At 74.7% G+C, this 57,671-nt stretch carries 38 protein-coding genes (2 of these 38 cut by a window edge); 9 read left to right on the top strand and 29 right to left on the bottom strand.

Features of this window, described 5'->3' with window-relative positions; all coding sequences use genetic code 11:
• The 11 genes from ACFRAV_RS09830 to ACFRAV_RS09780 form a co-directional block, all read right to left on the bottom strand.
• Nucleotides 1-9,854 carry part of the coding region annotated (locus ACFRAV_RS09830; RefSeq protein ID WP_382553243.1) for an SDR family NAD(P)-dependent oxidoreductase on the bottom strand (this coding region is incomplete at its 3' end). The annotated region extends 373 nt beyond the left edge of the window, so 9,854 of the 10,227 annotated nt are shown.
• 82 nt (nucleotides 9,855-9,936) lie between these two features.
• On the bottom strand, nucleotides 9,937-10,971 hold the full coding sequence (locus ACFRAV_RS09825) for an alpha/beta hydrolase (RefSeq protein ID WP_382553241.1): 1,035 nt from the start codon (nucleotides 10,969-10,971) through the stop codon (nucleotides 9,937-9,939).
• 1 nt (nucleotide 10,972) lies between these two features.
• Nucleotides 10,973-11,167, bottom strand: coding sequence for a ferredoxin (locus tag ACFRAV_RS09820; protein ID WP_382553240.1), 195 nt, complete (start codon nucleotides 11,165-11,167; stop codon nucleotides 10,973-10,975).
• A gap of 25 nt (nucleotides 11,168-11,192) precedes the next feature.
• Complete coding sequence (locus tag ACFRAV_RS09815; protein WP_382553237.1) at nucleotides 11,193-12,413, bottom strand: cytochrome P450; 1,221 nt, start codon at nucleotides 12,411-12,413, stop codon at nucleotides 11,193-11,195.
• Nucleotides 12,410-13,642 (bottom strand): acyltransferase family protein, encoded by a 1,233-nt coding sequence (locus tag ACFRAV_RS09810; RefSeq protein ID WP_382553235.1) that lies wholly within the window; start codon nucleotides 13,640-13,642, stop codon nucleotides 12,410-12,412. Before ACFRAV_RS09810 ends, ACFRAV_RS09815 begins: the two co-directional genes overlap by 4 nt.
• 93 nt (nucleotides 13,643-13,735) lie before the next feature.
• Nucleotides 13,736-15,367, bottom strand: a complete 1,632-nt coding sequence (locus ACFRAV_RS09805; protein WP_382553233.1) for a dipeptide ABC transporter ATP-binding protein — start codon at nucleotides 15,365-15,367, stop codon at nucleotides 13,736-13,738.
• Complete coding sequence (locus ACFRAV_RS09800) at nucleotides 15,364-16,230, bottom strand: ABC transporter permease (RefSeq protein ID WP_382553231.1); 867 nt, start codon at nucleotides 16,228-16,230, stop codon at nucleotides 15,364-15,366. The genes ACFRAV_RS09805 and ACFRAV_RS09800 overlap by 4 nt, the downstream gene beginning before the upstream one ends.
• Nucleotides 16,227-17,174 carry an ABC transporter permease gene (locus ACFRAV_RS09795; protein ID WP_382553229.1) on the bottom strand — a complete coding sequence of 316 codons (948 nt, stop codon included), beginning with the start codon at nucleotides 17,172-17,174 and terminating at the stop codon, nucleotides 16,227-16,229. The genes ACFRAV_RS09800 and ACFRAV_RS09795 overlap by 4 nt, the downstream gene beginning before the upstream one ends.
• Nucleotides 17,171-18,811, bottom strand: a complete 1,641-nt coding sequence (locus ACFRAV_RS09790) for an ABC transporter substrate-binding protein (RefSeq protein ID WP_382553227.1) — start codon at nucleotides 18,809-18,811, stop codon at nucleotides 17,171-17,173. Before ACFRAV_RS09790 ends, ACFRAV_RS09795 begins: the two co-directional genes overlap by 4 nt.
• A gap of 123 nt (nucleotides 18,812-18,934) precedes the next feature.
• A complete protein-coding gene (locus ACFRAV_RS09785; RefSeq protein WP_382553225.1) occupies nucleotides 18,935-19,972 on the bottom strand; it encodes an LLM class flavin-dependent oxidoreductase in 1,038 nt (345 codons plus the stop codon).
• Nucleotides 19,973-20,240: 268 nt separating this feature from the next.
• Nucleotides 20,241-21,701 (bottom strand): DHA2 family efflux MFS transporter permease subunit, encoded by a 1,461-nt coding sequence (locus ACFRAV_RS09780; protein WP_382553223.1) that lies wholly within the window; start codon nucleotides 21,699-21,701, stop codon nucleotides 20,241-20,243.
• Between the two features lie 79 nt (nucleotides 21,702-21,780).
• Between ACFRAV_RS09780 and ACFRAV_RS09775 the strand changes: the two genes are divergently transcribed.
• Entirely contained in the window at nucleotides 21,781-22,470 is a 690-nt protein-coding gene (locus ACFRAV_RS09775; RefSeq protein WP_382553221.1) for a TetR/AcrR family transcriptional regulator, read from the top strand.
• 18 nt (nucleotides 22,471-22,488) lie between these two features.
• Here the strand turns inward: ACFRAV_RS09775 and ACFRAV_RS09770 are convergent, their stop codons facing one another.
• From ACFRAV_RS09770 to ACFRAV_RS09735, 8 genes are all read right to left on the bottom strand, one after another.
• A complete protein-coding gene (locus ACFRAV_RS09770; RefSeq protein ID WP_382553219.1) occupies nucleotides 22,489-22,989 on the bottom strand; it encodes a flavin reductase family protein in 501 nt (166 codons plus the stop codon).
• Nucleotides 22,986-24,068, bottom strand: a complete 1,083-nt coding sequence (locus ACFRAV_RS09765; protein WP_382553216.1) for an alpha/beta hydrolase — start codon at nucleotides 24,066-24,068, stop codon at nucleotides 22,986-22,988. The genes ACFRAV_RS09770 and ACFRAV_RS09765 overlap by 4 nt, the downstream gene beginning before the upstream one ends.
• Nucleotides 24,065-24,841 (bottom strand): 2-oxo acid dehydrogenase subunit E2, encoded by a 777-nt coding sequence (locus tag ACFRAV_RS09760; protein WP_382553214.1) that lies wholly within the window; start codon nucleotides 24,839-24,841, stop codon nucleotides 24,065-24,067. The genes ACFRAV_RS09765 and ACFRAV_RS09760 overlap by 4 nt, the downstream gene beginning before the upstream one ends.
• A complete protein-coding gene (locus tag ACFRAV_RS09755; protein ID WP_382553211.1) occupies nucleotides 24,838-25,065 on the bottom strand; it encodes a phosphopantetheine-binding protein in 228 nt (75 codons plus the stop codon). Before ACFRAV_RS09755 ends, ACFRAV_RS09760 begins: the two co-directional genes overlap by 4 nt.
• Nucleotides 25,062-26,954, bottom strand: coding sequence for an HAD-IIIC family phosphatase (locus ACFRAV_RS09750; RefSeq protein ID WP_382553209.1), 1,893 nt, complete (start codon nucleotides 26,952-26,954; stop codon nucleotides 25,062-25,064). Before ACFRAV_RS09750 ends, ACFRAV_RS09755 begins: the two co-directional genes overlap by 4 nt.
• A gap of 4 nt (nucleotides 26,955-26,958) precedes the next feature.
• Nucleotides 26,959-27,993: a 3-oxoacyl-ACP synthase III family protein gene (locus ACFRAV_RS09745; protein WP_382553206.1), complete on the bottom strand. Its 1,035-nt coding sequence runs from the start codon at nucleotides 27,991-27,993 to the stop codon at nucleotides 26,959-26,961.
• A 102-nt stretch (nucleotides 27,994-28,095) separates the two neighbouring features.
• Nucleotides 28,096-28,500 (bottom strand): hypothetical protein, encoded by a 405-nt coding sequence (locus tag ACFRAV_RS09740; RefSeq protein ID WP_382553205.1) that lies wholly within the window; start codon nucleotides 28,498-28,500, stop codon nucleotides 28,096-28,098.
• Nucleotides 28,501-28,542: 42 nt separating this feature from the next.
• On the bottom strand, nucleotides 28,543-31,188 hold the full coding sequence (locus ACFRAV_RS09735) for a DUF6531 domain-containing protein (RefSeq protein WP_382553203.1): 2,646 nt from the start codon (nucleotides 31,186-31,188) through the stop codon (nucleotides 28,543-28,545).
• Nucleotides 31,189-31,449: 261 nt separating this feature from the next.
• Between ACFRAV_RS09735 and ACFRAV_RS09730 the strand changes: the two genes are divergently transcribed.
• Nucleotides 31,450-34,191, top strand: a complete 2,742-nt coding sequence (locus tag ACFRAV_RS09730) for an ATP-binding protein (RefSeq protein ID WP_382553200.1) — start codon at nucleotides 31,450-31,452, stop codon at nucleotides 34,189-34,191.
• On the opposite strand, the gene ACFRAV_RS09725 is transcribed toward ACFRAV_RS09730, so the two are convergent.
• Together ACFRAV_RS09725 and ACFRAV_RS09720 are read right to left on the bottom strand one after the other, a co-directional pair.
• A complete protein-coding gene (locus tag ACFRAV_RS09725) occupies nucleotides 34,150-34,977 on the bottom strand; it encodes a thioesterase II family protein (protein ID WP_382553199.1) in 828 nt (275 codons plus the stop codon). The genes ACFRAV_RS09730 and ACFRAV_RS09725 overlap by 42 nt on opposite strands.
• Entirely contained in the window at nucleotides 34,977-35,750 is a 774-nt protein-coding gene (locus tag ACFRAV_RS09720; protein ID WP_382553196.1) for a BTAD domain-containing putative transcriptional regulator, read from the bottom strand. Before ACFRAV_RS09720 ends, ACFRAV_RS09725 begins: the two co-directional genes overlap by 1 nt.
• A gap of 208 nt (nucleotides 35,751-35,958) precedes the next feature.
• Between ACFRAV_RS09720 and ACFRAV_RS09715 the strand changes: the two genes are divergently transcribed.
• Nucleotides 35,959-36,192, top strand: a complete 234-nt coding sequence (locus ACFRAV_RS09715; RefSeq protein ID WP_382553194.1) for a DUF6059 family protein — start codon at nucleotides 35,959-35,961, stop codon at nucleotides 36,190-36,192.
• 25 nt (nucleotides 36,193-36,217) lie between these two features.
• Here the strand turns inward: ACFRAV_RS09715 and ACFRAV_RS09710 are convergent, their stop codons facing one another.
• The 8 genes from ACFRAV_RS09710 to ACFRAV_RS09675 form a co-directional block, all read right to left on the bottom strand.
• Nucleotides 36,218-36,418 (bottom strand): hypothetical protein, encoded by a 201-nt coding sequence (locus ACFRAV_RS09710; RefSeq protein WP_382553192.1) that lies wholly within the window; start codon nucleotides 36,416-36,418, stop codon nucleotides 36,218-36,220.
• Nucleotides 36,419-36,553: 135 nt separating this feature from the next.
• Nucleotides 36,554-36,895, bottom strand: coding sequence for a hypothetical protein (locus ACFRAV_RS09705; protein ID WP_382553189.1), 342 nt, complete (start codon nucleotides 36,893-36,895; stop codon nucleotides 36,554-36,556).
• A gap of 120 nt (nucleotides 36,896-37,015) precedes the next feature.
• Nucleotides 37,016-37,183, bottom strand: coding sequence for a hypothetical protein (locus tag ACFRAV_RS09700; RefSeq protein WP_382553186.1), 168 nt, complete (start codon nucleotides 37,181-37,183; stop codon nucleotides 37,016-37,018).
• A gap of 90 nt (nucleotides 37,184-37,273) precedes the next feature.
• On the bottom strand, nucleotides 37,274-38,014 hold the full coding sequence (locus tag ACFRAV_RS09695; protein WP_382553184.1) for an SOS response-associated peptidase: 741 nt from the start codon (nucleotides 38,012-38,014) through the stop codon (nucleotides 37,274-37,276).
• On the bottom strand, nucleotides 37,972-39,879 hold the full coding sequence (locus ACFRAV_RS09690) for a N,N-dimethylformamidase beta subunit family domain-containing protein (protein ID WP_382553182.1): 1,908 nt from the start codon (nucleotides 39,877-39,879) through the stop codon (nucleotides 37,972-37,974). The genes ACFRAV_RS09695 and ACFRAV_RS09690 overlap by 43 nt, the downstream gene beginning before the upstream one ends.
• Nucleotides 39,876-41,135: a condensation domain-containing protein gene (locus ACFRAV_RS09685; protein WP_382553181.1), complete on the bottom strand. Its 1,260-nt coding sequence runs from the start codon at nucleotides 41,133-41,135 to the stop codon at nucleotides 39,876-39,878. The genes ACFRAV_RS09690 and ACFRAV_RS09685 overlap by 4 nt, the downstream gene beginning before the upstream one ends.
• On the bottom strand, nucleotides 41,132-41,380 hold the full coding sequence (locus tag ACFRAV_RS09680) for an acyl carrier protein (protein WP_382553179.1): 249 nt from the start codon (nucleotides 41,378-41,380) through the stop codon (nucleotides 41,132-41,134). The genes ACFRAV_RS09685 and ACFRAV_RS09680 overlap by 4 nt, the downstream gene beginning before the upstream one ends.
• 128 nt (nucleotides 41,381-41,508) lie before the next feature.
• Nucleotides 41,509-47,574: an amino acid adenylation domain-containing protein gene (locus ACFRAV_RS09675; RefSeq protein ID WP_382553177.1), complete on the bottom strand. Its 6,066-nt coding sequence runs from the start codon at nucleotides 47,572-47,574 to the stop codon at nucleotides 41,509-41,511.
• Nucleotides 47,575-48,192: 618 nt separating this feature from the next.
• Between ACFRAV_RS09675 and ACFRAV_RS09670 the strand changes: the two genes are divergently transcribed.
• The 6 genes in view from ACFRAV_RS09670 to ACFRAV_RS09645 are tightly spaced (each overlapping or abutting the next) and all read left to right on the top strand, a layout consistent with a single transcriptional unit that may run on beyond the window.
• Nucleotides 48,193-49,587 (top strand): class I adenylate-forming enzyme family protein, encoded by a 1,395-nt coding sequence (locus tag ACFRAV_RS09670; RefSeq protein ID WP_382553176.1) that lies wholly within the window; start codon nucleotides 48,193-48,195, stop codon nucleotides 49,585-49,587.
• Nucleotides 49,584-51,080, top strand: a complete 1,497-nt coding sequence (locus tag ACFRAV_RS09665) for a condensation domain-containing protein (RefSeq protein ID WP_382553175.1) — start codon at nucleotides 49,584-49,586, stop codon at nucleotides 51,078-51,080. The genes ACFRAV_RS09670 and ACFRAV_RS09665 overlap by 4 nt, the downstream gene beginning before the upstream one ends.
• Nucleotides 51,077-51,991, top strand: a complete 915-nt coding sequence (locus ACFRAV_RS09660) for a thiamine pyrophosphate-dependent dehydrogenase E1 component subunit alpha (protein ID WP_382553172.1) — start codon at nucleotides 51,077-51,079, stop codon at nucleotides 51,989-51,991. The genes ACFRAV_RS09665 and ACFRAV_RS09660 overlap by 4 nt, the downstream gene beginning before the upstream one ends.
• Nucleotides 51,988-52,953, top strand: a complete 966-nt coding sequence (locus ACFRAV_RS09655) for an alpha-ketoacid dehydrogenase subunit beta (protein WP_382553169.1) — start codon at nucleotides 51,988-51,990, stop codon at nucleotides 52,951-52,953. Before ACFRAV_RS09660 ends, ACFRAV_RS09655 begins: the two co-directional genes overlap by 4 nt.
• On the top strand, nucleotides 52,946-54,088 hold the full coding sequence (locus tag ACFRAV_RS09650) for a 2-oxo acid dehydrogenase subunit E2 (RefSeq protein ID WP_382553166.1): 1,143 nt from the start codon (nucleotides 52,946-52,948) through the stop codon (nucleotides 54,086-54,088). Before ACFRAV_RS09655 ends, ACFRAV_RS09650 begins: the two co-directional genes overlap by 8 nt.
• Nucleotides 54,088-57,671, top strand: partial view of an amino acid adenylation domain-containing protein gene (locus ACFRAV_RS09645; protein ID WP_382553163.1) — the 5' portion only. Its footprint extends 1,840 nt past the window's final position; 3,584 of the gene's 5,424 nt are visible here — the first part of the coding sequence; it begins with the start codon at nucleotides 54,088-54,090; its stop codon lies off the right edge, out of view. The genes ACFRAV_RS09650 and ACFRAV_RS09645 overlap by 1 nt, the downstream gene beginning before the upstream one ends.

Here is a 57,671-nt window from a genome sequence, read left to right as displayed (position 1 = left end):
TCGAACGCCGCGGCGAACACCGGCTCCGCCGCGTACAGCTCACGCCCCATCCCGGCGTACTGACTCCCCTGCCCGGTGAACACGAACGCCGGCCGCACCGGACCGGTAGCGGTGCCGAGCCGCACCGCCGGGTGCTCCACTCCGTCGGCGATCGCCCGCAAGCCCTGCACCGCCTCGGCCCGCGCGTCCGGGCCGTCGACGACCACGGCCGCGCGCTGTTCGAGGGCCGCGCGGCCGTGGGCCAACGCGCTCGCTGTGGCCACCAGGCGGTCAGGACGCTTGGCGACGAACTCGGCCAGGCGAGCCGCCTGTTGACGCAACGCCTGGGGAGTTCGGGCCGAGAGGGGAAGGATCACGGGGCCGTAGTGGCCGTCGCCTGTCTCCACCGACGGCTCGGCCTGTTCAAGGATGACGTGGGCGTTGGTGCCGCTGATGCCGAAGGAGGAGACCGCCGCCCGACGCGGACGCTCCCGCTCCGGCCACTCCACCGCCTCCGTCACCAGCTCGACCGCACCCGCCGACCAGTCCACATGAGGCGACGGCGCGTCCACGTGCAGCGTCCCCGGCACCACCCCATGACGCATCGCCTCGACCATCTTGATGACCCCGCCGACACCGGCAGCAGCCTGCGCATGCCCGATGTTCGACTTCAACGACCCCAACAACAGCGGCCGTTCGACCTCACGCCCCTGCCCGTACACCGAGATCAACGCCTGCGCCTCGATCGGATCACCGAGGCGGGTGCCGGTCCCGTGCGCCTCGACGGCGTCGACGTCGGCCGGGGTGAGGTGCGCGTTGGCGAGGGCCTGGCGGATGACGCGTTCCTGGGCGGGGCCGTTGGGCGCGGTCAGCCCGTTGCTGGCGCCGTCCTGGTTCACCGCCGAGCCGCGCAGCACCGCCAGCACCTCGTGACCGTTGCGGCGGGCGTCGGACAGCCGCTCCACGAGCAGCAGGCCGGCACCTTCGCTCCAGCCGGTCCCGTCCGCCCCCGCGGCGAACGACTTGCACCGCCCGTCCGGCGCCAGACCCCGCTGCCGGCTGAACTCCACGAACGTCGCCGGACTGGCCATCACGGTGACCCCACCGGCCAGCGCCAGGTCGCACTCACCACTGTGCAACGCCTGCGCCGCCAGGTGCAACGCCACCAACGACGACGAGCACGCGGTGTCCACCGTCACCGCCGGCCCCTCCAGACCGAACGTGTACGCCACCCGGCCGGAGACCACGCTCGACGTGTTGCCGGTCAGCAGGTAGCCCTCCAGCTCCCTGGGGATGCCTGCCGGTCCGGTGACGTAGTCGTGGTACATCGCGCCGGCGAAGACACCGGTCCTCGACCCGCGCAGGGAGCCGGGCGCGATGCCCGCCCGCTCGAAGGTCTCCCACGCCGTCTCCAGCAGCAGCCGCTGCTGCGGATCGGTCGCGAGCGCCTCACGGGGGCTCATCCCGAAGAAGTCCGCGTCGAAGTCGGCCGCGCCGTACAGGAAGCCCCCCTCACGGGAGTAGGAGGTACCGAGGGTCTCCGGGTCCGGGTCGTACAGGGCGGACAGGTCCCAGCCCCGGTCGGCGGGGAAGGGCCCGACGGCGTCCGTGCCCGAGGCGACGAGGTTCCACAGGTCCTCCGGGGAGGCCACGCCCCCCGGGTAGCGGCAGGCCATGCCGACGATCGCGATCGGGTCGTCGTCGGCGACCGGCACCGCGACGGCGGAGCCGGCTGCCCCGGCCGGGACAGGCGCGTCGCCGGGCAGGAGCGACAGCAGGAACGCGGTCAGTGCCTGCGGCGACGGATGGTCGAAGACGGCCGTGGCGGGCAGCCGCAGGCCGGTGCCGGCCACGAGCCGGTTCCGCAGCTCGACGCCGGTGAGCGAGTCGAAGCCGAGGTCGCGGAAGGCGCGGGCGCCGTCGATCGAGGCGGGAGTCGTGTGTCCCAGCACCGCGGCGGCCGCTTGCAGCACCACCTCCGCGACGGCGTTCTCCCGTTCGGGGCCGGGCAGCGCGGCCGTGCGCTCCACCCAGTTCGCCGCGGTCCCATGCACGGCGGCCCGCGGGAGCGGGGTGCGGACGAGTCCGCGCAACGGGGCGGGCAGAACGCCGCCCGCGGCGCGCTCACGCAACGCGGCGCTGTCGATGCGTACGGGCACCAGCGCACCGCCGGGGCCGGCGAGCGCCGCGTCCAGGAGCGCGAGGCCCTCGTCGGCGGTGAGCGGCTGGACGCCCGAACGAGCCCACCGTGCGCGTTCGGCGGCCGCGAGCTGTCCGGCCATGCCGTCGCCGGTGTCCCACAGGCCCCAGGCGAGGGACGTCGCGGGCAGTCCCCGCGCATGGCGGTGCTGGGCCAGGGCGTCCAGGAACGCGTTGGCCGCCGCGTAGTTCGCCTGACCGGCCGTGCCCAGGACCCCGGTGACCGAGGAGAACAGGACGAAGGCGTCGAGCTCCAGGTCCGCGGTCAGCTCGTGCAGCAGCAGCGCCGCGTCCGCCTTCGGCCGCAGCACCGCCTCCAGCCGGGCTTCGGTGAGCGCTTCGACCGTGCCGTCGTCGAGGACGCCGGCCAGATGGAACACGGCGCCGAGCGGCCGGTGCGACGGGATGGCGGCGAGGATCCCGGCGAGCGCCGCACGGTCCGTCGTGTCACAGGCCGCGATCTCCACGGTGGCGCCCACCTCGGACAACTCGGCGGCCAGCTCCCGCGCTCCCGGGGCGGCGTCGCCGCGTCGGCTGAGCAGCAGCAGATGCCGGGCGCCGTGCCGGGTCACGAGGCGCCGTGCCAGCGGACGCCCCAGTCCGCCGGTCCCGCCGGTCACCAGCACGGTGCGCCCGGCGAAGTTCGGTGCACCGCCGCCCTCTGCCGGTGCGCTGCCGCCTGTGCCCGCCCGCACCAGGCGCGGTGCCAGCAGGGCCCCGTCGTCACCGACGGCGAGCTGCGGCTCCTGCCGGGCTGCCGTGGCCAGGGCGGCCACCACGCCGGGGTCCGCGGTCGCGGTGCCCGGGGGCAGATCGGCGAGGAGGAAGCGTCCGGGATGCTCGGACTGCGCCGAGCGCACCAGGCCCCACACCGCGGCGGCCCAGGGGTCGGCTCCGCGCGCTCCGCGGGTCAGGAACAGCAGGCGGGCCTCGGCGAACCGCTCGTCGGCGATCCAGGCGCGCACGGCCTCGAACGCCCGTCCGACGGCTTCACGCCCCGCGGGCAGCCGCAGCGCCACCACCCCGGCCACGGGGTCCTCGCCGGGCAGTGCGCCGAGCGCGTCCACGGACGTGACGCCGCTCGTGTCGGCGGCCCCTCCCTCCCCGGCGGCCGGGTGCACGACCGGAACCCAGTCGACGCGGTACGACTCGGGCGGCCGTACGGCACCGGTGGCGGGCTGTGCGTCGGCGGGCCGCAGCGCCAGCTCCTCGGCCGACAGGACGGTGCGGCCGGCGGGGTCGACGGCGGTCAGCCGGCGCCCGGACCAGTGCGCGCGCAGGGTCGTGGCGCCGGTGGCGTGCAGCTCGACGCCTGTCCAGGAGAACGGCAGCTCGGGCCGGTCACCCGGTGCCTCCGGGCGGCCGACCAGCGGGTGCAGGGCGGCGTCGAGCAGGGCGGGGTGCACGCCGAAGCCGACGGCCGCCTCAGGACCGCTGTCCGGGAGCACCAGCTCGGCGTACAGGTCCTCTCCGCGACGCCAGGCCGCCCGCACGCAGCGGAACGCCGGCCCGTACACCAGGCCGAGGACGTCGAGGCGGTCGTAGAGGGCGTCGACGTCCACCGGCTCCGCGTGGGCCGGCGGCCAAGCGGCGGGGACCACGGGCGTGTCGTCGCCAGTGGTGCGGGAGACGGACAGCAGCCCGGTCGCGTGCCGGGTCCAGGACCCGCCCTCGGCGGGGCGGGAGTGCACGGCCAGTCCGCGTGTCCCGTGCGCGTCGACGGCCGCGACGCTCAGCTGAACCTGTACGGCGCCCTGGCCGGCTTCCGGCAGCACCAGCGGGGCCTGGAGGGTGAGTTCCTCCAGGCGGGGCGTCTCGGCGCGCTCACCGGCGGCCAGCGCGAGATCGACGAAGGCCGTGGCGGGCAGCAGGATGCGGTCCAGCACCCGGTGGTCGGCGAGCCAGGGCTGTGCGTCCACGCTCAGCTGACCGGTCAGCAGCAGGCTCCCGTCGTCGGCGCGCTGCACGGAGGCGCCCAGCAGGGGGTGCCCGGAAGACTCCAGTCCCAGTTCCTCGGTGCGCGGGGCGGGAGCCGGGGGCAGCATCCAGTACCGCTGGTGCTGGAAGGCGTAGGTCGGCAGGTCCTCGGTCGGCGCGCGCTGCGGCAGCAGGGCCGCCCAGTCCAGTGCCACGCCCCTCGCCCACGCGGTGGCCAGCGCGGTGTGCAGGGTGCGCCGCTCGTCGCGTCCCTTGCGCAGGAGGGGCAGGGCGTCGGGGGTCAGGGCGCTCAACACCGCGTCGGGCCCGAGCTCCACCACCCACGTGACGCCTCGGTCCTCGAGGGTCCGGACGGCGTGGTGGTAGCGGACGGTGTCGCGGATCTGGCGGGTCCAGTAGTCCGGCGAGGCCAGCTCCTCCGCCGTCGCCGGCTCCCCCGTGAGGGTGGAGACGAGCGGGATGCGGGGAGCCCGGAAGGTCAGCCCGGCAGCGACTTCACGGAACTCCTCCAGCACCGGCTCCATGTGCGCCGAGTGGAACGCATGGCTGACCGTCAGGCGTCGTGTCCGCCGCCCCAGCTCCGCGAAGTGCCGCGCCACACGCTCGACTTCGGCCTCGTCGCCCGAGACGACCACCGACCGGGGCCCGTTCACCGCCGCCAACGAGACACCCTGCGCCAGGAGAGGCAGCACCTCCTCCTCCGTCGCCTCCACGGCCGTCATCGCACCCCCGGCCGAGGCCTGCTGCATCAACCGCCCCCGCGCCGCCACCAACGACGCCGCATCCGTGAGCGACAGCACCCCGGCCACATGCGCGGCCGTCACCTCACCGATCGAATGACCGGCCAGGCAGTCCGGCTCCAGCCCGTAGTGCGCGACCAGCCGGAACAACGCGGTCTCCAGCGCGAACAACGCCGGCTGTGTCCACCGCGTCTCGTCCAGCCCGCCGACGTCACCGAACACCACGTCACGCAACGGCCGTTCCAGATGCACGTCCAAGGCCGCGCACACCTCGTCGAACGCCGCGGCGAACACCGGCTCCGCCGCGTACAGCTCACGCCCCATCCCGGCGTACTGACTCCCCTGTCCGGTGAAGACGAACGCCGACCGCACCGGACTCGTGGCACGACCCCGCACCAGGTCAGCGGCCTCGGTGCCGGAGGCGAGCGCCGCGAGCGCCGGGAGGGCGCGGTCCCGGTCGTCCGCCATGACGACGGCCCGGTGCTCCAGGTGGGCGCGTCCCGTCGTCAGTGCGACGGCGGCCGAGGCCAGGTCGGCGCCCGGGCGGGTTTCGAGGTAGGCCTTCAGGCGGGCGGCCTGGCCCCGCAGTGCCTCCGGCGTGTGCGCCGACAGGACCAGCGGCAGGGCCCCCGGGCACACACCGTCCCGCTCCGGTCCTTCGGTGACGGGGTGGGAGTCCTCCGGCGCCTGTTCGAGGATGACGTGGGCGTTGGTGCCGCTGATGCCGAAGGAGGAGACCGCCGCCCGACGCGGACGCTCCCGCTCCGGCCACCCCACCGCCTCCGTCACCAGCTCGACCGCACCCGCCGACCAGTCCACATGAGGCGACGGCGCGTCCACGTGCAGCGTCCCCGGCACCACCCCATGACGCATCGCCTCGACCATCTTGATGACCCCGCCGACACCGGCAGCAGCCTGCGCATGCCCGATGTTCGATTTCAACGACCCCAACAACAGCGGCCGTTCGACCTCACGCCCCTGCCCGTACACCGAGATCAACGCCTGCGCCTCGATCGGATCACCCAGCCGGGTACCGGTCCCGTGGGCCTCCATCACGTCGATCTCCCCGGGCGCGCACCCGGCTGCCGCCAGAGCCTGCCGGACGACGCGTTCCTGGGCGGGGCCGCTGGGGGCGGTCAGCCCGTTGCTGGCGCCGTCCTGGTTCACCGCGGAACCGCGTACCACCGCGAGGACGCGGTGACCGTTGCGGCGGGCGTCGGACAGCCGCTCCACCAGCAGCAGACCCACGCCCTCCGACCAGGCGGTGCCGTCGGCGGCCTGCGCGAACGGCTTGCACCGCCCGTCCGGCGCCAGACCCCGCTGCCGGCTGAACTCCACGAACATGCCGGGCGTCGGCATCACGGTGACTCCGCCGGCCAGGGCCAGTTCACACTCCCCCTGCCGCAGGGCCTGGACCGCGAGGTGCAGGGCGACCAGCGAGGACGAGCACGCGGTGTCCACCGTGACGGCGGGGCCCTGCAGTCCGAAGGTGTACGCGAGGCGGCCCGAGGCGACGCTCATGGTGCTGCCGGTCAGCAGGTGACCGTCGTGCCCGTCGGCGGCTTCGTGAAGGCGCGGTCCGTAGTCCTGGCCCGTCGCGCCGACGAACACTCCGGATCCGGTGCCGCGCAGCGCCTCGGGAGCGATACCGGCCCGCTCGAAGGTCTCCCACGCCGTCTCCAGCAGCAGCCGCTGCTGCGGGTCCATCGCCTCGGCCTCGCGCGGGCTGATGCCGAACAGCGCCGGGTCGAAGTCACCGGCCGCGTCCAGGAATCCGCCGTGCCGCACGTAGGTGGTCCCGGGCGTGGCCGGGTCGGGGTCGTGGAGCGCGGACAGGTCCCAGCCCCGGTCGACGGGGAACGGGCCGATGGCGTCGGCGCCGGAGCTGACGAGCTCCCACAGGTCCTCCGGGGAGGCGACGCCTCCCGGGTAGCGGCAGGCCATGCCGATGATCGCGACCGGCTCGTCGGAGACCACGCGGGACACCGGTGCCGTCGCCTCGTCCGCAGGGTGACCGAGCAGGCCGTGCAGCAGCTCCACCACGGCGTCGGGCGTGGGGTGGTTGTAGACGAGCCCGGCAGGAAGGGTCAGCCCGGTGGCGGCGGCCAGCCGGTCCCGCAGGTCGACACCGGACAGCGAGTCGAAGCCCAGTTCCTTGAAGCTGCGTCCGGGGTCCACGGCGTCGGCGGTGACGTGCCCGAGGACGATCGACGCGTGCGTGCGGACGAGTTCCAGCAGCTCGGGGCGTGACAAGGGCCGGGGCGCCTCGGTCCGGGAAGCCGTGCCCGCCTCGCCCCCGGCCACGGGCTCGGTGCCCGGCAGGGCGTGCGGGTCCGCGTCGGCCACCGCCAGGGGCGGCCGGTGATGAGGCTCCCCCGCGATCCAGTGGCGCTCCCGCTGGAACGCGTACGTGGGCAGCGGCACGGCACGACCGCCGCGCGCCGCGAGCGCCGGCTCCCAGCCGACGGTGGCGCCTTCGACGTACGCCCCGGCCAGCGCGGTCAGCAGGGCGAACCGTTCGGGTCGGCCGCGACGCAGCCCGGGAAGCAGGACGTGCTCCTCCGCCCGCAGGGATGCGCGGCCCATGCCGGTGAGGACGGCATCCGGGCCGAGTTCGAGGAAGACGGTGCGGCCGTCGCGCCCGATCGTCCGTGCGGCGTCGTGGAAGCGGACGGTGTCGCGGATCTGGCGGGTCCAGTAGTCCGGCGAGGCCAGCTCCTCCGCCGTCGCCGGCTCCCCCGTGAGGGTGGAGACGAGCGGGATGCGGGGAGCCCGGAAGGTCAGCCCGGCAGCGACTTCACGGAACTCCTCCAGCACCGGCTCCATGTGCGCCGAGTGGAACGCATGGCTCACGGCCAGGCGCCGCGTCCGCCGTCCCAGCTCTGCGAAGTGGCCTGCCACGCGCTCGACTTCGGCCTCGTCACCGGAGACGACCACCGATTGGGGCCCGTTCACCGCCGCCAACGAGACACCCTGCGCCAGGAGAGGCAGCACCTCCTCCTCCGTCGCCTCCACGGCCGTCATCGCACCCCCGGCCGAGGCCTGCTGCATCAACCGCCCCCGCGCCGCCACCAACGACGCCGCATCCGTGAGCGACAGCACCCCGGCCACATGCGCGGCCGTCACCTCACCGATCGAATGACCGGCCAGGCAGTCCGGCTCCAGCCCGTAGTGCACGGCCAGCCGGAACAACGCGGTCTCCAGCGCGAACAACGCCGGCTGCGTCCACCGCGTCTCGTCCAGCCCGCCGACGTCACCGAACACCACGTCACGCAACGGCCGTTCGAGATGCACGTCCACCGCCGCGCACACCTCGTCGAACGCCGCGGCGAACACCGGCTCCGCCGCGTACAGCTCACGCCCCATCCCGGCGTACTGACTCCCCTGCCCGGTGAACAGCACCGCGGCGCGGGCCGGTCGCTCGGCCCGGCCGCGGACCACCGACGGGTGTTCCTCACCCGCGGCCAGCGCCTGGACACCGCGCAGCAGTTCCTCGCGCCCCTCCCCGAGGACCACGGCGCGCTCGGCGAACCGCGTCCGGGTGGCCGCCAGCGCGAAGGCGGTGTCCTCGGGACGTGCCGTGGATCCCGGACCGTCCGCGTGCTCCGCCAGCTTCCCGGCCTGGGCTCGCAGTGCCGCCTCGTCCCGGGCGGTTACGAGCCAGGGCAGCGGACCCGCCGTGTGCGGCGCCGGGCGGTCGTCCGGCGTGTCCGGCGCGTCCGGCGCGAGCCCGGCGGCGGCCGTGTCGCCCACCACCACATGGCAGTTGGTACCGCCCATGCCGAACGAGCTGACGCCCGCGACCAGCGGCCGCCCGGCGTCCGGCCAGTCGCCGAGTGCGGTCTGCACGGCGAGACCGAGCTCGGCGAGCGGGATCCGCGGGTTCGGCGTACGGAAGTTGAGGCTCGCCGGCAGTCGGCGCCGGGAGACGGCCAGGGCCGTCTTGAGCAGGCCCACCAGACCGGCGGCGCCCTCCAGGTGGCCCACGTTGGTCTTGGCGGAGCCGACCCGCAGCGGGGAGCCGGCGGGCCGGCCGGCCCCGAGGGCTGCTCCCAGCGCGGCGGCCTCGACCGGGTCGCCCACCGGTGTGCCGGTGCCGTGGAGCTCGACGTATCCGACGGAGGCCGGGTCCGTGCCCGCCCGTCGGTGCGCCTCGCGGATCACGGCCTCCTGCGCCGCCCGGTCGGGCACCGTGAGGCCGCGGGAGGCGCCGTCGTTGTTGACCGCGCTGCCGAGGATCACGCAGTGCACCCGGTCGCCGTCCGCCCGCGCCCGGTCCAGCGGCTTGAGGACGACCGCGACACCGCCCTCGCCCCGTGCGTAGCCGTTGGCCCGCTCGTCGAAGGTGAAGCACCGCCCGTCGGGTGAGAGCGCGCCGAAGCGCGTGCTGTCCGCGCTGCTGTGCGGGGACAGCACGAGGTTGACGCCGCCGACGACCGCCAGGTCGGACTCACCCGAGCGCAGGCTCTCGCACGCCAGGTGCACCGCGACCAGGGACGACGACTGGGCCGAGTCGACGGTCAGGCTCGGCCCTCTCAGCCCGAGGACGTAGGAGAGCCGGTTGGCGAGGATGCCCCGGTGCAGGCCGGTGACCGAGTGACGGTCCGCGGCGTCCTCGCCCCGCCGGTGGTGGAGGGCGGCGTAGTCGTCCCATATCGCGGCGGCAAGGACGGCCGTCCGGCTGCCGGCGAGCGCCCCCGGGACGATGCCGGCCTCCTCCAGCGCCTCCCAGCCCAGCTCGAGCAGCAGACGCTGCTGCGGGTCCATGGCCGCCGCCTCGCGCGGGGAGATGCCGAAGAAGGCGGCGTCGAAGCGGTCCACCTCGTCGAGGAAGGCGCCCCGCGCGGGGGCCGTCGGGGACCAGCGGTCCGCGGGGGCCTTCCCGACGGCGTCCTCGCCCCTGCTGAGGAGTGCCCAGAAGGAGTCGGGGTCCGGGGCCTTGGGGAGGCGGCAGGCGAGTCCGACGACGGCGATCGGCGCGGGGCGGTCGTTGCGCATGGTGTGTCACGTACTCCCTCGGTGAGGACTACCTGGCACGACCGAGCCTCGCGACGCCGCCTAACGGCGGTCTTGCGCGTCTCTAAACCGCCGTCGCCGCCGACGGCCCGGCATCGGGTCGCGGCGTCGGGCCGAACCGCCGCGTCGGATCGGGTCGCGGCGCTGTGTCGAGTCGCGATGCCGGATCGGGCCGCGGTGCCGGATCGGGTCGCGGCGCCGGCTCGGGTCGCGGTGCCGGGTTCAGGCCGCGCCGCAGGGCGTCCAGGTGCTCCAGCGCGATGCGCCGCTGCTCGTGGGGCGTCGAAGGTCCGCCGAAGGCGTGGTGGGCCCCGGGGAAGTTGTGCACCTCGACCGGGACGCCGGCGCGGGCGAGACGCAGCCCGTACTCCAGGCCCTCGTCGCGCAGCGGGTCCAGGCCCGCCGTGGAGAGGAAGGCCGGCGGCAGGCCGCTCAGGTCCTCGGCACGGGCCGGGGCCGCGTGCTCGGGGACGGGTCCGCTCCGCGGGCCCAGGTACAGAGACCAGCTCTCCTCGGCGAGGCGGCGGTTCCAGATCGGGGTGTCGGTGAACGCCGTCATGGAGCCGGTGGTGAGCCGGTCGTCGAGGACCGGGGTGCTCAGGTGCTGGAAGCACAGCGCCGGACCGCCGCGCTCGCGGGCGAGCAGGGTGAGGCCCGCGGCCAGGCACCCGCCGGAACTCGCTCCCGCGACGGCGAGCCGCGAGGGATCCGCGCCCAGTTCCCCCGGGTGCCCGGCGACCCATTCCAGGGCCGCCCAGCAGTCGTCGAGTCCCGCCGGGAAGGGGTGCTCGGGGGCGAGCCGGTAGGAGACGGCGACGACCACCGCGCGCGCCGCCAGCGCGGCCTGCGCCGCCCCCGTGTGGACGGAGTCCACGTTGCCCAGGCAGAAGCCGCCGCCGTGCACCCACAGCACGCTCGGCAACGCGTCGCCGATCCCGTCGGGCCGGTACACCCGCAGCAGGACCCGGGGCGCGCCGGGCGGCCCGGGCACGGTGACCTCCCGGACCGAGGCGCCCGGCACGGCGGGCAGGTCGCCGACGGGCAGCAGCGCTCCCCGGTGCTCCGCGACGGCCTCGGCGAGACTTCCGGTCACGGGCATCTCAGTCCTCCAGGGCGATCGCCTGGGAGGGACACAGCGCCACGACGTCCCGGAAGCGCCGTTCCTCGGCGGCGTCCGCCACCTGGGCGTCGAGCACGAGCACCGTCCCCTCGTCCGACTGGTCGAAACGGTCGGGGGCGGACAGGACGCACTGTCCCGCGCCCAGACACCGGTGGGTGTCGGCCGTGATCCGCATGGTCGTCAGTTCCTCTCAGCAGTGCTCACCATGTGACGGGCAGTTCCCAGACGCCCTGGACGCCGCCCGGTTCCTTCGCGGTCAGTCGTTCCGCCGGGACGGCGAGCCGCAGCCCGGGCAGCCGGCGGAAGAGCGTGGACAGGGCGATCTCCATCTCCGCCCGCGCGAGGTTCTGCCCGATGCACTGGTGCACCCCGTGGCCGAACGACACGTGGTGCCGGGCCCCGCGCGTCACGTCGAAGGACGCGGCGCCGGGGAAGGCCTCCTCGTCCCGGTTGGCCGTGGAGATGACCACGACCACGCCGTCGCCGGCGCGCACCCGGTGGCCGCCCAGTTCGGTGTCGGTGGTGGCGAAGCGGGCCACGCCGTCGGCGATCGCCATGTACCGCAGGAGTTCCTCCACCGCCGAGGGCAGCAGCGTGGCGTCCGAGCGCAGCGCGGCCAGCTGGTCCGGGTGCTCCAGCAGGGTCACCACGCCGAGCGCGATCGCGCTGGCCGTGGTCTCGTGACCGGCGACGAGCAGCAGCAGGGCGATGTCGACGAGGTCGCGCCGGGTCAGCGTCCCGGTGGTGAGCTGTTCCGCGATCAGCGTGTCGAGCAGGCCGTCGCCCGGGTCCCGCTGCTTGCGGCCGATCAGTCCGTCGAGGTAGGCGCTCAGCTGGGCGAAGGCGTCCGCGCTGTCCTCCAGCGAGGTCGTGCCCGTCACCACGCGCCGTGACTGCTGCTCGAAGAAGGCGTGGTCGGTGTAGGGAACGCCGAGCAGTTCGCAGATGACGACGGACGGCACCGGCAGCGCGAACTCCGGCACCAGGTCGACGACCGGTCCCTTCGCCTCGAGGGTGTCGATCAGCCCGTCGACGAGGCGCTGGATGCCGGGGCGCAGCGCCTGGACCTTCTTCACGGTGAACTGGGACAGCAGCATGCGCCGCTGCACCGTGTGTTCCGGCGGGTCCATGCCGATGAAGTTGCGCACCTTGCGTGCCGATTCGAAGCGCGGCGCGGTCGCGGGGTAGTGCGGGTGGACGCGGTCGGAGGAGAAGGTCGCCGCGTCCAGCAGCACCTGGCGGGCCTCGGCGTGGCCGCTGACGGCCCACACGCGGCGTCCGTCGTACAGCCGGACGGGCGTGACCGGCCCGTCCGCGACGTACCGCTCGTATCCCCGCGGCGGTTCGAAGGGGCAGCCGCGTGCCTGCGGGTAGGCGGGGACCTCGCGGTCGCCGGCCGGGGCGGTGGTGAGGTCGGTCATTCGCGGGCCTCCAGAGCGGTGGGGCGGGGGGCCGACGCCCCGGGGGCGGTCTCCGGGCTTCCGGTGGTCGCGGAGGTGGTGGCCGGGCTCGCGGAGGCCGTGGGCGTCGCGGAGACCGTCGCGGCCCCCGTCGGCGCTCCCGGGCGGCGCGGTGGCGCCCCGAACCTCCGCATGAGCGGCTCCTCCACCCAGCGGTACAGGGTGAGGGCCAGGGCCAGGCTGAGGAGCAGCGCGCCGAGCAGCGCCGCCGCGCCGGCCAGGGGCGGCAGGTCCTTGCCGGCGACCAGCCATCGGTGCGCGTAGGAGGTGACCAGCCCGTGCACCATGTAGAAGGCGAAGGAGAGTTCGCCGAGACGGACGAGGAGCCGGCCGCGTGCCGGTGACGCGTCACCGCGGTGGTCGGCCGTCGCCGCGGCGGCGACGAGCGGGGTGAGCCACAGGGCCGCGGTGCCGGCGACGCCGTACAGGTAGGGCACCAGGGAGTTGACGGCGTAGCCGCCGACGGCGATCGCGGCGGCCGGCAGCAGGCCGAGGCGCGGCCAAGAGCCGGTCTGCACCAGGCGGGCGGCGACCATGCCGAGGACGAACTCCAGCGCGCGCACGGGCGGGAAGAAGTAGACGAACCAGATCTGTCCGAAGGACAGGGTGCCGTCGGCGATGAACGGCAGCGGGACGCCGCCGATGCCGTACTGCGCGATCGCCGGTACCACCACGGTGAGGGCGCCGAGGACGCCGGCGAGCGCCCACAGCCGCCGCACGGGCACCCGGTTCAGCAGGCGCAGCAGCAGCGGGAAGCTCAGGTAGAAGAACAGTTCGACGGAGAGCGACCAGCTGACGGCGTTCATCGTGTTGGGCACCTGGATCTCGGGGATCCATGCCTGCACGAGGAACAGGTTGGCGAGGGTGCCCTTGGTGGTGAACGCGTCGGCGGCGATCAGCATGAGCACGGCGGCGATCAGGAACGTCACCAGGTGGTTGGGGTAGATCTTCACCAGCCGGCGCCGCCAGAAGGCGGCCTTGGTGTCCTCCGGCCGGGCCGACCAGGTCAGCACGAAGCCGCTGAGGACGAAGAAGAAGCTGACGCCGTAGAAGCCGGCGTTGGCGAAGACGTCGCCCAGGACGTCGCCGCCCGTCCCGGCGACGTAGGCGGTCTGCCAGGTGGTGTGGAAGGCGAAGACGAGCAGCGCGGCGACGAACCGCATCCCGGTGAGCGACGGCAGTCTCGACACCTGGGGGTGTCCTGGGGCGCCTGGCATGGAAGGTGACCTCCGGCTTGTCCGAAAACTGGCCCGCCGAGGCTCGCAGTCGCCGATTGGCCGGATCTAAAGCCGCTCTTGGGCGGCGCGGGCGCGCCGGGGCACGGCTTCCAGCAGGGCGCGGGTGCAGGCGTGCCGTGGTGCCGTGAAGACGTCCTCGACCGGGCCGGACTCGACCACCTGACCGTCCTTCATGACCATGACGCGGGCACAGATCTCGCGGACAACCGCCAGGTCGTGGGAGATGAAGAGCACCGCCAGGCCCAGCGAGGCCTGCAGCTCCCGCAGCAGGTCGAGCACCTGGGCCTGCACGGAGACGTCGAGCGCGGACACCGGCTCGTCGCAGACCAGCAGCCGGGGCCGCGGGGCGAGGGCCCGGGCGAGGGCGACGCGCTGCCGCTGGCCGCCGGACAGCGCGGCCGGCCTCCGGTCAAGGTGCTGTTCGCCCAGGCCGACCTGTTCGAGCAGCCGCACGGTGTGCCGGCGCCGTTCCTCGCGGGGCACACCGGCGACGGCCAGCGCCTCGCCGACCACGCGGGCGACGTCCCAGCGGGGATCGAACGCGCTCAGCGGGTCCTGGGGCACCAGCTGGAGCGTGCGCCGGCCGGCCCTCCGTCGTCCCTCGGGCACGCCGCTCCACGCGGCGCCGTCCAGACGTACCGTGCCCTCGTCGGGCTCGGTAAGGCCCAGTACCATCCTCGCCAGCGTCGACTTGCCGGAGCCGGATTCGCCGACCAGGCCGAGCGTCTCCCCCGGCCGCAGGGTGAAGGAGACGCCGTCGACGGCGGTGCGCCGGGCGCCGCGCGGCCCCTTGAACCGTTTCGTCAGGCCGGCGGCTTCGAGCAGCGGCGGCGCGTCGGGGGCGGGCGGGGCCTGGGGGCGGGGCCGGCTGCCGGGGACGGCGTCGAGCAGGGCCCTGGTGTACGGGTGCCGGGGGGCGTCCAGGACCTCACGGGTGGGTCCGTGTTCCACGATCCGGCCGGCCCGCATCACGGCCACGTCGTCGGCGAGCGCCTCGACCACGGCCAGGTCGTGGCTGATGAGCAGCAGGCCGGTGCCGGCCCGGGTGAGTTCGCCCAGCAGGTCGAGGACGCGGGCCTGCACGGCCGCGTCGAGCGCGGTGGTCGGTTCGTCGGCGATCAGCACGCCGGGTTCCGCCGCGAGCGCGGAGGCGATGAGCGCGCGCTGGCGCAGTCCGCCGGACAGCTGGTGGACGTATGCGCGGGCCCGCTCCCGCGGTTCGGGCACCCCGACCCGCTCAAGCAGTCCCACGACCCGCGTGGGGACGGCGCGGCGCGGCACGGTCCGGTGGGTGAGCAGGGGTTCGGCGATCTCCTTGCCGACCGGACGCAGCGGGTCGAGGGCGACGAGGGCGTCCTGGGCGACCAGGCCGATGCGCCGGCCGCGCACCGCGCGCCACTCGCGGGGCCCGAAGGCCGTCGCGTCCTGCCCGAACAGCCGCAGCCGCCGGGCGTCGACCTCGGCGGTGGGGCCGGCCAGCCCGAGCAGGGCGCGGGCGAGGGCGCTCTTGCCCGATCCGGACTCGCCGACCAGGGCGAGGCAGCGGCCCGCGGACAGGGTGAGGTGCGCCCCGCGGACGGCGTGCACCTGTCGGGGCCCGCTGCCGAAGCGGACGTCGAGGTCCGCCACGTCGATCAGCGTCGCGGGGGTGGTCTCCCGCGTGGTGAGGAGCGTCATGAGGCGGCACGCCGTTCCGTGCGGTCCTGGGCCCAGCGGCCCAGGACGGTGACCGTGAGGACGGTGGCGACGAGCATCAGTCCGGGAAACAGGGCGATCCACCAGGCCTGTTCGAGGAATCCTTGGCCCTCGGTGAGCATGGCGCCCCATTCCGGGGTGGGCGGCTGGGCGCCGAGGCCGAGGTAGCTCAGTGCGGCGCCGGTGGAGATGGACGCGCCGAGAGTGACGGTGGCGAGCACCAGCAGCGGGCCCAGGGTGTTCGGCAGGACGTGGCGCAGCACCACCAGCGGGCGCGGCACGCCGAGCGCGACCGCCGCCTCGACGTATCCGGAGCGGCGCACGACGAGCGCCTGGGTGCGGACGACCTGGGCGAGGCCGGGGGCGGTGCCGACCGCGACGGCGATGGTGGCGCCGGTGACGCCCTTGCCGGTGACGAGCATGACGAGCAGCGCCAGCAGCAGGCCGGGCAGCGCGAGCAGGGCGTCGGCCGTCCGCATGAGCAGTGCGTCGCCCAGCCGGCCCGACAGGGCGGCGGTCAGGCCCCAGACGACGGCGAGGGCGGCGCCCGCGCCGGTGGCGGCGGCTCCGATGGCCAGCGAGTGGCGGGTGCCGTGGACGACCCGGGAGAAGACGTCGCGTCCCAGCTGGTCGGTGCCGAACCAGTGGGCGGCGCCGGGACCCTGGAGCGTGTGCAGCGGGTCGGTGTCGGTGGCGCCGGCGGACGCGAACAGGTCCGGGACGAGGGCTGCGGTGAGGAACAGGGTGAGGACGAGGGCGCTGAGCAGGACCGTCGGCGGCGGCGCCGTGCGGTCGGCGCCCCGGCGGGCCTTGCGCGGGGCGCGGGGCGCGGGCGGCGTCGTCATGCGGCGGTCACCCCCGTGGCGGGCCGCAGCCGCGGGTCGACGGCCACCGCGAGCAGTTCCACCAGGGCGCTGACGGCGACGAACACCACGGCGGACAGGGTCACCACGCCCTGGACGAGCGGCAGGTCGCGGCCGCTGACGGCCTGGAGGGTGATCCGCCCGATGCCGGGGCGGGCGAAGACGTTCTCCACCACGACCGCCCCGCCCAGCAGGGTGCCGGTGAACCAGCCGGCGAGGGTGAGTGCGGGGAGCGCCGCGTGCCGCAGCGCGTGACGGGAGCGCACGGCGGACTCGGTGAGCCCGCGGGCCCGTGCGGTCAGCACGAACGGCCCGCGCAGCGCGTCGAGGAGTCCTTCGCGCATCACCTGGATCAGGACGGCGGCGATCGGCAACGCCAGCGTCAGGACCGGCAGGACGAGCGACCGGATGCTTCCCCCGTCGGACACCGGCAGCCAGCCGAGCCGGAACGAGAAGAACGTCAGCAGGACGATGCCGAGCCAGAACGACGGGGTGGAGACGAGGACCAGTTCCACCGCCGCGGACAGGCGGCGTGGCCAGCGGGCGCGGCCCGAGGTGGCCACGGTCACCGCGAGGGCGAGGACGGCGGCGACCAGCGTGGCGCCCACGGCGAGTTCCACGGTCGGCCGCAGCTGCTGGGCGAGCGCCTGCGCGACCGGCTGCTGCAGCTGGTAGGAGTCGCCCAGGTCGCCGCCGAGCAGCCGCCCGAGGTAGGCGAGGTACTGGACCGGCAGCGGGCGGTCCAGCCCGTAGTGGTGCCGGATCTCCTCCCGCTGCTCGGGCCCGACCAGGGCGTTGGAGCCGACCACGGCGTGGACGGGGTCGCCGGGGACCAGCTGGAGGACGAGGAAGGCGCAGGTGGCCGCACCCCACACCACCAGCAGCGCGGCGCCCAGCCGGGCGCCGACGCGGCGCAGGACGGTCATCGGCCGTCCTCCACCCAGGCGGGGTAGAACTCCGGCCAGGCGGAGCTGCTCATCCGCAGCCCGTGGACCCGGTCGGAGACGCCGACGGTGGACTGCTCGACGTAGGCCGGCACCACGACCGCCTGGTCGAGGGTGCGGTGCTGCACCTTGGCGTAGGCGGCGGCGCGCTTCTCGGGGTCCTGTGCGCGCTGGGCCTCGTCGAGCCACTTGTCGACCTGCGGGTCGTCGAGCCGGGAGAAGTTGTGGCCGCCGCCGGCCGAGGACTCCGTGGAGCGGAAGAAGTGGCTGAGGATGTCGCCGTCGGCGCGTGCCCAGGACATCTCGACGAGGTCGTAGCGGCCCTCGTCGAGGCGGGAGGAGACCTCGGTGGCGTCCGTGGAGGCGGCCAGGTCGAGCTTGATGCCGGCCTTCTTCAGGTCGCCCTGCACGGCCTGCGAGAAGACGCTCGGCTTGCCGTAGACGGGGGCGACGACGGTGAGGGTGCGGCCGTTCTTCGTCCGGTACCCCTGGGCGTTCCGGCCGGTCCAGCCCGCCTCGTCGAGGAGCCGGGCGGCGCGGTCGGGGTCGTAGGTGCGCTTCTTCTCCAGGGAGGCGTCGTAGCTGTGCGGGGTGGTCGGCGAGAGGGTGCTGTGGGCGCGGTCCGCGGTGCCCTGGAAGACGGAGTCGACCACGGTGTCCAGGTCGATGGCGTGGCGGAAGGCGCGGCGCACCCGGACGTCGGAGAAGAGCGCGCCCTCGGTGTTGAGGTAGAAGGCGTCGACGGCTCCCGGGACGGCCTGGGAGAGGATGTCGAGCCTCTTGTCGCGGCGCACGGTGGGGATCTGCTGGGCGGGCAGCGCGGCGGCCGCGTCGACCTGCCCGGAGGTGAGGGCGCCCACGCGGGTGGCGTCCTCGGTCATGAAGCGGATGGTGAAGGAGGACAGTCGGGCCGGGCCGCTGTGTCCGGCTCCTTCGGGCGCCCACGCGTAGTCGGGGTTGCGGACGTAGCCGCGCTGCTGGCCGCGCACGTACGACTTCGCCTTGAACGGTCCGGAGCCCACCGAGGCGGTGCCCGCGCACAGTTGGTCGGCGCCCTTCTTCAGGGCCTTCGGGGACTGGATGCCCAGGTAGGTGGTGCTGGCCGCCTGGAGGAAGGGCGCGTAGGGGCGACTGAAGCGGACCTCGACGGTCCGCTCGTCGCGCACGGTGGTCCCCTTGTAGGGGCCGAGGAGTCCGGCGGCGTACTGCGACTGGGTGGCCTTCGCGGTGATGTGGTCGAAGTTGGCCTTCACCGCCGCCGCGTCCAGCTCGGCGCCGTCGGTGAAGGTCACGCCCTCGCGCAGGGTGAACAGGTAGCTCCTGCCGCCGTCGCCGACGGTCCACTTCTCGGCCAGCCAGGGCTCCAGCTCGCCGTCGGGAGTCTGGTGCACCAGTGAATCGAAGACCGGGCGCTGTACGAAGGCGGTGACGTCCTGGGCGCTGGTGTGCGGGTCCCAGCAGTCGGGTTCCTGCTCGCCGGCGTACACGAGGGATCCCCCGGAGCGCGGGGCGCCCGCCGTCGCGGTGTCCGCGCCGCCGTCCGTGGAACAGGCCGTCACCGCGGCGAGCACGAAGGCGGACAGCAGGGCGGCTCTGTGGACGGGGCGGCGCGGTTGCATGAGAACTCCGGGAAGCCGGGGGTGCGGGACGGTATCCACTCTCGGCACGCCTCTAAAGCCGGCCTGAAGGCGACGTGGGGCGCGTCCCGGTGGCCGGGACGCGCCCTCTCGGAAGCCGTGGGGTCACCGTCGGGCCGAGGCGTCCTGGGCGGTGGCCGCGGGGACGTCCGCGGCGGCCTCGGCGAGCAGTTCGAAGGAGCGCAGGCGTTCGTCCTGCCCGTGCACGACGGTCAGCGCCATCACCTCGTCGGCGCCGGTGCGTCGCACCAGCGCCGCCAGCCCGGTGCGCACGGTGTGCGGGGAGCCGATCAGCTGGGGCGCCACCAGATCGTCCAGGAACCGCAGTTCGCCGGGGCTCCAGGGGTGATCGGCCGCGGCCCGCGGGGTGGGGAACGCGTCGAAGCGGGGCCGGGTGCGCATCTGTATCTTGCCGAGCAGGTACGGCGCGGCCGCGGCCCGGGCGGCTTCGTCGCTGTCGGCGACGGTGGTCAGGACGGAGATCAGGGTGCGGGGCCGGTCGAGGTACGGCGAGGGCCGGAACGCCTCCCGGTAGCGGGCGAGGGCCGCGGCGGAGGCGTGCGGGGCGATCTGGTGCGCGAAGGCGTACGGCAGGCCGAGCTGGGCCGCGGCCTCGGCGCTGGCCGGGCTGGAGCCGAGCATCCACAGCTGGGGCCGTCCGTCCGCGGCGGGGACGGCGACGATGCCGTCGGCGGGGTCGGCGGGGGCGAAGTAGCCGTCGAGTTCCTCGATCTGGGCGAGGAAGTCCTCGCCGTGCGAGGAGCGGCGCAGTGCCCGCGCGGTGAACGGGTCGGTTCCGGGGGCGCGTCCCAGGCCCAGGTCGACGCGTCCGGGGTGGAGTGCCTCCAGGGTGCCGAACTGCTCGGCCACCACCAGCGGGGCGTGGTTGGGCAGCAGGACGCCACCGGAACCGACGCGCAGGGTGCTGGTGGCGGCGGCGAGCCGGCCCGCCAGGATGCCGGGGGCGGAGGTGGCGAGGCTGGGCGTGTTGTGGTGTTCGGCGACCCAGAAGCGCAGGTAGCCCAGTGCCTCCACGCGTGGGGCCAGCGTCACGGTGTCACGCAGCGCGGCGGTGGCGGAGCCGTCCTCGAAGACGGGCACCACGTCGAGGACGGACAGGGGTATGCCGAGGGCAGTGGTCATGGCCGGTCCTTGGGAGGGAGTCGGAGGAAGGGAGGGGTGCGCGCCGTCGCCGGGGAGGGCGGACGACGCGCACCCCGCGAGTGGCGCTCACCCCGCGAGTGGCGCTCACCCGGGGAGGGGCGCGCGCCCAGGAGCCGTGCTCGCTCCGGGAGCGGTGCCCGCCCCGGGAGCGGCGCTCGCCCCGGGGCGGTCCGAGCGGTCCGGCACGCTGCCCCCGGACAGGCGGGGCGCCGCCGGGTCGGACGCCGCCGGGTCAGGCGGGGTCGGGTCAGGCGGGGTCGGCGACGGATCCGGCCGGTGCGGACTCCTCCGCGGCGGGCTCGGGCGCGGGGGCGGGCCGGCCGGGGAGCAGCAGGCCGGCCGCGAACACGACGACCGCCGCCGCGACCGGCCACCAGAACGCGTCGGCGAACGAGTCGGCCGTCGGTGTGTGGTGCGCGCCGCCGCCCTGGAGGATGAGGGCCACGACGGCGATGCCGAGCGAGGCGCCGATCTGGTTGAGGATGAAGACCGCGCCGGTGGCGCCGGCCACCGCGTCGCCCGGCACGGTGCGGTACACCGAGCCCATGGTGGGCGCGCCGACCAGGCCCATGCCGAAGCCCGCGGCGAGCTGGGCGGCGGTGAGCGCGATCTGCGAGGTTCCCGCGTCGGCCTGGGTGAAGACGAGCGCTCCGGCCCCGATCAGCGCGGCGCCGGCCGGGACGAGCCGCCGGGCGCCGTACTTGTCGGCCAGGTTTCCCGCGACGGGCATGCCGATCAGGGTGCCCAGGCCGAGCGGCGCGAGCAGCAGGCCCGAGCGCAGCACGCTGTGGTCGTGGACCTGCTGGTAGTACAGCGGCAGCAGGAACAGCAGGGCGAACAGGCCGCCGCCGAGCAGGAACATGGTGGTCACGCTCGCCGAGAAGCCCTTGCTCGCGAAGAGCCGGAGGTCCAGCAGCGGGGTGCCCCGGGTGCGCAGCGCGTGGACTCCGTAGGCGAGGAACAGCACGACGCCGACCGCGAGTCCGGCGATCACCCGGGTGCTGCCGAAGCCGTGCGCGCCTGCCTGGGACAGGGCGTACACGAGGGCGGCGAAGCCGGGCGGCAGCAGGAACACGCCGACGAAGTCCAGCGGGGCGGAGGCGTCGCCGCGCGGCGGGTCGGCGGGCAGGACGCGCAGCGCGAGGACGATCGCCGCGAGCGCGAAGGGGATGTTGACCAGGAACATCCACTCCCAGGAGAGGTTGTCCAGGAGCAGTCCGCCGATGATCGGGCCGACGACCGGGCCGAGGGTGATCGGCACCGAGATCAGGCCCATCACCCGCCCCATGCGCTCGGGCCCTGCGGCCGTGGCCACCACCGTCATCATGATCGGGTCGACCATTCCGCCGCCGAAGCCCTGCACGATCCGGAAGGCGATCAGGGACTCCGCGTTCCAGGCGAAGGCGCAGAGCACGGAGCCGGCGAGGAAGACGCTCAGGCCCAGCAGCCACATCCGCTTGGCGCCGAAGCGCACCACGGCCCAGCCGGCGAGCGGGATGGCCAGGGCGACGGCCAGCAGGTAGCCGGTGGTGACCCATTCGATGGTGGCCAGTGAGGCCTGGAACTCGCCGCCCAGGGTGCTGATGCCGACGTTGACGATCGTCGCGTCCAGGTAGGACATCATCCCGCCGAGCACCATGACGCCGACGACGGTGAGCAGGGCGCGGTCGAGCCGCGCGGGCCCGGCTTCCGCGTTCGTTACAGACACGGCAACTCCTTTGAACCGACTTCACCATCGAATTTAACTGGGTAGTTCAATTTCATGGCTGGGACGGTAGCATGGCGTCATGAGCGTTGGCGAGGCCCCCAAAACCCCGAAGACCCGTTCGGCTCCGGCGGAGCGCGGTCGCATGGACAAGCGGCGCGCGATCGTGGAGGCGGCCCTGCGGGTCTTCTCGCAGGTCGGTTACACCCAGGCGAGCCTCGACATGATCGCCACCGAGGCGGGGGTGGCGAAGCCCACGATCTACAACCACCTGGGGTCCAAGGAGAACCTGTTCCGGCACGTGATGACGGAGACCGCCGCCCGGTCGAACGCCAAGACGCTGCAGGTCCTCGAGTCCTTCCCGAACGACCCCGACCGGCTGCGGCCCGGGCTGCGCGAGGTGGCCCACAAGCTCGTCGACTGCTACTGCGACGAGCAGTCCGAGGCGGTGCGCCGGCTGCTGTACGCCGAGGCGGTCCGCTTCCCCGACCTCTTCGACGAGGTGCGGGCCAGCGGCCCGGACCAGTTCACCGACGCCCTCGCCGGACGTCTCGCCCGGCTCGCCAACGCCGGGCACCTGCGGGTGGAGGACCCCGAGCGGGCCGCCAACCAGTTCATCGCCCTGGTCTACGACGGGCTGCCCGAACTGAGCGCGCTGGGCACCCGCCCCCTGGACCCCGAGCAGGTGGAGAAGATCGTCTCCGCCGGCGTGGACACCTTCCTGCGCGCCTTCGGCGCCCCGGGCCCGACGACGCCCTCCGCCTCCGGCTGAGCGGGCGCGCACGGCGGGTCAGCCGCCGATGCGTTCGAAGGCGCCGCGGAAGAACAGCAGGGGCTCGCCGTCGTGCGGGGCGTCCAGGGCGCCGACGCGGGCCACCACGATGGTGTGGTCGCCCGCCGGGTGCTCCGCCTCCACCGTGCACTCCAGCCAGGCCAGCGCGCCGTCGAGGAGGGGCGCGCCGCCCGGCGACGCCTGCCACGGCAGCCCGGTGAACTTGTCACCGCCGGGCGTCGCGAGCCGCGTCGCCGCCTCCCGCTGCCCGGCGCCCAGAATGCTGACGGCCAGCAGCCCCGCGGCCCTGATGTGCGGCCAGCTGGTGCTGGTGTGCGCGACGCAGAAGGACACCAGCGGCGGCTCCAGCGACACCGAGCAGAAGGAGTTGGCCGCCAGCGCCGCACGGCGGCCGGTGCCCGGGTTCCGGCCCGCCACCGCCACGACGCCGGTGGCGAACCGCCCGAGCACGTTGCGCAGACACCGCGGGCCTCCCTCCAGCTCGAGCATCCCGCTCATCCCCGTCCCCCGCCGTACCGCAGCCGGGCGAACTCGCGGGTGAGCGCCAGACGCTGCTCGGCGTGACCGCCGCGCATCCGCAGTACCGACAGCAGCGTCCACAGCCGGGTCTGCGCGAAGAAGCGCGGCGAGCCGTGCACGTCGTCGTGGTCCAGCAGCCGCACCCGCGGCACCCGCGAGCGCAGCAGCTCCGCGTCCCCGGGCGGGACGATCTCGTCCCGCAGGCTGGTGACGTGGGCGACGGGGACGCGCAGCTCGCCCAGCTCCCGCGGGGACAGCGCCCAGTCCTTGATCACGCCGTACACCTCGTCCGGCCGGGTGCCCGTCAGGTGGGCCAGCGTGTCCGTCGTCACCCGGGGCACGGTGCGCTGCCAGTCGGCGTCGGTGAAGAAGGCGTGCACCGGCATCCCGGCGCCCACCACACCCCGGATCCGTGTGTCGTGCAGGGCGGCCCGCAACGCCAGGTGGCCGCTGAAGCTGAGCGCGAGCGCGTAGGTGCGCGAGACCTCGGCGCGCCCGCCGACCGCGTCGAGCAACGCTCGATACATGCGCCAGCTGTCCGCCCGGTAGGGCAGGGTGTTCTCCCCCACCCCCGGCATCTCGGTCACCACCCCGGCGAAGCCGAGGGCGCCGAGCTGGAGCAGCACCGGCGCCCACTGTTCCTTGACGGACACGATGCCGCCGGTCATGACCAGCAGCGGCTTGGGATCGGCCGCGTCCAGTCCGGCGGTCCAACAGCGGACGCGGCCCTCGGGGAGTTCGACGTCGAGCCGTTCGATCGCCGGGAACCCGCTTCGCCAGGCGTCGAAGGCGGCCACGCACCGGTCGAGCGCCGCGCGCCGGGCCGGTCCGTCCACGAAGGGGAAGCGCGCCATGTTGTGGTGCACGCTCGCCTCGAGGAGCTTGCCCTCCGCCTCCAGCCGCGCCGCCTGCGCGGACCACTCCCCCGTCCACGACCCGGGCGTGCCGGCGCCGTCGTCGCGGATCCGGGCCAGCAGGGGGTCGTAGTGGGTGGCGGGCAGTCCCTGCGAACGGGTGTGCGCCACCACGAAGTTCTTCAGTTCGGCGATGTCGTTCATACGCCCTCCAGCGCCTCCTTCACCTCGGTCAGCACGTCCGCCGCCTCGGCCCCGTCGATGACCCGGTGGTCGAAGGACAGGCTCAGCCGCATCACGGGGGCCACCGCGACGCCGCCCTCCCGCACCACCGGGCGGTCCAGGACCCGGCCCACCCCGAACGTCGTGGTGGTGCCGCCCACCGAATGGAAGGCGTCCACGGCGCGGTGCCCCAGCGAGGTCACCGCGAAGGTGCCCGTCACGTGGGGGCGCAGCGTCAGCGAGTCGGCGGCCTGCCGGAACTGCTTGCGGGCCTCCGCCCAGGGCAGCCGGTGCAGCCGCCGGATCCCCTCGAACTCGGGCAGCCGCTCGGGGTCGCCCCGCCGCACCCGGTCCAGGTGGTCCTGGATCTCGCCGAGACCGCACTCGTGCACGCGGGGCACCACGGCGCCGAGCACCACCCGCCGGCCCTCCAGGGTGCTGTCCAGGGCCACCTTGCCGTTGACGAAGGGGTAGCGGGCGACGCGCGGCCTGCGGGGCCCGCCGCGGACGGCGGCGTTCGCATCCGGATGCCGGGCCAGGACCCGGCCGGCGGCGTGCAGCACGTAGGACACGGTGCTGTACCTGCGGCCCTCGTCCCGTGCGGCCGCCGCGCGGTGGGCGAGGACACCGGTCATGTCCACCTCGGTGTCGAGGAAGACGGGCGAGAAGTCGCGGATCACCTCCAGGAAGAACAGCGTGTGGCGCCGCTGCCGGGGCGGCGCCTCCTCCCGGATCTCGGGGGCCGGTCCGGTCACGGCGCCACCGCCAGCCGGTACACGGCCTCCAGGCTGGGCGCCTCCAGGACGTCGGCCAGCGACAGCGGCCGCCCGGTCTCCCGCTCCAGGAGGGTGCACAAGGTCAGCAGGTGCACGGAGTCCCAGGCCGCCACGGCGTCCAGGGGCCGGCCGAGGTCCTCGGCCGTCACGGGCAGGGCGAGTTCGTCGCGCAGCAGGTCGACGTAGTCCTCGACGGTCTTCACGGAGTGTCCCCTTCGCCGGGTGCGCGGCCGAACCGCGCGGTGAGACGGATGTGTGCCGCGGGCTCGGGCAGCTCGGCCAGGTCGTGGCGGAAGACGGTCTCCTCCTCCGTGACCGTGGTGGCCGTGAACCCGCCACGCGGGAGGAAGTCGGCGACCTTGCCGTTCTTCGGGGTGCGGCGGTAGGCGGCGCGTACCTCCCGCAGCCCGCTGTCGCGGGCGTGCCGCAGCGCCGCGTGCAGCACCGTCTGTTCGATGCCGCGGGAGAAGACCCGGCAGCTGAGCAGGAAGTTGTCGACGGTCAGCGCCTCGCCGTCCTGCCGCAGCAGCACGGCGCCGACCAGGCCGTGGTCGCCGAAGCGGTCGGCCGCGCGCACGCCGAGCACCAGGGCCGCCGGGTCGGCGGCCAGGGCGCGCACGTCGGCGGGCTGGAGCCGCCGGGTGGTGAGGTTGAACTGGTTGGTGCGCAGGGTGATCTGGGAGATCCTGGCGTACTCCTCGGGTGCGGCCGGAGCCAGGGCCACCGTGGTGTCCAGCTCTCGCAGGTAGCCGTCCAGGGAGTCGAAGGTGTGCAGGAAGTCCTGCCGGTCGCGCTCCTCGCGGTAGCGGGCGGGCCGCACCAGGTCCTCGTCGGTCAGCTCCCGGGCGGTGAACCAGCCGTCCTCCAGCAGCCTTTCCGGGTGCAGGGCCGGCTCTTCGCCGACCGCCACCACCGCGACGCCCGGCAGCTCCCGCCGTACCAGGCCCCGTTCGAAGGAACTGTCGTCGACGAAGACGAAACTGTCGACGCCCAGGTTCAGTTCGGCGGCCAGTTCGGCGAGGTTCTCGTGCTTGGGACGCCAGTTGGCCCTGATCCGCACGAAGTCCTCCTCGCGCAGGGCGAGTCCGGGGTGTTCGCGCAGCGTCTTCTCCACCGGCTCGAGGTCGTTCTTGCTGACCGCGGTGACCAGGACGCCCTGCGCGGCCAGCTGCCGCACCACCAGCTGGAAGCGCCGGAAGGCCTCTCCCCGGTAGCCGCCGTCGGTCTCGATGCCGTCGGGGCCGACCTCGCCGAGGACGCCTCCCCAGACCGTGTTGTCCAGGTCGAGGGCGAGCACCTTCTTCGCGCCGCCCGTGGACAGGCGTGCCAGGTGGCCCACCTCGCGGGCGTAGCGGGCGAGCACCCCGTCGGAGAGGTGGGCGCGCGCGTAGACGCTCTGCCGCACGTCCCTGACGGCCACTCCCTGGGCGAGCAGGGGCTGCAGGTCGAGGACCACCACGTGCGGATGACGGTCGGACAGCTCCAGCAGCCGCGCCTCGGCCCGCCGCCACAGCGCGCCCAGGCGTGCCCGTGCCCGCAGGTCGAGCAGCTGGGCGGGCGTCTCCTGGGGCAGCGGCAGGGTGTTGAGCACCAGGGTGGCGCCGGGTGCCGCCGTGGCGCACACCTCGGCGGCGCGCTCCAGCAGGCCCAGCTTCTCCTCCAGCACGCGTGCGACGTCGTCGGCGCCCCACGGCGTCGGCAGGTCGTCGGTGACCACGGCCGCGTCCAGGAGGCACAGCACCAGGCCGGGTCGCGCGGCGTACAGCTCGCTCGCCGGATCGACCAGGTCGAAGACCCAGCTGTCGAACGGGGAGAGCCGGATCCGGGCCGGCAGCCCGTGCCGGGCCAGCTCCGCGGTGAGGGCGGGCACCGCGCCGGTCAGCGTGCCGTGTCCGGTCAGTGCCAGGAGCGGGGCCGGGGTGGCGGGGTGCGCGGCCAGGACGTCGTCGGGGTCGAGCCGGGCGAGCAGCCGGCCGGCCCTGGCGAGGGAGTCCCCGGTGAGCTCCGCCAGCAGTCCGCGCACCCGCGGGTAGTGGGCGGCCAGGCCGCCGTCCCGGTGGAGTCGGGTGAGTTCGGCCAGGTCGTCGTCCATGTCGTCAGCGTCCTTCCAGGGCGAAGCCGGCCTTGATCCACTTGCTGGACTCGACGGACACGCCGACCGCGCGCCGGCCGGGGCCGAGCGCGCCGGCCAGGGCGCGTTCCAGCTGGAGGAACACGATGGCGTTGCCGCAGTTGCCGACCTGGTCGACGCAGGTGACCGGCTGGGCGGCGGGCAGGGCGAGCCGTTCGGTGATCAGGCCCGTCATGCGGCCGGACAGCTGGGGCGGCAGCAGGACGTCGACGTCCTCCGGGGCCCAGCCGGCCGCGTCGAGCAGTTCCTCCAGCACCTCCTCGGTCATCTCCGGCACGTGCTTCTCGATGGCCTTGTAGTCCTCGGTGGCGGCCGGCCGCTCCGCGTCGCGGTCGGCGGGGCCGAACCACTCCAGGACGGCTCCCGGCTCGCGGCCCAGGCCCACAAGGCGGGTGAAGACGTGCCGCAGCAGGGCGGCGCCCGGCGCGGGCCGGGTGGAGAGGACGGCGGCCCCGGCCGCGTCGCCGAACAGGACGTAGTTGACGAGCTCGGCCGGGGCCGCCGTGCGCAGGTCGCGTTCGACGTCGAAGAACCGCGCGATCACGTCACCGCCGAGCACCAGCACCGTCTCGGCGGACCCGCTGATCAGCAGCTGGCGGGCGAGGTCCAGTGCCTGGACGGCGCCGGAGCAGCCGGACTGCAGCTGGAAGGTGCGCACCCCGTCGATGCCGAGCCGGTCGGCGGCGATGTTGACGGTGGCCGGCATGAGCCGGTCCGGTGTCGCGGTGGCGAGCACCACCGCGTCCACCTCCTGGGGCCCGGTCCCCGCGGCGGCCAGCGCGGAGCGGCCGGCTTCGGCGGCGAGTTCCGCCAGGGTGCCGGTGACCTCGCCGGACTCCAGGTCGAGGGCGAGGTGGCGGGAGGCGGTGCCGATGAACACGTCGACCCACTGCTCCCACAGTGCGTCCATGCCCAGGCGGCGGGCCAGGGCGGCGTTGTCCACGGGCGGGCCCGGCAGCGCCGAGGCCGCCGAACGGATGTACACGTCCCGGCCGGTCATCGTGGGACCTCTCTGTGCGTGGTCGGCGCGGTCGCCGCTCGGTCGCGAAGGCCGCAAGTCGGCAAGTCGGCAAGTCGCTGGGGCGTTCAGTCGCTGGGTCGTTCAGTCGGACAGCAGGATCCGGGCCTCGGCGGAGGCGCGGACGCCGGTCATGCGCCAGGTCCGGAAGCCGGTCAGTCCCGCGTAGCGGCCCGAGGTCCCGGTCGCGGGGTAGTACACCCACTCGCTGGTGCGGACGTCGTTGAAGTCGGCCCAGCCCTCGGCGTGGATGGTGCCGTCCTCGAGGGTGATGTCCTCGGTGTAGTACGTCATCAGGCCGCCGTCGTCGGGGCGTACGTAGGCGATGCGGAACGAGCCGTGGGCGGTGCCGATCTGCCGGCCCGTCTCGTCGTACAGCTCGTCGTCGAAGGTTCCGGTCTGCCCGGTCCGCGGGTCGGCGACGTCCACGTCGTCGACCACCTTCACGACGATCTCCTTCGGCACGCGCAGCACGATCTGGTCAGCCATGTCGGTCCTTTCAGGGGTGAGGGAGCCTCGTGGTGGCGGGGCTCAGGGGTGGTGGACGGTCAGGGACGGCGCGGGGGCGGCGATCAGCGGCGGCGTGTCGGGGGTCGCCCCGGCGCCGGTGAACACGGCAGCGGTGTCCTCGCCGGGGCCCGGCGGTGCGGGCAGGAACACCTGCGCGGCCGGTTCGTGGGGCCGGGCGAGCACGGACCAGAAGTCGTGCCGGGTCCAGGTCCCACTGTTCAGCGGGTCGTTGTCGGCGTAGGTGTAGGGGGCGTACTGGCGGCCGGTCGGGTCGGGCTGGGTGAACCGGCCCCAGTGACCGTTGTAGAGGTGGTGGTCGAGCACGTGGGCGCTGCGCAGCAGCTGGTAGGCCCCCCGGTACCGGAAGGGGTTGACGGCCGCGGCCGGGCCGGAGGCGGTGACGGCGCCGTGCGGGGTGTAGCGGTACCGGGCGGCGAGCGCGCCCTCCTCGTCCAGCAGGGCCAGCACCGATCCCCGCTGGTCGGTGACGGCCCAGTAGTGCCGCCCGTCGGCCGTCACGACCGCGAGGAGGGCGCCGTCGGGCGTCCTCACGAAGTCGGTGGGCACGCCGTCGTCGGTGACGCGCAGGACGCCCAGCGGGCCGTGCGTCAGCAGGTGGGTGACGGTGTCGCCCTCGACGGTGGTCTCGGTGATCCGGCGGGGCGTCTCCTGGCCCAGCCCGTCGTAGGCGATGTCCACCACCTGGCGTCCGCCGAAGACGCCGGTGAGCGTCTGGTTCGTCGGGCTGTAGGTGAAGGAGCCGGTGGGGTTGGTCTCCTCGGTGAAGTTGCCGGCGCCGTCGTACGCGAACTCCGTCTCCCCGAAGCGGGTGACCTGCCCTGCCGGGTTGAGCGTGAAGCGGATCTCGCCGAGGCGTACCAGGTGGTGGGCGGCGTCGTAGGCGTACTCGGTGCCCCCGGCGCGCGCCAGTCGCTTGAGCCCGTCGTAGGCGTAGCCGGTGAACTCTCCGTCCGAGACCGTGCACCGCAGCACGTCGCTGTCGGCGCCGCTGCCGGAGTCGTAGCCGTACTCCTCGCTCAGTACGGTGCGCCCCGACGCGTCGGTCACCGTGAGGGCGGTCCTGCGCCCCGCCCCGTCGTACCGGATCGTCAGGGATCCGCGCCCGAAGTCCACGCCGGTCAGGCGGCCCGCTGCGTCGTGGCGGAGCCGGGCGGTCCTGCCCGAAGGGGTGACGACGCGCTCCGCGCGCCCCGCCGCGTCCAGGACGTAACGGGTGGTGCCGCCTGCCGTGGTCACCGAGGTGAGGGAGCCTGCCGCGTCGTAGGAGGCGCCGGTCCCCTCGCGCTCGTCACCGGCTGTGCGCACCGCCGAGAGGAGCCGGCTGCCCGCGGGCGTGGCCGCCCAGCGGAAGTCGTAGGCCCAGCCTGGCCCCGCCTTGCGGACCACGCGGCCGAACCCGTCGCGGGCGAGGGTGAGCAGCGGCTGCCCGGAGTCCTCGTCGACGACCTCGGTCAGCCGGCCCGCCGCGTCGTGCCGGTATCCGGTGCGCCCGCCGTTCCCGGCTCTCACACCGGTGATCCGGGACAGCGCGTCGCGGTGGAACTCGGTGCGGCCGAGCGGCGCGGGGGGCGTCACCGCGCGCAGGTCGCCGTGCGCGTCGTGCTCGAAGGCGGTGACGGCGCCGTTCCCGTCGGTCCTGGTGGCGATCCCGCCGTGTCCGGGGTGGTAGGTGCGGCTCTCCAGAGGGGCGTCCCGGTCGGGTGTCCGGGCCTGGACGAGCCGGCCCGCGGCGTCGTACCGCAGCAGCAGCTCGTTTCCCGCCGGGTCGCGCAGCAGGGTGGGCAGGGCGGGGTGGGCCGGGTCGCCGTAGCCGATGTGGGAGCGGCCGGAGGTCGGCAGGACGAGTCCGGTCGGGCGGCCCTGCTCGTCGTAGGTGCGGGTGAGGACGGCTCCGAGCGCGTCGACGCGGCTCACGGGGCGTCCGCCGTCGTCCCAGTGCTGGCGCGTCCCGTCACCGAGCGGACCGGTCAGTCCCACCGGCCTGCGGAGCGCGTCGAAGGTGTGCACGCTGTGCCCGGGGCCCGGGCCGCTGACCGTGGTGCGGCCGTCGGCGTAGGCGAGTTCGATGCGCGCCGAGCGGTCCGGGCCGCTCCAGTCGATCTCGACGACCGCGTAGCCGCCGTCGTAGGAGAAACGGAGCGTCTCCCCCTCGGCCGCGAGGCTCACCAGCCGGTCCTCGGCGTCCCACACGAAGTCGGTGACGGGTCCCGCCTGGTGGCGCACGCGCACCAGGGACCCCGCGGAGTCGTGGTGGTACGAGGCGATGTGCCGCCCGAGCGGGTCGGTCAGGCGGACGATCCGCCCTTGCCCGTCGCGGTGCAGCACGGCGCCCCGGCCCCGTGCGTCGACGAGCCGCACGGCCCGGTCGGCGCGCTCCTGCCGCACTCCCTGCCCGGCGGTGAAGGTCCACCCCGGCCCGAACTCCCCCTCGCCGCGGCGTAGACCGCGGTACTCGCGCACCAGCCGCAGCGGATGCTCCCCTCCGGCCACGACCAGGTCCAGCTGCCGCACCGTCAGCTCTCCCTCGGCGAGGTCGACGCCGATCTCCGTGAGGTCGCCGAGGGGGATCCGCAGCACGGTGGGGAGCCAGGCCGGCGGGGAGGGCCGGGGCGGGCGCAGAGCGGGCACGTCCTGGGTGACGGACACGGGCGGCTCCTCGTTCGGTCGCGGACGCCGGCGTCCTGGGCATGCGGACGCCGTCGGGAGCACCAGGTTCGGGCGGGCGTCTAAAGCACGCCTAAGGCTCCTGCGGCCCTCGCCGTACGCGGCCCGTCACCGTCATGAAGCTTGTGTTACACATCCGGCGACCCGTCCGCGGCTCTTCTAGGCTGAGGCCCGGCCGCCGTCCGCGGGCGGCCGCAGGAACGGCACGGAGGAGCTACGCACCACGGGGAAGGAACGTGAAGGATGAGCGTCGCCGCTGTGGAAACCGTCGAACCGGGCACCGTCCGTACCGAGGAACTGGACCGGCTGCTGCGCGCCGTGGACACGGCCGCCGCGGGAGGAGGCCGCGCCGTCGAGCTGGCGGGCGACCCGGGAACGGGCAAGACCCGGCTGCTCTCCGCCCTCGCCCACCGAGCCCGTCGCAAGGGGCTGACGGTCCTGCGGGGTCACTGCACCGAGGCGGGGAGGGCGATCCGCTTCCATCCCCTCACGCAGGCGTTGACGGCCTGGCCCGCGCTCGACGGCCCCGGCGCGCCCGCCCCGCCGGCCGCCGCCCTGGTCCGGGCCCTGGCGGAGGACCCCTCCGCGGGCGGCACGGCCGACTTCACGCAGCGCTGCCTGCACTACACCGAGCTGCGCCATCGGATCGGCGCGTGCCTGTCCGGCGCGCCGGGAGGCCTGCTGCTGATGCTGGACGACTGCCACTGGGCCGATCCCGCCTCGGTGGCCCTGCTCGACATGCTGGTCCGGTGGCCCGTCGAGGGAGGACTCGCCCTCGTGGTCGCGCACCGGCCCCGCCAGTCGCCGGTGGACCTCTCCGCCGCCCTGCGGCACGGCGTCGAGCAGGGCACGGCGGACCTCGTGGAGCTGCCCGCGTTGTCCCTGGAGCAGACCGGGCGCCTGCTGGGCGCACCGGTGACCGCCCCCGCAACGGTCCGGCTGCACCAGGAGAGCCGGGGCACCCCGCTGTACCTGACGATGCTCGCGTCCGCGGAGCGCGCGGACGACGCCCCGGACCTGTTCGCCCGGGGCGGCTCCGCCGCCCGGCTGCTCGCCGAGACGACGCACCTCGAGGAGCCGGTGCGCACCGCGGCCGACGCGGCGGCCGTACTGGGCGACGCCTTCGACGTCGACTCCGTCGCCGCGGTCGCCGGGCTGGACCGGGACCTGGCCTGCGCGGCGCTGGGGGAACTGCGCCGCCGCGACCTGGTGCGTCCCGCGGTCCCCGGCCGGCTGACGTTCCGCCATCCGCTGCTGCGCACCTGCCTGTACGCGGCGACGGACGCCTGCTGGCGGGCCGGCGCCCATCGCCGGGCACGGCGGTGGTGCACCGAGGCCGGCGCGTCGGCCGTCGACCTCGCCCCGCACGTGGCCCGTTCCGGGAGCGCCCCGGAGCCGTCGGACCTGCGGGTGCTGGCCTCCGCGGCCCGGGCCGAGCTGCACCGGGGGCGTCCCGCGGACGCCGCGCGCTGGCTGACCGCGGCGATCCGGATGCAGCGCACCGCCCCGCAGCAGACGGGCGAGGTGCTTGCCGGGGCCGAGCTGTGGCGTCCTGTCGTCCAGGCGCTCACCGCGTCCGGTGACGCGGACGGGGTACGGGTCCTGGTCCGCGAACTGCTGGCGGCGCCCGCCCTCACCGGCCGGGCGGGCACCCCGGACCGGGTGGCCTCGGCGGTGCTGCTGTCGGCCGTCCTGGCCTCGCTCGGTCTGGACGAGGAGGCGCTGTCCCTGATCGGCGCGGAGCTGGACTCGACGCCGGCCCCGGCCTCCGGCGACCTGGCGCTCCTGCACGTACAGCAGCGCGTGGTGAAGGTTCTGGCGGGTCAGGTTCCGGTGCGGGCCGACGCGGAGGCGCTGGTGCGGCAGACCGCGGAGGCCGACGCGATGACCGCGGCGGGCGCGCTGGTGCTGCGCGGCATGTGCGCGGTCCTCACCGGCGACGCCCGCACCGCGGAGATGGCGCTCTACTCGGCCGCCCAGACGCTCGACGACCTCGACGACGGGCAGCCCGCGGACGAGCAGGAGTCGGTGTACCTGCTGATGCTGAGCTGGGCCGAGGCGCTGATGGGCTGGTACGGGCCGGCGTGCGGGCACGGCGAGCGCGCGCTGTCGGCCGTGCGGGAGCGCGGCGACGCGCATCTGCTCCCGCCGCTGCTCGACACGCTGGCCTACGTCCACCACCAGGCGGGCCACCTGGCGGACGCGCTGAGCACCGCCCAGGAGGGCCGGGCGGTGGCCGAGGCCGCCGGCCGCACCGACCACGTCGGTCTCTCCGACGCGATCGCGGCGGCGGCGTGGGCCCAGCTGGGACAGACGCCGGGCGCGTCGCCCGCGCCGCCGGCCGACGGGGAGCCGTCGTCGGCGCCGCGCACCCCGTTGAGCGCGCTGCTGATCGCCGAGTCCCTGCTCGCGGCGGGCGACGGGGCCGCCGCGCTGGCGTTGCTGCTGCCCCGCCGGGAGGCCTGGCGGGTGTCCGAGCCGGTCGCCGTGCTCGCCGCGCGCGGGTACGAACTGCTGGCCGCCGCCGGGGTGCAGAGCGGTGTCGACGCCGACAGCGTCCAGGAATGGGCCGACCAGGCCGCCGAGGCCGCCTCGGCGGTGGGGCTGCCGGAGCAGCAGGGGCACGCGCTGCTGGCGTGCGGTCACGCGCTCCTGGCGCGCGGACTGCGGGAGGAGGCCGCGGGATGCTACCGCGACGCCCTCGAACTGTTCGTCGTCAACAGCCCGTCGGGGGCTCGGGCCAAGGAGCTGGCACGCGCCGCGCACCGCGCGGCGGGCGGCCGGCCCGAGCAGGCGCTGGCCGAACTCACCCTGCGCGAACGGGAGGTGGCGGCACTCGCGGGCGAGGGCCGCAAGTCCCGTGAGATCGCCGAGGAGCTCCGCGTGAGCCCGCGCACCGTCGACGCCCACCTCACCCGCATCTACAGCAAGCTGGGCGTCAGCTCACGGGCGGAACTGGCCCGGCTGCTGGCCCTGGCCGGCTGAGCGGCCGGCCGGCGCCCCACCGGCGGGCGCCGGCCGGACCGGCCGCTGCGGCAGCGCCCCACGCACCAGGTCGGCGACCGCGTCCAGGTGCTCCGTCAGGAAGAAGTGGCCGCCCTCGAACACGCGCAGCCGGAACTCCCCCGTCGTCCGGTCCCGCCAGGCCCGGACCTCCTCGACGGACGCCTCGCCGTCCCGGTCACCGGCCAGGGCCAGCACCGGGCAGCGCAGCACGGGTCCGCGGCTGGGCGTGTACGCCGCCAGCGCCCGGTAGTCCCCGCGCAGCACGGGCAGCATCAGCTCCAGCATGTCCGGGTCGCGCAGCACGTCCGCCCCGGTGCCGCCCAGGCTGCGCACCTTGGCCACCAGCGCCGCGTCGTCCGACAGCCGGTCCTGTGCCGGCGCCGCGCGGGAGGGGGCCCGGCGCCCCGAGACGATCAGGGCGGACGGCTCGCCGTGGCCCCGCGCGGCGAGCCGCACCGCCACCTCGTACGCGAGCGAGGCGCCCATGCTGTGCCCCAGCAGGATCCTGGGGCGGTCGGCGCGGCCCAGGGCCTCGGCGACCTCGTCGGCGAGCGTGTGCAGGTCGGCGGCCGGGACCTCACGGTGGCGGTCGTGCCTCCCCGGGTACTGCACGGCCGACACCTCGGCCTGCGGGGTGAGGACGGACGACAGCCGGTGCCAGTAGGCCGCCGAGCCCCCTGCGTGGGGGAAGCAGACGATCTCGGGGGCGAGGGCATGGGCCGGGTGGAAGCGCCGCAGCCACAGCTCCCGCGGGTCCGCCGCCATCAGCTCGCCAGCGGCAGGTCGAGGACCCGGTCGGAGGTCAGGATCGCCTGGTGCATCCGTCTGAGGGAGCGGCACGGCTCCAGCCCGAGCTCCGCCCGCAGCACCCGCTGCGCCTTGCGGTACACCCGCAGCGCCTCCGCCTGGCGCTCGGCGCGGTACAGCACCAGCATCAACTGCCGGTAGAAGGACTCGCGCAGCGGGTACTGCGCGATCAGCCCGTCGAGCAGGCTGATCACCTCCCGGTGCCGGCCGAGCGCGGTGCGGGCCTCGACGGACAGCTCGAGGCAGTCCAGCCGTTCCGCCTCCGCCCAGGTCGCGAAGGCGGACAGCGCCGGCCCTTCGGCCAGACCGTCCAGGACCGGCCCCCGCAGCAGCAGGAGCGCCAGTTCGAAGGCCTCCAGGGCAGCCTCGTGACGGCCGGCGTCCTGGTGGTGGCGGCCGTCCCGCACGAGCTCCTGGAACTCGGCGACGTCGTAGGCGGCGCCGTCCAGGTGCAGCACGTAGCCGGAGGGCCGGGTGCTGATGGCCCTGCCTTCCGAGTCCCCCGCGGACACGAGGAACTTCCGCAACTGGGACAGGTAGACGTGCACCGCCGCGGAGGCGCGCCGCGGCGGGCAGGAACCCCACAGTTCGGTGGCCAGCTGGTCCTTGGTGGTGACCCGGCCGGCCCCGAGAAGCAGGGTGGCCAGCGTCATCTCCATCTTGGGGGCGCTGAGGGAGAAGGTCTCCCCGCCGTTCGTGACCCGGAGCGGGCCGAGCAACTCGTAGCGCATCGACACCTCGCGCGATAACGGGAACAAGCTTTCGCTTCGAACTGCATCAACTCTGCAGTTCGCACAGGTGTCCACGCATCGGAGGAAGTACGTACGTAGGCCCGGCAACCGGTGAACCCCTGCCGGAGCGGGCCGCCGGCAGGGGTGGACGGGGGTGCCGGCGGCCCGGCTTTGGCCCCGCTTTGGCGCCGGGCCTCAGGGTCGCGGCATGCGTCTGCTGCTCGTCCGCCGGCTGGTCGCCCTGGGGCACGCCGTCATCCGCTTCGGACTCCTCTGGTGCCCCCCGCCGCCTCTCGACCCGCTCGACGGGCCCGAGTCACCGGACCGGACCGTCCCGCCCGGCGCCGGTCCCACCGGCCCTCCGCCCGGCCACCCCGAGCGCCTCTGCGACGAGGCCCTGCCGCCCGCACTGGAGCGGCTCCTCCGGGACGGCCTGGGCTGACCGGTGGTCCGCCCGGCCCACCCGGTCACGCGGCGCGGGCGTCCGCCGCCGTCGGCAGCGCGCCGGACGCCGTCCCGCGAGGCGGGACCGCGGGGCCCGGTTCGTCGGGGTCGAGGCCCAGGATCCGCTGGAGCGTCCCGATGTCGGCGGACGCTGCCAGCGCGTGGGCGGCCCGCACGGCCAGCGCGCCGCGGCTCGCGATCGGTCGAACCTCTGAGGTGCGCATGGGGAGCCCCTTCGTCGCACGACGGAACCGGCCTTCCGGACGGCCACCAGGTTCGCCCCTTCCCCCGCAGCCGCCCTCGAGCCTCCCTCGAAGGCCGCTGCCGCCCGCCCCCTGCTCCCCCGGACGACGCGGCGTTCACGCGTGGCTGAGGATCGCGAGCAGCGCCGTGCACTCCGCGACGACCTGCACGGCGAGCGCTCCACGCCTCAGCTGTGCGACCGGCGCCGCCAGGGCGACGAGACAGGCCGTCGCGGCGAGGCCGAGGCTCCAGGGGAAGAGCTGGTCGGGCAGGGCCGGAGAGCATCCCTCCCCGTACGTCAGGCAGCGCGCGGCGCGCTCGGACGTCAGGGTCAGCGCACCGGCGGCCAGGGCAGCCGGCGCGAAGAGAACGGCGACGAGAACGGAACAGGACCGCGAGCGATCGGGTCGTGCGGCGGGCCCGGCAGAGGGCGTCCGAAGGCGGGTATCGATGTCCATGACCCGATCCAACGCCGGAAGGCGTCCGCGGCGCCCTCGTACGGATACTCAACTGCCGGTGCGCGAGTACTCAGGCGCCGGCCTGCCCCTCGCGTTCGGCCCTCGCCGAAGCCGCGCCGGTCAGCCGCCGGTGGAGGGACGGCCGCTCAGGCGGGCGAGGCCGAACCAGGCGGCGCCCAGGGCGACCAGGGCGAGGGGCAGGGCCCCGGGTTCGTCCTCCGTGACGATCATGAAGGTCGTCAGGGCCAGCCCGATCAGGCTGATCGCCACCGGTACCGCCGTCCTCATCCCGCCGCCCCTCCGTCGATGATCTCAGGTATCGAATATCGACGGGCATCTATCGTTTGTCAATAGGCGCCGGTGACGCGCGCACCGGCTTCAGCCCACCGCGTCGAGGAGCTGCGGCCCGTTGCTGCGCGTGTTGTTGACGGCCGGGGAGACGGGCCGGGCGTCGAGACGGCCGTCCGCGGGGCGGGTGAGCAGGGCGCGGAGGTGGTCGGGGTCCTCGTGGCGCGGGTCGAGCCAGTCCTCGTAGTGGTCGGCGGCGAGGGCGAGCGGCATGCGGGGGTGGACGCGGCCGGCCTCGTCGGTGGCGTCGGTCGTGATGACGGTGCAGGTCAGCAGCCAGGCGGCGGGGTCGTCACCGTCCTTGACCTCCGGGTTGCGCCAGTACTCGTACAGGCCGGCGAGGGCCATGACCTCGCCGTCGGCGGGGTGGATGAAGTACGGCTGCTTGCGGGCCTTGCCGGTGGCCTCGTCCTTCACCTGCTCCCACTCGTAGAAGCCGTCCGCCGGCAGCAGGCAGCGGCGGCGGGCGAAGGCGCGGCGGAAGGCCGGCTTGTCGTGCACCGTCTCCACCCGGGCGTTGATCAGCCGGGAGCCGATCTTCGGGTCCTTCGCCCAGGAGGGCACCAGGCCCCAGCGCGGCGTCCGCAGTTCCCTGCGCACCGGCGCCCCTTCGTCCTCGCCGCGCGGGGCGCGTTCGAGGACGGCGTAGACCGCGTCCGTGGGGGCGACGTTCCAGTTCTGTTCCAGGGTCTCCTCGGGGCGCCATTCCACCACGTCGAAGATCCGGGTCAGTTCCTGGGGACTACGGGTGGAGACGTAACGGCCGCACATGCCTCCACTGTGGCACGGCCGGGGCGCGCGAACGAGGCGACCTTCCCGCGGCGCAGGAGTTCGTCGTCGCCCGCCGTGACCAGCCAGCCGGCGTGCGCGGTGAGGGCGCGGACGCCGGAGGTCCCGGCGAGCGGCGTCCAGTGCGGGTCGGTGGGCAGGCGGGCGAGCAGTTCGCCAGCGGCGTCCAGGGCGAACAGCCTGCCGTTGGCGGCGGCGAGGCGGCGCAGGGGCCTCTCGTCCGGCAGGACGGTGTCACGCTCCCAGTGGTCCGGCGTGGCGAAGGAACTCGTCCACAGGCCGCCGTCCGCGGTCAGGAGGTGGAAGGCGCAGTCGGCGACGGCGAGGCCGACGGCGTCCCGCGGCGCGTGGCACAGGTCGAGCCAGCCGTCGCGCTCGCGCCGCAGCAGTCTGCCGTCGGCGGTGACGCCGTAGAGTCCGCAGCCCACCTGGCCGGCCGCCTCGCGGGGTGCGGCCAGCGCCACCACTCCCCCGCCCGGCCCCACCGGCTGCCAGGGCAGGTTCTGGCCGCACAGTTCGCGGCCGAGCAGCCGGTCGTCGGGGCCGATGCCGTACAGGGTGCGGCCCTGGACCGCGAGGGCCCGCAGACCGGCGGCGTCGCCGACGACCTCCCAGTCGGGGAGGGCGGTGGAGAGCCGGTCCAGGACGTTGCGGGTGATCCGGTCCACCACGGGGTCGTCCAGGGCGTGGCCCCAGTTGACGGTGGCGGCGTTGAAGACCGTGCCGGCGCCGTTGGTGAACACGCCCATGGTGGCCTCGCCGCCCTGGCCGTGGGCGCTCCAGTGCCGCAGGTCGGCGGTGGCCAGCACCACGAAGGTGGGCGGGGTGCCGTCGTGGCAGGTGACCCGGGGGACGCCGTGGACCTCCCGGTATTCGGCGGCGTCGGTCTCGTAGCCCAGGCAGCCCTGGCCGAACTTGTCGCCGTCGCCGAGCCCGGTGCCGTCGAAGACCCAGTGTCCGGCGAAACGCGCGGTGTACGACTCCTCGAGCATCCGCGCCATGTGCGGGCCCCAGATGCCCGCGCCGGCGCGGAAGCTGACGCCGGTGAGGCCGTTCTCGGGCCGGCCGGTGGCGGACCACTCGACGGTGGCCAGGGCGGGGTCGGCGCACGGGTCGTCGAGGGCGTCGCGGTGGCAGACCATGGTGCGGCCGTCGTCCTCCAGCCTGATCTGCCACCAGGCGGTGTTGCCGGAGAAGAAGGCCGCGTTGCCGCCCTGCCGGACGAACTCCTCGACGCAGTCGCGCATCCCGGCCGACCAGTACTCGTCGTGTCCGTTGACCACCAGCAGCCGGTGCCCGGCGAGCAGTTCACGGCCGTCGTGCAGGTCGAGGTTGGAGCAGTAGGCGACCTGGTAGCCGGCCGGCCGCAGCCAGCGCAGCAGGCCTTCCTCCCACCGCTCGGGCGGGGGTCCTCCGCCGGGGCGGTCGAAGCTCACCCTGCGGGCGCGGGTGGGCGACTCCGTCCAGTAGAGGCCCTCCCCGGGTTCCCCCGCGCGGTTGTACGCCTGCCAGGTGGTGAACGGGACGGCGACCAGGACGGGCGCGGTGGGGACGGCCTCCCGGACGACGAACCAGACCTCGTGGTCCGCGGGGACGGCGGTGCCGGGCAGCTCGCGGGGGCGGTCCTCGTCGGGCACGTCGCCGAACCGGGCGCGGTAGAGGGAGCTGGGCCAGTCCTCGGGGATCTCCAGTTCCCACCAGGGGCCGGCGGCCCGGCCCCGCAGGACGGCGCGCCCGTCGGTGGCGTCGGTGACCGTCACCGGCACCGCTCCGGGCGCCTCCAGCCGGAACCTGAGCGTCGCGCCCTGGGGGCAGGAGGTGGCGGTCGCCCAGGCGGTGACGGTCATGCGCCGGCCTCGGCGACCAGCAGGAACTCCAGGTCGAGCAGGAACCGCTCCATGCGCCGCCGCGGCAGGAAGTGGGTGTCGGCGGTGAGGGAGACCTCCAGGTCGCCGCCGACGTGCACGCAGAAGCGGCAGTTGAGGTGGTCCTGGCTGAGCGGCCAGGACAGGGTGGTGGCCGGGAGGGCGGCCCGGATCTCCTCCGGTGTGCTCGGCGCCGGGCCGGGTTCGGCGAAGCGCTGGTCGTTGAAGCAGCACAGGGGCTGCACCCAGTCGCCCCGCATCCGGTCCAGCGGGTCGTGGAAGGCGCTGCGGTAGGCCCGCAGCGAGGCGGAGCCGGCGGCGCCCAGCAGGTCGTCCAGGCCGCGGTCGGCCCCGTCGAGGACGAAGACGCCTTCCTGGGACACCATGCTGACCATCCGTGCGGTGTCCTGCCGGAAGCGGTTGTGGACGATGGGCAGCACCACGCTCCGGTCCTTCCCGGTGCACCGGTCGACCAGCGCGGCGGTGGCGGTGAGCAGCACGGTGGAGGTGGAGGTGTGGTGGCGGGCGGCGACGGCCCGCGCGGCCAGGCCGAGCGCCGGGGAGGAGAGCTGGGCGCGCCAGACCCGGGGCCGGTCGACGCGGTCGGCCTCCGGGGTCTCCCGGTCGAACATCACCTGGTGGGGGACGGCCTCCCAGACGGCGGCGGCCCGCCGGGCGACCCGGCGGCCCTCGGGCCCCGCCTGCCAGCGGGCGAGGTCGAGCGGGCTGGCCGCTGTGGGCCGGCCCGCGGCGGCGCCCCGCAGCAGCAGCATCCGCAGGTCGCGGACGGCGACGTCCGCGCCGAGCCCGTCGGCGGCGAGGTGGCAGAAGGCGAGCACGACGTGGGTGACCCGGGGCCCGTCGGTGACCAGGGCGACCCTCAGCGGCCATTCGTCCTCGTAGTCGAACCGGGTGGAGCACAGCTCGGTGAGCAGTTTCTCCGGGTCGTCGGTGGAGAGCAGCACCGGCAGCTCCCCGCCCTCCGCGAGCCGCTGGCGCGGCAGGTCGCCGCCGCCGGGCAGGTCGAGCCGGGTGCGCAGCGAGTCGTGGGTGCCGAGCAGCGCGGCGAGCGCGGCGGTCGTCTCGTCGAGGGAGCGGACGCCGGGGACCTTCAGGACGCGGCCGAAGTTGAAGTAGTGGTCGTCCGGCGCGGTCCGTTCGATGGCGTCCCAGATCGCCAGCTGGCCCCAGGTGAGGGGGCCGGTGCCGCCGGACGGCCCGGCGAAGGGGATGATCACCGGTGCTCCAGGTGGTCGGCGAGGGCGCCGAGGTCGTCCAGCATCGTCCAGTCCCGCTCGCCGAGTTCGAGTTCGACGTCGAACTCGGTCTCCACCGCGTCGATCAGCCGCATCCGGGACAGCGAGGTGAGCCCGAGCACGGAGAGCGGGACGCCCGCGTCGCGGGCCTGCTCGGCGGGGATGTCGCCGTCCGACACCGCGGCGACGAGTTCCGCGAGCCGTTGCGTGATCTCGTCTCTGGTCATGTGTTTCCTTCCTGCGACGGTGTGGTGCGGTGGTGCGGTGTCCTGGCGCGCCGTCCGGTGCCGGACGCGCGGCGCGCGTCCGTGCGCGCGTCCGGTGTCCGTCCGCGCCGGCCGGTTCCCGGGTCCGGTCAGGACGGTTCCTGGGCGAGCAGCAGGGCGGCCTCCTCGTCGGTGAGCTGTTCGAGCTCGGCGAGCAGCCGGTCCTCCAGCGCCCGGGCGACGCCCTCGACGGTGCCCTGGTCGAAGAGGGTGCGGATGGGCAGGTCGACGTCGGTGGCGGCACGCAGCCGGGCGATCACCCGGACGGCGAGCAGGGAGTGGCCGCCGAGGGCGAAGAAGTCGTCCAGCGCGCCGACGCGGGGGGTGCCGAGGACTTCGGCGTAGACGTCGGCGACCAGCAGTTCGGCGTCGGTGCGCGGGGCGGTCCACTCCTGGGTGCGGACGGGGGCGGGGAGTGCGGCCCGGTCGAGCTTGCCGCTGGGGGTGAGCGGCAGTGCGTCCAGTTCCACCCAGGCGGCGGGCACCAGGTGCGCGGGGAGGGTGGCGCGCAGCTCGTCCGGGAGCGTCCCGGGGTCGCCGACGGTGTAGCCGACCAGGATCTGGCCGTGGACGGCGACGGCGCCGCGGCCGCCGAGGTGGGCCTCGATCTCGCCGGGTTCGATCCGGAAGCCGCGGAGTTTGACCTGGTCGTCGAGGCGGCCGAGGAATTCCAGGCGGCCGTCGGGCCGCAGCCGGGCGCGGTCGCCGGTGCGGTAGTACCGCTCTCCGTCGAGCAGCGGGAAGCGTTCGGCGGTGAGGTCGGGCCGGCCGAGGTAGCCGTCGGCGAGGCCGGAGCCCCCGACGCACAGTTCGCCGGGCGCGCCGGGCGGGGTCCGCTCGCCGTGCGGGCCGAGCAGGAGGACGCGGACGCCGCCGACCGGGCGTCCGATGGGGGGCCGTCCGTCGGTGGGCTCGCCGGTGAGTTCGTCGGCGGTGCAGATGACGGTGGCCTCGGTGGGGCCGTAGGTGTTGACGAGCCGGACGCGGTCGCCGAACCGTTCGCGCCAGCGGGCGACGGCGCTCCCGTGGACCTGTTCGCCGCCGAGGATCACCAGGCGCAAGGTGTCCGGCCAGGGGATGTCGTCGATCACCTCGACCAGGTGGTGCCAGTAGGCGGTCGGCAGGTCGAGGACGGTGACGCCGTCGAGGTGTTCGGGCAGGGTGACGGCGCCCTCGGGGAGCAGGTCGAGGCGGGCGCCGGAGGCGAGCGCGGGGAAGATCTCCTCGACGTGGGTGTCGAAGCTGAGCGCGGCGAACTGCACGACCCGGTCCTCGGGGCGCAGCTCGTAGGTCTCCCGCATCCAGGCGACGCGGGCGGCGAGCGCCGCGTGGCCGACCACGACGCCCTTGGGGACGCCGGTGGAGCCGGAGGTGTAGATGACGTAGGCGGCGTCGGTCGCGGTGGTGCCCGGCAGCGGCTGCGGTCCGTCCGGGGTGAGGACGACGCGGGCGCCGCTGTCCTCGGCCATGTGGGCGAGGCGCTGCTCGGGGTAGTCCGGGTCGAGGGGGAGGTAGGCGCTGCCGGCGCGCCAGGCGGCGAGCATCGCGGCGACGGCGTCGGGATGCCGGCCGAGGCGGATGCCGACCACCGCGCCGTGCGGCAGCGCGGCGGCGAGTTCGGCGGCGCGGGCGTCGAGCTGGGCGTAGGTGAGGCTCAGCTCCCCGCAGACGACGGCCACCCGGTCGGGGTGCTCGCGCACGGCGCGGGCGAGGAGTTCGGGGACGGTGGGGAGGGCTGCCGCGAGGGGCGGGCCTTCGAGTACCGGGGTGTCCCGGGGGGTGAGCAGCGGGAGGGCGGAGAGCGGGGTGGTCTCGTGGTCGGGCAGGGCGCGCAGGAGGTGCCCGAACCGCTCGGCGAGCCGGGTCATGGTGGACTCCTCGAACAGCCCCGCGTCGTAGACGAGGGTGACGACGAGTTCCCGGTCGTCGTGCCATGCCTCCAGCATCAGTTCGAACTTGGCCTGCTGGAAGCCGTGGTCGAAGGGGGTGCTGCGCAGTCCGGCGAAGGCGTCGGCGGGTCGGTGGGTCTGCTGGTTGTGCAGGATCGCCATGGTCTGGAACAGCGGGGTGCTCGACAGGTCGCGCTCCACCCGCAGTTCGGCGACCAGTTGCTCGAACGGGACGTCCTGGTGGGCGAAGGCGCCGAGGACGTCGGCGCGGGTGCGGCGCAGCAGTTCGGCGACGTCGGGGTCCTCGGAGAGGTCGCCGCGCAGGACGAGGACGTCGGTGAGGTAGCCGACGACGTCTTCCAGTTCGAGGCGTTCGCGGCCGGCGGTGGCGGTGCCGACGAGGATGTCGTGGTGGCCGGTGTGCCGGGCGAGCAGGGTCTGGTAGGCGGCGAGCAGCACCATGAACAGGGTGCAGCCGTGGGCCCGGCCGAGCCGGGTGAGGGCGTCGGCCTCGCGGGCGTCGAGGCGGATCGGCACCAGGGCGCCGCGGCGGGCGGGCACGGGGGTGCGGGGGTGGTCGACGGGCAGGTCGAGGGGGGTGGGGTCGGCGAGGTGGTCGCGCCAGTGGGCGAGTGCGGCACTGGTGTCGCGTTCGCGCCGCCAGGCGGCCACGTCGCCGAACTGCAGGGCCACGTCGGGCAGTCGGCGTCCGGAGTAGAGCGCGGCGAGTTCGTCGTGGAGCAGGTCGAGGGACCAGCCGTCGCCGAGGATGTGGTGCAGGACGAGGCACAGGACGTGGTCGTCGGGTCCGTGGTCCGAGCCGCCGTCCGGGCCGCCCTCCTGGCCGCCGTCCGGGCCGCCGTCCGGGCCGCCCTCCTTGCCGACGCGGATCAGCGCGGCCCGCAGCGGCGGTGCGGCGGCGAGGTCGAACGGCGCGTTGGTGCGGGCCGCCACCGCCTCCAGTGCCTCCCGGTCGTCGGCGACGGCCAGTTCCTCCAGCGGGACGGGCCCGGCCGGTTCGACGACCGCGGTGGGCGCCCCGTCGACCTCGGGGAAGCGGGTGCGCAGGATGTCGTGCCGTGCGGTGAGGTCGTCGAGGGCCCGCTGGAGGGCGGCCGGGTCGAGGGGGCCGTGCAGCCGGTGGACGATCCACATGTTGTAGGCGGCGTCGTGCGGGTCGAGCCGGTGGAGGAACCACAGCCGTTCCTGGCTGTGGGAGAGCGGGGCGGGGCTTCCGGCCGGCCTGGGGCGCGGGCCCGGGTCGGCGTCGGCGTCGGGCCGCGCGGTGTCGAGGAGGACGGCGAGCGACGCCACGGTGGGGCGGCGGAACAGCTCGCTGACGGCGACCGGTACGCCGGTGCGCGCGGTGAGCCGCGCGGTGACCATGGCGGCGCGCAGCGAGTGGCCCCCGAGGGCGAAGAAGTCGTCGTCCGCCCGGACATCCGTCACGTCCAGGATCTCGCCGAAGACATCGGCGACCAGCTTCTCGCCGGCGCTCCCGGGCGGTCGTCCGGTGGCGTCGCGTTCGGCGGCGGCCGGGTAGGGCAGGGCCTTGCGGTCGACCTTGCCGTTGGGGGTGAGCGGGAGCTCCGTCAGGGCGACCCAGCGGGTCGGGACCATGTAGCCGGGCAGGCGGTCGGCGAGGTGGTCGCGCAGGTGCGTGGCCGGGCGGGCGGCGTCCTCGGCGGGGGTTCCGGGGGCGGGGACGTGGAAGGCGACCAGCTGCTCGTCGGCGACGCCGACCACCGCCTGCCGCACCTGGGGGTGGGTCTCCAGGACGGTGGCGATCTCGCCGAGTTCGATGCGGTGGCCGCGCAGCTTGACCTGGTCGTCGGTGCGGCCGAGGAACTCCAGTGTCCCGTCGGCGAGGCGCCGGACCAGGTCGCCCGTGCGGTAGACCCGTTCGCCGTCGAGGTCGGTGAAGCGCGCGGCGGTGAGTTCGGGGCGGCCGAGGTAGCCGTCGGCGACCCCGGCGCCGCCGATCAGCAGTTCCCCGGGAACGCCGACGGGCACCGGGGCGCCCGCCTCGTCGACGACGTGACAGGTGGTGTTGGCGAGGGGAGCGCCGATGCTCACCCGCTCGGGGTGGTGCGGTACCTCCCAGGCGGTGGACCAGATGGTGGTCTCGGTCGGCCCGTACATGTTGACCAGCCGGCGCACCCGGGAGCGGAGTTCGGCGGCCAGGAGCGGCGGCAGCGGCTCGCCTCCGGTGAGCGCGGTGAGCGGGGGGAGGTCGCCGGTGAGCAGGACCCGCCAGCCGGAGGGGGTGGCCTGGACGTGCGTCACCTGTTCGGCGTGGAGGAGGCGGCTCAGGGCGGCGCCGTCGCGGGCGGTGTCGGCGTCGGCGACGACGACCCAGCCGCCGGTGACCAGCGGCAGGTAGAGCTCGAGGGCGCTGATGTCGAAGGAGAGGCTGGTCAGGGCCAGCCAGCGGTCCTCGGGCGTGGAGCCGACCAGGGTGCGCAGCGCGAGCAGGAAGTTGGTCAGTGCCCGGTGCGGGACGACGACGCCCTTGGGGTTGCCGGTGGAGCCGGACGTGTAGAGGACGTACGCGGTGTCGGAGGGCGCGGGGCGGCGGGCGGCGGCCGGGTCGGCGGCCGCCGACGGGTCGAGGACGTGGTCGAGGTCGGCGTCGGTGAGGACGAGGGCGGCGCCGCAGTCCTCGATGACGTGGGCGACGCGGGACGCCGGGTAGTCGGGATCGACCGGCACGTACGCGGCGCCGGCCATGGCCACGCCGAGCAGCGCGACGATCATCTCCGCGCGGCGCGAGCTCCGCACGGCCACCCGCGCGCCGGGGCCCACGCCGCGCTCCCCCAGTCGCACGGCGAGTCCGGCGGCCGCGCAGGCCAGTTCCCGGTAGGTCGCCCGGGTCCTGCCCGAGACGACGGCGACGGCGTCCGGGGTGGCCAGCGCCCGCTCCAGCACCAGGTCGACGAGCGTCCGCTCCGGGAGGTCGGCGGCGGTGTCGTTCCACGTCTCGAGGAGGGCGCGCTCCGCGGGCGGCAGCAGGTCGAGGCGTGAGACCGGCTGCCGCGGGTCGGCGACGACGGAGGTGAGCAGCTGCCGGTAGCGGTCGCAGATCCGCAGGGCGGTGGCGTCGTCGAACAGTTCGCTGCTGTGGATCAGGTAGGCCTTCAGGGAGCCGTCGGGCTCCTCGAAGAGGTCCAGGGAGAGGTCGCAGCGGGCGGGGTGCCAGCCGAGCGGGAAGGGCTCGGCGTCCAGGCCGGGCAGCGGGTCGGTGGCGTCCCCCTCGCTGTGCAGGGCGAACATGGCCTGGTACAGCGGCGTCCGGCTGAGGTCGCGTTCCCGCACCAGCGCGCCGACCAGCCGCTCGAACGGGGCGTCGGGGTGCGAGAGGGCGCCGAGCACGGTCCTGCGGGTGGCGCGCAGCAGGTCGCCGAAGGCGGGATCCCCGGTGAGGTCGCAGCGCAGCACCAGGTTGGTCGACAGGAAGCCGACGACCCGCTCGAGTTCGGGGCGTCCGCGGCCCGCGGCGGGCGTGCCGACGCAGAAGTCCCGCTGGCCGCTGTGCCGGGCGAGCAGCACCTGGTAGGCGGCGAGCAGCACCATGTACGGGGTGCAGCGGGCCTGTCTGGCCACCTCGCGCACTCCGGCGGCCAGGTCGGCGGAGATCCTGAACTCGGTCTGCCCGCCCGCCGGTCCGCGTTCGGCGGGGCGCGGCCGGTCGGTCGGCAGGTCCAGGCCGGGTGCGCCGGAGAGCTGACCGATCCACCAGTCGAGGTCGGCGGGCTCGTGCCGCGCCGCGGCGAGTTCGCTGTACTGGAGTGGCGGGGGCGGCAGCTCCCGCCCGGCGTAGTGGGCGGCGACCTCGTCCCACAGGACGTTGAACGACCAGCTGTCGCCGTTGATGTGGTGCGTCACGGCGCACAGGACGTGGTCGTCGGGCGCCAGTCGCACGAGGGTGACCCGGAACGGCGGCTTCGCCGCGAGGTCGAACCGCGTGTTGGTCCGGTCGGCGACGATCCGCCCGGCCTCCTCGACGGTGGCGGCGTCGACCAGTTCGACCTCGACGGGGGCTGGGTCCTCCACGACCGCCGTCGGCACACCGTCCGACTCGGTGAAGCGGGTGCGCAGGGCGTCGTGCCGCTCCACGACCGCGGTGAGTGCCTTCTCCAGGGCCGCCACGTCCGGTCTGCCGCGCAGCCGGAAGGCGTACGACAGGTTGTTGGACGGGTCGTCCGGGTCGAACCGGTGGAGGAACCACAGGCGCTGCTGGCCGATCGAGAGCGGTCCGGTCTTCACTCGTTGACTCTCCGGGGTCATGGGGCGGCCTGGGTGGGGCCGGGAGCGGCCCGGTGGCGTGCGGTCCGGCGGCGGGCGGTCCCGTGGCCGGGCGTCCGGTGGCCGGGCGTCCGGTGACGGGCGGTGCCCGGGGCTCGCCGCCGGGCCGGAGCGGCGCCGGGCGGAAGGGTGCGGCGGGGGCGGGCGGAGGGTGCGGTCACGGATCGTCCGGCGGGCCGAAGCGGATCCGGTCCGGCCGGTGTGCCGGCCCCGCCCCGCGAGCTGCCGGGCCCCCGTAAGCCCTGTGTCATGTCGGCTGCGTCCCACCCGTCCACGGACGTGCCGGAGGACCGGCCGTCCAGATTTCGCCACTCGTGTGGGGGGAGGAGTGCGCTTGGATTCGCGCCACTATGAACAGTCGCCGGTGCGGCAGTCAAGGGCTGTCCGGAACGGTCACGGAGGAGGCGGTTCCACGCCTCCCGCGTTCACCGAGAGTGACACGGGATCCGGACGTTTCGCCCGCCGGAATAGTCAAACCCCTTGCGAAAACTGAGGGTTGACGTTCCACCAGCACGCTGACAAGCTGCTGCCTCGCGACCCCCACATTGGTCCATACCACTACGGTTGCGTAGGAGCACCATGAGCGTGACGCTCTGCCATCTGCTTCGAGAACGAGCCTCCACCGAGCCGGAACGGGAGGCCATGGCTCTCAGCGGCGTGGGAGCGCTCCCGTTCGATCTATGGGAGAAACGTTCCGACGCCGTGGCCGCCGGACTGCTCGGCCAGGGAGTGACCCCGGGCGAACGGATCGGACTGGTCTTCGGCAACGGCGACTGGCTGGAATACGCCGTCGCCTTCCTCGGCGTGCTCAAGGCGCGGGCGGTCGCCGTCCCGCTCTCCGACCAACTGGCCGAGGCCGACGTGGAGTCGATGCTCCGCCACTGCGGTGCGAGCAGGGTGCTGCGCCCCGGGGCGCTCCCCTCCGCCGAGGGCACGCCGGAGCTCCCCCACCCCGGCGACCCGGCGCAGATCCTGTACACCTCGGGCACCACCGGGCGTCCCAAGGGCGTGCTGGCCACCCACGCGAACCTGGCGCACGGCTGGGGCGGGCGGCGCAGGCCCTTCGCCCACTCCCAGCACCTGGCCCACGCCTTCCCGATCGGCACCAACGCCGGCCAGTGGATGCTCGCCAACGCCATCGGCGCCCACCCCACCGTCGTCACCCTCGGCCGCTTCACCCCGGGGCGCTTCGCCCGGCTGATCGAGCAGTACCGGGCGGGCACCGTCTTCCTGGTCCCCACCATGGCGATCGAGATGCTGGCCGCCGGCGCGCACACCCGGCACGACCTGTCCGGCGTGCTGCTGCTGGGTTCCGCGGCCGCCCCGCTGCCCGCCAAGGTGGCCGCCGAACTCACCGCCGCCTTCCCGAAGGCCACCATCGCCAACTACTACACCTCCACCGAGGCCGCGCCCGCGCAGACCGTGATGCTCTACGACGCGGGACGCCCCTCCAGCGTCGGCCGGCCCGCCTCCGGCGGAGCGGTCAGGATCACCGGGCCGGACGGCGGACCGGCGCCCGCCGGGGAGACCGGCGAGGTGTGGATGCGCTCCCCCACCGCGAGCCGCACGTACTTCGGCGACTCCGGCGCCACCGGTGAGGTCTTCCGCGACGGCTGGGTCCGGATGGGCGACCTCGGCCGGATCGACGAGGACGGCTACCTCTACCTGGTCGACCGGGAGAGCGACGTCATCAAGTCCGGGGCGTACAAGGTCTCCACGCTGCACGTCGAGGAGGCGGTGTACCAGCACCCGGACGTGGTCGAGGCCGCCGCCTTCGGGGTGGCGCACCCCGCCCTCGGCAAGGCGGTGGCGATCGCCGTGGTCGGCAGCGTCGACCACACCGAACTACGGGCCTTCCTCACCGGGCGGCTGGCCCCGCACGAGCAGCCGTACCGCCTGGTCACCCTGGACTCCCTGCCCCGCAACCACGGCGGCAAGGTCGACAAGCGCACGCTCCGAGAGGCCGTTCGATGAGCCAGCTCTCCCCCGCCCAGCACGGCATGTGGATCGCCGCCCGGAAGGGAGCCGGCACCGCGTACCACATGCCCGTCGTCATCCGCCTCTCCCGACAGCCGGATCCGGACACCCTCGCCAAGGCCTGCCACGCCCTGGTGCAGCGGCACCCGGTGCTCGGCAGCGCCGTGGCGGAGAGCGACGGAGTCCCGCGTCTGGTGCCCGCCGCCGAACTGCCGGTCCTTCGGCGGACGGCCACGGTCGACGAGGTGGTCGGCCGGCCGTTCGACCTGGCCGCCGGCCCCCTGGTGCGCTTCGCCCTGGCCGGCGCGGACACCCTGGTCGTCGTCGCCCACCACCTGGTCTTCGACGGCGGCTCCAAGGACGTGCTGGTCGCCGACCTGGACACGCTGCTGGCCGGCGGCGTCCTGGACGCTCCCGCAGCCGCCCGGGCCGAGGAGGACACGGCGTCGCCGGACCCGGCGGAGGCCGCCGCCTTCTGGGCCGGACGCCCGCACCAGGCCGAGCAGACCGTCGTGGCCGGCGAGGTGCTGAGCTCGCGCGCCACCTCGCGGGGGGCCCTCCTCGAGTTCCCCCTCGACATCCCCCGGCTCGACGGACTGAGCCGCTTCGAGGTGCTGACGGCCGCGCTGCACACCCTGCTCGCCTCCTACGGCAACGGCGAGGTGGTCACCGCCCTGGACCTGTCCACCCGGCCCGAGGAGCTGGGCGGCGAGATCGGCTGCTGGGTCAACGAACTGCCGCTCGCCTCCCGCCCGGCCTCCGGAACGCCCTTCCGCGGTTTCGCCGCCTCGCTGCGCGCCGAGCTGCGCGGCCTCTACCTGCACCGCGAGGTCCCGCTGGCCCGGGCCGTCCCCGGCCTCCGGCCGCACGCCGCGCTCGCCCCCGTCTCGCTCAGCTACCGCCGGCTCGCCGAGGAGCGGCCGGCGCTGGGCGAGGTGGAGTGGCTCGCCTTCAACCACGGCGTCCGCGGCGCCCTGCAGTTGCAGGTCGTCCAGGGCGCCACCGGTGCGTGGGTGTCGCTGCGCCACGATCCGCGGGAGCTCACCGACCCGACGCGGTTCGCCGACGACCTCACCCGCCTGCTCGCCGCCGTCGCGGAGGGGCCGGACCGGTCGCTGGGCGAGCTGACGCCCTTCACCGCCGTGCCGGTCACGGGGGCCGTCGCGCCGCCCGCCGCCGGGTCCGCCGCGTCGTCCCCGGACGCCGCGGACGCCCCGTCCGCCGCGGCCCCTCTGCCCGCCGCCACCGCGCCGAAGGCCCCGTCCACCGCGGACGATCCGATGATCGCGCAGGTCACCACCATCTGGGAGGCCGTGCTCGAGCTGTCGCCGATCGAACCGCACGACGACATCTTCGACCTGGGCGGCCACTCGCTGACGATCACCCAGATCATCTCCCGGATGGAGCAGCAGCTCGGCGTGGAGATCTCGCTGGACGACTTCTTCGACAACCCGACCGTCGCGGGCGTGGTGGCGGTGGTGCGCGGATGACCGTCACCACCTCCGAGCGCGGGCACGCGCCGCCCCTGGAGGAGCCGGCCGACGAGGACCTCTCGCTGCTGCTCTCCGTCCGGGCCTTCGAGCTCAAGCTGCTGGAACTGTTCGGCCAGGGCATGCTCAACGGCACCACCCACACCTGCCTGGGACAGGAGTACATCCCGGTGGCCCTGCGACCGCTGCTGCGGCCGGACGACCACGTCTTCAGCAACCACCGCGGCCACGGCCACTACCTGGCGCGCTTCGAGGACTACGAGGGCCTGCTCGCCGAGATCATGGGCCGGCGCGGCGCGGTGTGCGGCGGGGTCGGCGGCAGCCAGCACATCCGCCGGGACCGCTTCCTGTCCACCGGGGTCCAGGGCGAGAGCCTGCCGGTGGCGTGCGGGGTCGCGCTGCACCTGAGGCGCGCCGAGCCCGGCGCGCTGGCCTGCGTCCACATCGGGGACGGCACCTTCGGCGAGGGCGCCGTCTACGAGGCGCTCAACCTGGCCGCGCTGTGGCGGCTGCCGCTGCTCGTGGTGGTGGAGAACAACGGCATCGCCCAGACCACGCCGGTCTCCGCCAACATGGCCGGCACCGTCGCGGGGCGTGCCGCCGCGTTCGGCATCGACCACGTCCGCACGGACTCGGTGGACCTCGGCGTGATCCGCCGGCTGCTCGCCCCCCGGATCGAGCGGGTCCGCGAAGGGCGGCCGCTGGTCGTGGAGTTCGCCACGCACCGGCTCGGCCCGCACAGCAAGGGCGACGACACCCGGCCCGCCGAGGTCGTCGAGCGGGCCAGGGCGGCGGACTGGTACGGACGGTACGCCGCCCGCTGCCCGGAGCGGTTCGCGCGCCTGGACGCCCGGGCCCGGGCGCACATCGACGAGGTGGCCCGTGACGTGGCCGGTCGGGAGCCGTCATGAGGGTCTCCGAGAACCTGAACACCGCGCTGCACACGGTGCTGGAGCGCGACGCGGGGATGCATCTGCTGGGCGAGGACGTCCTCGATCCGTACGGCGGCGCCTTCGGCGTCACCCGCGGGCTCTCCACCCGCTTCCCGGACCGGGTGCTCACCACGCCCATCAGCGAGAACGCCGTCACCGGTGTGGCGGCCGGGCTGGCGCTGGCCGGGGACGGCGCGGTCGTGGAGATCATGTTCGGCGACTTCGTCACGCTGGCCTTCGACCAGTTGGTCAACTTCGCCGCCAAGTCGGTTTCCATGTACGGCAGTCGGGTGCCGATGCGCATGGTGGTGCGCTGTCCCGTCGGCGGCGGCCGGGGCTACGGCCCGACGCACAGCCAGAGCCCGCAGAAGCACTTCATCGGCGTGCCCCACCTGGCGCTCTACGAGGTCTCGCCGTTCCGGGACAACGCCGAGGTCTTCGCCGAGATGCTGGCCCGTGAGGAGCCCTGCGTCCTGTTCGAGGACAAGGTGCTCTACACCCGCCCGATGGGAGAGGTCGAGCCGCCGTTCACGCTCCAGCAGGACGGCCCCGTCGCCCGGATCGGGCTCACCGACGAGCCGGACTGCGTGATCGTGGCGGGCGGCGGCGTGGCCCACCGCGTGCTGGAGGCGATGCGCGACCTGCTGCTCGAGGAGGAGATCGTCTGCACCCTGGTGGTGCCCTCCCGTCTGTACCCCGTCGAGCTCGACCTCCCCCCGGCCCGGCACGTCTTCGTGGTCGAGGAGGGCACCGCCGGGGGCACCTGGGGCGCCGAGGTGGCCCGGGTGGTCCACGAGCGCCACTGGCAGGACCTCGCACGGCCGGTGACGCTGATCCACTCCGCGGACTCGGTCATCCCCACCGCCCCCCATCTGGAGCGCGAGGTGCTCGTCGGCGCCTCGGCCGTCCACCGCGTCATCCGGGAGACCCTGAGTGGCTGAGCTGTCGATGCCCAAGCTCAACAACAACGACACCGACTACGTGCTGACCGCGTGGCTGGTCGAGGACGGCGAGGCGGTCACCGCGGGCCAGCCGGTCGCGGAGGTCGAGACCTCCAAGGCGAGCCAGGAGGTGGAGGCCGGGTCCGCCGGGACGTTCCGCCGGCTGGCCCGGGAGGGTGCGCGCTGCCTGCCCGGCGAGGTGATCGCGGAACTGGTGGCCGAGGGCGCGCAGCCCTCCCTCCCCCGGCCCGCCGCGCCCGCCGCCGCCTCCGCTTCCGCCACCCCTGCCGCTCCTGCCGCTTCCGCCGCGCGCGGGTCCGGCGGGCCGCTGGTCACCCGGCCGGCGCGGGAACTCGCCGACCGGCTCGGGGTCACCGCCGGCCAACTGGCGGCGCTGGACGTGACGGTGGTCCGCACCGAGGACGTCCAGGCACTGGCCGACGCACAGGCCGCGCCCCCGAACCCCGGGCCCGACACTTCGACGCCGGCCCCGGCGGCCGGGGAACGGCCGGGCGTGCCGCTCACCCGGGTGCAGCAGGCCGTGGCGCGGGCGGTCGAGCTTTCCCACCGCACCGTCCCCACCGCGTACACCGTGGTCCGGATGGACCTCGGTCCCGCCCTGACCCGGGCCCGGGAGCTGACCCGTGAGGTCCGCCGGCCGGTCGGCCTGGCGGAGCTGTTCGTCCAGCGGGTCGCCGCCCTGCACGCCGACTTCCCGCGGTTCTTCTCCTCGATCGACGGCAGCACCGCGATCCCGGCCGAGGCCCCGCACATCGGCGTCACCGTCGACCTCGGCGAGGGGCTGTACGTCCCCTGCCTCCACGACGCCGCGAACCTCACGCTGCGCGAGATCGCCACCCGGCTGACCGCCTACCGGATCGCCGCCACCAAGGGCGGTTTCGACGAACGCGACCTGACCGGCGCCAACTTCGTGATCACCCTGCACACCGACGGGGACGTGGTGCTCGCCATCCCCTTCGTCTTCCCCGGCACCGCCTGCGCGCTGGCGGTGACCGCCCCGTCGGACGGCACCCAGGCCCACATCGGGCTCGCCTACGACCACCGCCTGATCAACGGCCGGGACGCCGCGCTGTTCCTCAAGGCCCTGAAGAACTCCGTGGAGGGGCTCGTCTGATGTCGGCCGTCGAGATGTCCGAAGCCAAGAGAGAACTGCTGCGCCGCCGCCTGGCGCGCCGCGACGTCCAGGTCCAGGGGATACCGCGGCGCGAGGAGGGCAGCGAGCCGGTACTCGCTCCCGCCCAGGAACCGCTGTGGTTCATGGAGCAGTTCGTCCCCGGCACCTCCACCTACAGCGTCGTGCTGTCCGTGCGGCTGCGCGGCCCGCTCGACCCGGCGCGCCTCGGGGAGGCCCTGGCCGAGCTGCCCCGGCGGCACGACGCCCTGCGCCACCGGTTCCCCGCCGACCAGGACGGCCGTCCGGTGGTCCGGGAGCTCGCGGAGTGCGAGGTGCCGCTGGCGTGCACCGAGGCCGCCGACGACGAGGAGACCGCCGCCGCGATCGACGCGGAGAGCGCCTTCCCGCTCGACCCCGCCGAGGGCCCGCTGCTGCGTTCCCTGCTGGTGCGGCGCGGCCCCGAGGACCACGTCCTGACGCTGCTGGTGCACCACCTGGTGGCCGACGGCCGGTCCGCGCAGCTGCTGATGACCGATCTGCTCGCCCTGTACCGGGGTGAGGCGGCGGCCGCTCCCGCCACCCGGTTCTCCGACATCGCGGCCTGGCAGCGCGAGCGGACCCACGACCGCGACAGCGCCTTCTGGCAGGAGCGGCTGGAGGGCCTGCCCCGCCTCGACCTCACCACCGACCGGCCCCGCCCGGCCGTCCAGCGCTTCGACGGCGCTTCGGTCACCCGCACGCTCGACCCCGAACTCACCGCCGCATTGGGCGAACTGGGGCGCGCGCACGGCGCCACCCCCTTCATGACCGTGCTGGCCGCCTTCACCGCGCTGCTGGCGCGGTGCACCGGCCGGGACGACTTCGGCGTGGGCACGCCGGTGGCGGGGCGGACCCGGCCGGAGTTCGAGGACGTCGTCGGCATGTTCGTCAACACCCTCGTGCTGCGCGCCCGGTTGGACGACGACCCGACCTTCGCCGACCTGCTGTCCCGCACCCGGGACACGGTGATCGACGCGCTCGACCACCAGGAGCTGCCCTTCGCCCGACTGGTCGAGGAGCTCAACGTCCCGCGCGATCCCAGCCGTCAGCCGCTGGTGGACGTCCTCTTCTCCCTGCACGACCTGGCCTCCGGCGGCACCGGCGACGCCACCGGCACAGGCGGAACCGGCCCGGGCACCACCGGCGACGCGGCCGGCGAGGGCGCGAAAGCCCTGACGGCCGACGACTTCCCGCTGCCGCCCGGCTCCGCCCGCCACGACCTGGAGCTCTACCTCACCCCGTCCCCGGACGTCGGGCTGAACTGCACTTTCGTCTACAGGACCACCCTCTTCGAGGCGGACACCGTCGCGCGCATGGCCGGGCATCTGGAGACCCTGCTGCGCGCCGCCGTGGCCGGCCCGGACACCCCTGTCAGCCGGCTCCCCCTGCTCGACGACGCCGAACGCGCCCTCCTGGAGGAGTGGAACGCCACGGAGGCGGACTTCCCCGCCGACCGGACGCTGCACGGCCTGATCGAGGACCAGGTCCGGCGCACCCCCGGCGCCACCGCCGTCACCTTCGCCGGCGCCTCGCTCGACTACGCCGCGCTGGACGCCCGGGCCAACCAGGTCGCCCACCGGCTGCGCGCACTGGGCGTCGGCCCCGGCGCACTGGTCGGCGTCTGCGCCGAACGCTCCCTGGAGCTGGTGTGCGGACTGCTCGGCGTCCTGAAGACCGGCGCCGCGTACGTGCCGCTGGACCCCGAGTACCCGGCGGACCGCGTCGCCTTCATGCTGACCGACGCCGACGCCCCGGTGGTGCTCGCCCAGAGCGCCGTCGCCGACGGCGAACTGGGCCCGGCGCTCGGCGCGACCGGCGCGGCCGTCCTCCTGCTGGACCGGGCCGCGGAATGGGACGCCCTCCCCGCGACGGCGCCCGAGCCCGCGGGCGAACCGGACACCGCGGCCTACCTGATCTACACCTCGGGCTCCACCGGACGGCCCAAGGGCGTCCCCAACCGGCACCGGTCGATCGTCAACCGGCTGGACTGGATGCAGAAGCGGTTCCGGCTCACCGCCTCGGACACCGTCCTCCAGAAGACCCCGGCCGGCTTCGACGTCTCGGTCTGGGAGTTCTTCTGGCCGCTGACGACCGGCGCCCGGCTGCTGCTGGCCGCGCCCGGCGGTCACCGCGACCCCGCGTACCTGCGGCAGCTGATCGAGGCCGAGGCGGTCTCCACCGTCCACTTCGTCCCCTCGATGCTGAGCCTCTTCCTCGCCGAGGACGACGTGGCGGGCTGCTCCTCGCTGCGCCGGATCGTCTGCAGCGGCGAGGAACTCCCCGTCGATCTGGCCCTGCGGTGCCTGGACGCCCTGCCCGGCGCCGAGCTGCACAACCTGTACGGCCCGACCGAGGCCGCGATCGACGTCTCGGCCTGGCACTGCACCGAGGAGAACCTGCGCGACCGCGCCCGGGTGCCGATCGGCCTGCCGATCCAGAACGCCGAACTGCACGTCCTCGACGCCCACGGCGAGCCGGTGCCCGTCGGGGTGCCGGGTGAACTGCACCTGGGCGGCGTGCCGGTGGCGGCCGGCTACCACAACCGCCCGGAGCTGACCGCGGAGCGCTTCGCGGACGGCCGGTACCGCACCGGCGACGCGGCGCGCAGGCTGCCCGACGGCAGCGTGGAGTTCCTGGGCCGACTCGACGACCAGGTCAAGCTGCGCGGTCTGCGGATCGAGCTCGGGGAGATCGCGGCGGCGCTGCGCGAGCGGGCCGGCGTCCGCGAGGCCGCGGTCGTGGTCAGCGAGGACCAGCGGCTGATCGCCTACCTGGTCGGCGGACCGGAGGACCCCGCGCAGGCCCGGGAGGCCGTCCGCGGTGTGCTGCCGGAGTACATGCTGCCCTCCGCCTACGTCGCGCTGGACGCCCTGCCGCTGACCCCCAACGGCAAGCTGGACCGCAAGGCCCTGCCCGCCCCCGCGGTCACCACCGCCGAGTACCGCGAACCGGTCACCGGGACGGAGCGGACGGTCGCCGCCGTGTGGGCGGAGGTGCTGGAGCTGGAACGGGTCGGCCTGGACGACGACTTCTTCGACCTCGGCGGGCACTCGCTGCTGGCCATCCAGGCCGTGGCGAAGCTGCGCAAGGCGCTCCCGCCGGGCGGGCGGCAGGTCGGCGTGGTCGACATGTTCTCCTGCCGCACGGTCTCCGACCTGGCCGCGCTCGCCGCGGAGGCGGCCCCCGAGGGACCGCGCCCGCTGCTCCAGCGGCTCACCCCGCCACGCCCCGCCGCCCGGATCAGTTACGTCTGCGTGCCGTACGGATCGGGCAGCGCCATCGTGTACCAGCCGCTCGCGGAGGCGCTGCCCGGCGACGAGGCGCTGTACGCGCTGTCCATCCCCGGCAACGACATCGGTCTCGACGAGGAACCGATGGACTTCGACGAGCTGGCCGAGCGGACCACGGAGGAGATCCTGGCGATCGAGGGCCCGCTGGTGGTCTACGGCCACTGCGGGGTCGGCGCCGCGCTCGCCGTGGAACTGGCCCGCCGGGTGGAGGCCGCCGGACGGGAGGTCGAGGCGGTCTACATCGGCGCGATCTT

The sequence above is a fragment of the Streptomyces sp. NPDC056600 genome, from assembly GCF_042792855.1.
Classification (GTDB): Bacteria; Actinomycetota; Actinomycetes; order Streptomycetales; family Streptomycetaceae; genus Streptomyces.
The sequence above is the reverse complement of the archived record's forward strand: the minus strand, read 5'-3'. Positions and strand labels throughout refer to the sequence as shown.

Bases quoted from the DNA above. Each gene is read 5' to 3' on its own strand.
- ACFRAV_RS09805 (WP_382553233.1), bottom strand. From the start codon at position 15,367: ATGACGCTCCTCACCACGCGGGAGACCACCCCCGCGACGCTGATCGAC.
- ACFRAV_RS09745 (WP_382553206.1), bottom strand. From the start codon at position 27,993: ATGACCGGCCGGGACGTGTACATCCGTTCGGCGGCCTCGGCGCTGCCG.
- ACFRAV_RS09670 (WP_382553176.1), top strand. From the start codon at position 48,193: ATGAGCGTGACGCTCTGCCATCTGCTTCGAGAACGAGCCTCCACCGAG.
- ACFRAV_RS09710 (WP_382553192.1), bottom strand. From the start codon at position 36,418: ATGCGCACCTCAGAGGTTCGACCGATCGCGAGCCGCGGCGCGCTGGCC.
- ACFRAV_RS09795 (WP_382553229.1), bottom strand. From the start codon at position 17,174: ATGACCGTCCTGCGCCGCGTCGGCGCCCGGCTGGGCGCCGCGCTGCTG.
- ACFRAV_RS09725 (WP_382553199.1), bottom strand. From the start codon at position 34,977: ATGGCGGCGGACCCGCGGGAGCTGTGGCTGCGGCGCTTCCACCCGGCC.
- ACFRAV_RS09655 (WP_382553169.1), top strand. From the start codon at position 51,988: ATGAGGGTCTCCGAGAACCTGAACACCGCGCTGCACACGGTGCTGGAG.
- ACFRAV_RS09730 (WP_382553200.1), top strand. From the start codon at position 31,450: ATGAGCGTCGCCGCTGTGGAAACCGTCGAACCGGGCACCGTCCGTACC.
- ACFRAV_RS09815 (WP_382553237.1), bottom strand. From the start codon at position 12,413: ATGACCGACCTCACCACCGCCCCGGCCGGCGACCGCGAGGTCCCCGCC.
- ACFRAV_RS09770 (WP_382553219.1), bottom strand. From the start codon at position 22,989: ATGAGCGGGATGCTCGAGCTGGAGGGAGGCCCGCGGTGTCTGCGCAAC.
- ACFRAV_RS09790 (WP_382553227.1), bottom strand. From the start codon at position 18,811: ATGCAACCGCGCCGCCCCGTCCACAGAGCCGCCCTGCTGTCCGCCTTC.
- ACFRAV_RS09775 (WP_382553221.1), top strand. From the start codon at position 21,781: ATGAGCGTTGGCGAGGCCCCCAAAACCCCGAAGACCCGTTCGGCTCCG.
- ACFRAV_RS09715 (WP_382553194.1), top strand. From the start codon at position 35,959: ATGCGTCTGCTGCTCGTCCGCCGGCTGGTCGCCCTGGGGCACGCCGTC.
- ACFRAV_RS09800 (WP_382553231.1), bottom strand. From the start codon at position 16,230: ATGACGACGCCGCCCGCGCCCCGCGCCCCGCGCAAGGCCCGCCGGGGC.
- ACFRAV_RS09700 (WP_382553186.1), bottom strand. From the start codon at position 37,183: ATGAGGACGGCGGTACCGGTGGCGATCAGCCTGATCGGGCTGGCCCTG.
- ACFRAV_RS09705 (WP_382553189.1), bottom strand. From the start codon at position 36,895: ATGGACATCGATACCCGCCTTCGGACGCCCTCTGCCGGGCCCGCCGCA.
- ACFRAV_RS09690 (WP_382553182.1), bottom strand. From the start codon at position 39,879: ATGACCGTCACCGCCTGGGCGACCGCCACCTCCTGCCCCCAGGGCGCG.
- ACFRAV_RS09765 (WP_382553216.1), bottom strand. From the start codon at position 24,068: ATGAACGACATCGCCGAACTGAAGAACTTCGTGGTGGCGCACACCCGT.
- ACFRAV_RS09720 (WP_382553196.1), bottom strand. From the start codon at position 35,750: ATGCGCTACGAGTTGCTCGGCCCGCTCCGGGTCACGAACGGCGGGGAG.
- ACFRAV_RS09785 (WP_382553225.1), bottom strand. From the start codon at position 19,972: ATGACCACTGCCCTCGGCATACCCCTGTCCGTCCTCGACGTGGTGCCC.
- ACFRAV_RS09740 (WP_382553205.1), bottom strand. From the start codon at position 28,500: ATGGCTGACCAGATCGTGCTGCGCGTGCCGAAGGAGATCGTCGTGAAG.
- ACFRAV_RS09820 (WP_382553240.1), bottom strand. From the start codon at position 11,167: ATGCGGATCACGGCCGACACCCACCGGTGTCTGGGCGCGGGACAGTGC.
- ACFRAV_RS09750 (WP_382553209.1), bottom strand. From the start codon at position 26,954: ATGGACGACGACCTGGCCGAACTCACCCGACTCCACCGGGACGGCGGC.
- ACFRAV_RS09825 (WP_382553241.1), bottom strand. From the start codon at position 10,971: ATGCCCGTGACCGGAAGTCTCGCCGAGGCCGTCGCGGAGCACCGGGGA.
- ACFRAV_RS09660 (WP_382553172.1), top strand. From the start codon at position 51,077: ATGACCGTCACCACCTCCGAGCGCGGGCACGCGCCGCCCCTGGAGGAG.
- ACFRAV_RS09665 (WP_382553175.1), top strand. From the start codon at position 49,584: ATGAGCCAGCTCTCCCCCGCCCAGCACGGCATGTGGATCGCCGCCCGG.
- ACFRAV_RS09680 (WP_382553179.1), bottom strand. From the start codon at position 41,380: ATGACCAGAGACGAGATCACGCAACGGCTCGCGGAACTCGTCGCCGCG.
- ACFRAV_RS09695 (WP_382553184.1), bottom strand. From the start codon at position 38,014: ATGTGCGGCCGTTACGTCTCCACCCGTAGTCCCCAGGAACTGACCCGG.